Genomic DNA, 54,485 nt, shown 5'->3' on the forward strand with positions numbered 1-54,485 from the left:
TTCTTTTCCCAAATTCCGCGATCTTCGAGCCTTTCCATTAGAGTCTGGAAACTGGCGATTGCGTTGCTACAATGCGGATAGCCGTCTACGAGTTCTTCTTTGGTAAAATGTAGTTCCGGGCAATAGTGGACGTAATGCCCCTCGATGGAGGTAAACGGTCGTACTCCCTCTCGCTTTGCAGCTTCTTCGGTGATGTCTTGTAGCCGTTCGCCATGCCGGGCTGTTATCCGAAGGAAGTAGCGGGCCATCCGCGCCGGCATGGATTGCTTATTTCGCCAGAATCCGGGTTTGTCAAGGTATTCTCCATATCCGAGTTCTTGCAGGGCTTGAATGTCTGCCGGATCGTATTTGTAAAATACTCTATCAAGACCCAAAGGGTGCGGAATGTACGGCTCTTTGATAAAGATAACTTCGCCGACCTTGTACCGGGGACGAACGAGACGGCGGCGAGCAAGAAGGTCTGCGCGACTACCATCTGGAAGGATGAAATCGCCGCGAGGATTGAGCAAATAATCGTCTGGCTGCGGGTCTGTCAGCCGACGTGTTTCCGTCTTGTGCCGCGCAACGACTTCGCGCTGCAATTCTTCGAGAAAACCGATGCTTTTCATAGTTTCTTTCGGTTAAAATGTTCGATGATTTCGTCTTTGGTAGCTTTGTGGCACAGTTGCTTCGGTGCTACTGCTGCCATCCATTTAGCCCGGATGTCGCTGGCCCGTGGTATCAGAACCTTGAACCATTCACCGGCCATAATCAGCCGTTCCCCGGTTTCAGTCTGTACGGTATCTTTCAGCCTTTCGAAGCGGATGACGGCGTGAGCGACGAACCATTGCTCGCGGTCGTTGTCTCTGTTCATGGCCGCCAGTGCCTTGAACATTTCGATATTTTCGTCGCAGTTGTAAAAGTCTTGGTCAAACAATCCCAGATCATTTTCGTCGAGTTGCAGCCAAAAGCATGTCTGGTCTGTGTCGGCCAGAAAAAAGTTAGACCAATCTTGCCTTCCTCCAATAATTTGCCTGCCGATACCTTTCACCCACTTTTCGAGTTTGATTTGCTGCTGCTCATCCCGAACGAGTACCATACATGAGGTTTGAAAACTCATTGTTCCCCTCCTTTCTTTGCAAGTGCCGCCATAAGTTTTTTTGCATGCTCCACGGCCATAGTATAGGGGTCGCGGCATTCGGGTTTATTCACTAACTCCGGGAGTATCAGCGCCGCCGCAAAGCCTATAAATGCCTCGCTGTTCGGCGTTCCGATATTCGCCCACGGCCCGGCGGGCGCGTCATCGCGGAGCATCTGTCCGTCGCCCGTCAGCAACCAGAGCTTGTCGATTTCGGGGTAATGTTGGCAGATGCGGGTGGCTACATCGAGCGAGATTCCATTATTTCCCTTTTTGATCTGATAAAGGTTTTCACCGCGGGGCAAGCCGATGTGTCGTGCGAATGCGTTAGCGGTCATTTTCGATTGTTGGATGACCATTTCGATGCGCTGCCAGTTAGTCGGGGTTTCTTTTTCCGCCTGTTTCTGTTTTGATTTGTTGTTTTGCATAGGATTGAATATTAGGTGATTAAAATGATAGTTGCGTAGGGGTGAAAGGTTCCGGATCGTCTTGTTCGTCTGGATTGTCTGTGTAACTCCGTGAGGTGTCGAGGTCGATGCCGTAATTCTCGCAGATCATTTTGTAGTCGAAGAGCATTGCCGTTGTTGTTCGCCCTGTAGCTGCGTCTCCGGCCGGGACGAATCCTGTCGGGTTCTGGATGACTTTGAAACGCTCGGCCTTTTTTGTGCCGAGGAATTCCCGGCTATGTTCCAGATAGTATTTCAGCGAGTCGCGGGGTATCTTTTTGCTCTCGGAATCTCGGCTTTCCTTGGCGTATAGCTGCGATATACGGAGGAATGATACGGATAGGTAGCGTACCCCTTCCGGCAGCTCCAGTGGCGTTTTTGATTCTTTGATTGGAATTCCCTTTTTCGTGGATGCTTTGATGTGGTAGTCCACGCCGATCCATATTTTTCCGGATGATGCAAGGATATCGACCGTTTCCCAGAATCCGGCGAGTTCGTTGTTTTCGTTGGTCTTGAGATTCTGCGTTTCGCACATCCTTGTGACCATTGGGAGTATTTCGGTGTATGTGAAGGGCAGGTGAAGCAGATGCTCGATGCTGCGGAAAGCCGCGGTGATCGACACCCAGTTCCTGAAGGTGCGATCCTCGATGATTTTGCCTACGAATGCCACAGAGAAGTCGGCGGCGGTTTCGTCGTACATGTGGCGGTAATTGCTGCGGAACTGATTGCGGTGCTTGAGCAGCCCCCCGGTTAGGTGGGTCAGGCCGCGCTTTTCGATCAGCTTGAGTTCGTTGTACCTCCTTTTCTCGTCATCGGAAAAGGTCGTCTTGGAGAAGGTGAGAAATACCAGTCGGGAAAAAAGAGCGATGTCTGCTGTCGGCATTTCTTGCCCGCTCAGTATCACGCCGCAATCCACGGCCGTAGTTTCCCGCTTTTTATCGTTGTCCATGTTCATGCGGGAGCGGCCGGCACCGTCCCATAAGCCCTTCAGGAATTCCCGTTTCTCGATGTCGAGCGTGTTTTTGTACTCGTCGATGTGGACGATCGCATTAGACACCTCGGCCACGGCCTCGGCAAGCGCCGCTTTCGTCGTATTGTTGATGTTCGGCGCTATATAGGACGGGATAAAAAACGATGTCAGCGAATGGGCGAGTTCGGATTTCCCCGAACCTTTGGGGCCGAAGAGGTTCAGAATCGGGAATGATGTCGTGACATTCACGACGAGATCCCGGAAGAGCGACGCGATCAGGAAGCAGAGTCCGACCTTCGCATTATCGCCGAACACCTCGATGAGTCGTGTCGCGTAGTCGTTGAGCGTTATGTCATTGGTAATTGCATAGACGAAGCGCCGCTGAAATTGGTAGCTTTGCGGATCGTCTGCCGTATCTTTGGAACATCCCGGCAAATAGAAAAGCTGCCCGCGGACGTTCACCAAGCCGAAATCATTAGCTTTGACGAAGTGCCCTTCATCCATTGCGCCGTTTCCCCATGCGTATATTTGGTGCCGTTTCTGCCAGCCGAGCTGTTTGATTTCGTCGGCCGAGGGAGTCCCGTCGAACAGGTATTTTTTGAGTTTGGTCAGTTCGCCCTGTCCGGCTTCCCAGATGTAGTTGCCTTTCGATTCCGTACGGATGCGGAAGTCGGCAAACGATACGAGCGAACGCTGATCGAGTTTGATGACTGCTTCCTCTCCTTTGTCGTTCCGCATCCGGAACAGACGCCGGGCGTTCTGGTCGTCTTTGACATGGACGATCGGTTCGAGGATGAAGTTCGACCAGCGGACATCGGCATTTCCTCGTCCGGCACCGTAATAACTATTGTGTGAGATATAGAACCCGTATTCCGAAATCATGTCCTCGGAATAGCTTTCTTCCTTTTTTCGCTGCGCTCGTTCCCGTTCGAGTTGAATTTTTTGTAGCTCTGCCGTCCATATCTTGCGGTTCTTATACTCACGCGCGAACATGTCCAGATACATGTTGACCGTACTTTCGTCGCGGCATAGAGCCAAGAGCTGACAAACTTCGGATATGACGGCGATCTGCTCGGTCTGGGAGTTCTTGCCTTCCATTTTGTGAGCGCAGAGCCACGGGATAAAGTCTGTTGTGGAATTGCTCAACAATTCTTCGTACCCCTTTGAATATTGCCGGAAATAATCGTCAGGGTCTTTGTAGTTGTCTTTGATTTCCATGACCCGCACGGCCAGCCCTGCGCGGAGCATGGTTTCGGCGTTTTTGACAACGGCCTTCTGCCCGGCATCATCCATGTCTCCAATGATGATTACGGTGTCGGCGACCTTCTTTATGAGTTCGATCTGCTTTGGTGTGAGGGCAGTGCCGAGCGGGGCGACCGTATTGTCTACGCCGATCTGGTGCATGCGGATAGCGTCGGGATTCCCCTCGACGAGATTCATTGTGCGGACGGCCGCAGCCTGACGTGCCGACTCGAAGTATGCGAACAGATGCTCACCTTTTTTGTAGACCGCCGTGTCACCCGTGTTGATGTATTTCGGGAGCTTTTTGGGGTTCTCCTTATCCATAAGACGACCGGAGAAGCCGACGATGTTTCCTGTCCGGTCGCGTATGGTGAACATCAGCCGCCCGCGGAAAGTATCGTACAGGGAGCCGTCGCGTTCGCTTCGGCGGACGAGGTCTGCGTCGATCAGTAGTTGCTCCTTGTACCCTTTTTGTGTGGCATATTCGCGGAATCCGCCTTTGTACGGGGCGAAGCCGATCAGCATATTGTCGATCGTCTCCTCTTTGAACCCTCGCTCCTTTGTTGCGTATTTTTGGGCTGGGAGTGATTGCTTGTAACTTTCACGGAAATATTCGAGGGCAATCTGATTGATTTCAAAAATACGAGAACGGCGGAACCGGGCCTCTTTTTGCTCAGGAGTCAGCTCCTCGGCCTTATATTCGATGTTGAGTTTTTTTGCCAAATACTCCACCGCTTCGGGGAACGTCATGTTGTAGAGCATCATCACGAAAGATATGGCATTGCCTTTCGCACTACATCCGAAGCAGGTGAAGATTCCCTTTACCGGGGACACTTTGAACGAAGGTGTCTTTTCCTTGTGAAAGGGACAGCAGCATTCGTAATTGACGCCGGCCCTCTTCAGACTTACTCCTTCGCCCCCGATTATAGAGACGATGTCTTTGGATAGTATTTGGTCTATGACGTATTCAGGTATCATTTGCGCGGTGTTTCTGGCGGGACTTTCCCCCTTTGGGAAATCCCCCCCCCGATTTGGTTATAAAGATTCGATGTGTTCGACGATTATGCCGGCCCTATCGTACTGTTGCTGGAAATCTTCTTTGATTCGCGGGCGTTTTTCCTCTTGTATGCCTTCATACAGACCGCAGCGGTACATTGTGAGCGCGCGGCGTATCGTTTCTAACAGCTCTTTGTCGAGATCCATTATGGCGTAGTGTTCCCGATTGTCTTTGTCGCAATACATGGCTACCAGAGTTTGAGGATGAGCGCTACGGCGACGATTGTGTTCAGGATAAAACAGATGAGGGTGGGGATCAGTCCTTGCCGGTCATCTGCACGGGCTTGCAACAGTGATTTTGCAATGTAGAGCAGAATGAGGAAGTCGAGAAAACCCGTTATACAGGCGAGGATAATCAATATGATAGTTTGCATGGTTCTGTCGTTTAAAATGTTACGTTGATTTGGTACTTCTCGGCGATGAATTTTGCCAACGCCTCGCGCTTGGACAGCGGGATTTGCCGGGCGCCGCACCCATAGGCGTTGAAAGTCGAGGTCGCAACAAAGAGCATCTTTGCGCCTACTGTCCGGAGTTCTTCCCGACTGTGGATGTCCAGCCCCCGCCAGAACTCGATGAATGTCTTGGTTTGTTCCATATATTTTTTAAATTTTTGATTCGGTGGAAAAAGAGGGCGGCGAAAATCTAATCGCCAGATTAAAAGTTGGCCGCCCTCTGCGTCCGGTACTATCTCACGACAGGATGCGGACACGGTCAGGACTCCGATGCCCTATTGTCAGGGACAGACTTTCGGCGGCCGATGTTATACGCCGCATCTTTTCGATGTCTGTCCCGTTGTAGATGTCTAACAGACGACTGCCTACCATCAGGCGGCTTTCCTCTGTGTCGAGGTTCACGATCAGCCTCACGTTGTTGGGGTAGGTCTGAATCATCTTGGTTTCTTTCCCCCGCAGGTAGCGGGTTTCGCATTGCGGCATACTGTACGCCGGGGTTGCAGTTGATTTTCTGTTTTGCATAGGATTGTGTTTGAAATGGTGGAAAATTTCTCTACATTTGTTATTAACATTGTTATTTACAAATGCAAATATCAGTAATTATTAGGATTAATCCAAATAAAACCTAATAATTTTTACACTTAAAAATTAGCCTCAATGTATAGTATTGATATTAGGGAATTTAGACGTGCAAATAAAATGACGCAACAAGAACTTGCGGACTATTTTGGCGTCGTTCAGGGGTTTATCTCCAATATGGAAAATGGGCGTGAAAAAGTGCCCGACAAATACATTAGTAAAATATTAGGTGATCCGAATGTCGATTCTTCAATGGTGAAAGCGGTAGCACCGGAGAACGAGGTGAAGATGCCTCGTGAAGTATTCGATAAATTTTCCCTGCTGCTCGAAACTATTAGTTCCCAGCAGGGGACGATTGCGGATCAGCAGAAGGTGAATGCGGAACAGGGGCGGTTGATTGCTGATATGTACCAGAAAATCGACCGCCTGACATCATTGGGGAGTCGCACTGCCCGCACGGAAGACGATGCCGGATGTGCCGCTGCAAAATAGTTCTCTTTGGTCTCCAGACGATAGTCATCCCCAAATATTAAAAGTATGAAGAAAATTATCTTATTGGTGGTGTTGCTGTATGCATCATCCTGTGCTGTTCAATACAATGAAGCATATTATATGGCTGATTTTAGGCCCTATACAGAAGAGGGCTTTATTATTTCCCCTCTGTCATCGTATGCCGCACCTTATAAACCTTTGGCTACCATTTGCATAGAATTTACTCCCGGTTACGATCGAACCTATGTTAACGAAAAAATAGTAGAGAGTAAGGTAAATGACGATATGTACTTATCGGCAAATGGAAAAAAGCAGCAATGGCGGTGTCCGACGCAGGACGAAATGCTGAAGAAGTTGGTAGATTATGCAAAATCGATAGGTGCAAATGGACTGTTAGACTATCGTTTTGAGGCTGTTCGCCCTGTAAAATCAAATTTTAATCAGGTGCTTTATTATAGATTAACTGCCTTTGCAATAAGTATATAAAATGTGTTGTTCCGGGACAGATTCGGGACAAAAATGCTGTCGAGTGACCCCCGACCAAAATGTAAAGTGTTGATATTCACGGCCACAAAAAAGCGGGAAAAGGATACTTCAAATCCTCCTCCCGCTACCAAAGGGGTCGGATTGAAAAATCCGACCCCTGTTTTTTTGTAAACCGACGGCGAATAATGCAGGCTGGCGGTGATCTACAAGCCGTGCGCTTTGATAATCCTCCGGAACATGCTTTTCACGACGAGCGTGTGGAATGGGTGGATCAGGTTGAAATAGAAGAATCCCAGCCGGTTGTGGTATCGGACCAAGGTGCTCAGGTGGATTTCGTGCGCTTCGGCGTAAACCGAGAGGTAGGCTTTCAGGTGTTTGTCGTCGAGTGAAATTACCGTTTCATTGTCGGTTTTGCCGACGACCGACATCATGCGGTAATCCCTGCCGCTGCGGATTGCCTTTTCCAGCTGTTTCGCATCGCCGTTGTCGGTTTGCAGTCCGAACGGTCTGACCAGCGCGTTGCGCAGTTTGAACAGCGTGTTTACCCATCCGGGCATCGTCGTCCAGAATGCCGTCATCAGGTCGTCGGGCGAGATTTTGCGCCGGCAGGTCATGCCGTATGTGAAGCAGTCGTGGTAATCACCCGGCAGACAGGGTGTCAGCAGCGACCGGGGCGGAATGTCGGTCTTGTGAATTTTCATGTCGTTGTGTTGAAGTTGCGTTTGGTTTCAACAAGATACGCAAAAAAAACGGTACGAACTGCCGTCGGGTCGCAAACTCCGGCGCGTAATTTGCCGGGGAAGGTGTAACGTCAAATTCCAAAAGTTATGAAAGAGGATACGAAAACGACCTGCACGCCTTGCGAGCAGAATTTCGAACGCAAGGTCGATGAACTGGTGAAGGAGGGCAAGGCCCCGACCGCCAGAGAGCGTGAAGAGAAGGAAGCCGAAGTGGAAGCGGCTTTCTCCGACCGCGGGAAAGAGAAAAAGTAACGCCGCCGGGTGTGTATGCAAAGAGCCTGCTACTTGTGAGGTAGCAGGCTCTTTTATGCATATATCCGTGTTATTGCTGCTTCTTGTAGGCTTCGACGCCGCTGCGCAGGAATTGCACAAAGTTTTCGACGTTGAGGTCGTATCCGCGCGGCGGCACGAGCGTTTTCCCGTCGCGGCCCTGCAGTACGTAGTAGGGCTGGGCGTTGACGCCGTAGGTTTTCAGCGCATAGTAGGAGTTGATCTTGCCGAGACTTTTGAGCACTTTGCCCGAATCGGTGGTCACCCATTCGTTTTCGGGCAGGACTTTCTTGTCGTCGGAGTAGAGCGCCGCGATCACGTAATCCCGGCGCAGGATATCCAGCACCTGTGGATCGGACCAAACGCGGGCTTCCATTTCGCGGCAGTTTACGCAGCCGTGGCCCGTGAAGTCGATGAACAGCGGCTTGTCGACTTTCGCGGCGTATGCTTCGGCCTCCTGCAGGTCGAAGAATCCTTCGAGTCCGTGCGGCAGGTGCAGGAAGTCGCTGTGCTTGGGTTTTTTGCCGTCTGCGGTCAGCAGCATGCCCGGTTCGCCCGACGCTGCGGCGGGGCCGCCCTGTCCGATGACGAAGTCCTGCGTATGCAGGGGCGGCAGGTAGCCCGAAAGTCCCTTGAGGGGCGCACCCCACATGCCGGGAATCAGGTATACGACGAACGAGAAGGTGATGATCGCCAGCGCCAGCCGTCCTACGCCGAGGTAGGGCATGTCGCTGTCGTGCGCGAATTTGATTTTTCCGAGCAGATAGAGTCCCAGCAGCGAGAAGGTCACGATCCATACGGCCAGATAGATCTCGCGGTCGAGCAGTCCCCAGTGGTAGGTCTGGTCGGCGACCGAAAGGAACTTCATGCCGAGGGCGACTTCGATGAAGCCCAGCATGACCTTCACCGAGTTGAGCCAGCCGCCGCTCTTGGGCAGTTTCTTGAGCATCGAGGGGAAGAAGGCGAAGATCGTAAACGGCAGGGCGAATGCCACCGAGAATGCGAGCATCGTGACGATCGGACTCCAGAATTCGCCCGAAGTCGATTTGATGAGCACCGAACCGACGATCGGTCCCGTGCAGGAGAACGACACCAGCACGAGCGTCAGGGCCATGAAGAAGATGCCGGCCAAGCCTTTAGAATCGGCCTTGGCGTCGGTCTTGTTCACCATCCACGAGGGCATCGTGATCTCGAAAGCCCCGAAGAACGAAGCGGCGAAGACCATGAATACGAGGAAGAAGAGGATGTTCGGGAGCCAGTGCGTCGCCAGCCAGTTGAAGATGTCGGCCGTCACGGTGTCGCCGCCCAGAATGCGTGTGATGACGATGATGGCCGCGATGGGGAGCGTGTAGAGCGCGACGATGAAGAATCCGTACATGGCGGCACGGAAGCGGCCGCGTGCGGGACCTCCTTCGCCCTTCATGAAGAACGAAACTGTCATCGGAACCATCGGGAACACGCAGGGGGTCAGCAGGGCTGCAAAGCCCCAGAGGATGGCTTCGATAATCAGCGCCCACAGCGTGCCGCCTCCTGCGGCGTTCTTCTGCGCCGGGACGATCTCCGCGGCAGCTGTCGGGGCCGTGCCGGAGGCCGTATCCGCGGCGGCTTCCGCCGGGGTGTCTTTGGCGGAGGAGTCGTTATTCGGGGAGACGGCTGCAGTACTGTTAGCTGCTGCCGAGCCGGGACGTGCGGTCAGCTCGACCGTCAGTTCCGTGTCGTCGGGGGGCATGCAGCTCGTGTCGTCGCAGATCATCCATTCGATTGCGGCCTTGACGGTGGCTTTGGCCGCGGCGAGTTTTACCTGCTGGGCGAAGCGGGCCTTGCCGGCGAAGGTGCCGATCTCCATCTCGAATGTCTTGTCGTAATGGCGTTCCGGCGTCGAAAGCTGTTCCACGCCGCCTTCGAGCGTTACGCCGTCGCCCGGCGTAAAGACGATGGCCGTAGCGTTGGGGCCGCCTTCGTAGGGTCCCATGTCGTACATATGGTAGGGGGCGGGAATCGACGCTTCGAGAACGATCCGGTAGACATCGCCTTCGAGGTGCTCCACGGAGCTTTTCCAGCTGACGTTCTGAGCCGTGGCCGCTGTGAAAGCGAACAGCGCGGCAACCGGCAGTAAAAGTGTGCGAAACAGTTTGTACATAGTCGTGGCGCGTTATAATTTGTGCAAAGATAGGTGTTTTTTGCGGATAAATTGCTACATTCGCACGATGATTCGCCTGTCGCTCATAATCCCCACGCACAATAGGTCCGAACGGCTTATCGCCGCGCTCGAATCGGTCATACGGCAGGATTTGCCCGCCGCCGACTGGGAGTGCGTGGTCGTGAGCAACAACTCGACGGACGACACCGTCGCGCGGTTCGGGGATTTTGCGGCCCGTTATCCCGGCCTGAACCTGCGCCTCGTGACGGAGGACGGTCCGGGCGTCTCCTATGCCCGCAACCGGGGCATTGCCGAGACTTCGGCCCCGCTGCTGGTTTTCATCGACGACGACGAGCGTATCAATCCGGGATTCTTGCGCGCCTATGCCGACTTTTTCGATGCGCATCCCGACGCCGTCGTGGCCGGCGGGCGCATTATCGCCGAGTATGTGACGGGACGTCCCGCGTGGCTCTCGAAATATACCGAGATGCCGATCGCCAATCCGATGGATTTCGGCGACGCCGTGCGGCCGTTTCCTGCCGGCCGGGTTCCGGGCGGCGGCAACATGGCGTTCCGGCGTTCGGCGGCCTTGCGCTACGGGGGCTTCGACCCTTCGCTGGGGCGTGTCGGACGGATGTTGATCGGGGGTGAGGAGAACGATTTCTTCGAACGCCTGATGCGCGGCGGCGAGACTTGCTGGTATGTGCCCGGTGCGGTTATGTGGCATATCATTCCGCCCGAAAAACTGACCGAATCCTATTTCCGCCGCCTTTGTTACAACGTCGGCGTGAGCCAGCGTCTGCGGGCGGGCATGTATCGCCGCTATCCGAAGACGCTTCTGTTCGAGAGCCTGAAATGGGGCGCGACGCTGCTGCTGTCGCTTACGATGCCGCCCCGCAAGTCGCTTTGGCTGATCCGGATGCGCTATGAGATCAGCCGGGGGCTTCTCTCCGATCCGCAATGAAAAACCGCAGTCCGGAGACTGCGGTTCTGTCTGTCTTGCGATCTTCTTTTTAGAAAAGATACTTTTCGTTTTTGACCTTGTTCACGAGCCGGGAGATGTCCTCCCACGCTTCTTCGCCGAACGTCGTGCCGACGACCTCGATGACCTTACCCGCCGTGATGGCCCCGATCGTGCCGCACTGGCGCAGCGAAAGTCCGTCGCAGAGTCCCGAAAGGAATCCCGCGGCGTAGAAGTCGCCCGCGCCCGTCGTGTCCACGCGCTTGGCTGCGGCCATGATGCCTACATGCACCACTTCGTCGCCCTGCTTGATCATGGCGCCCTTGATGCCGATTTTCACCACGGCCAGCTCGCACATTTCAGAAATTACCTGCAGGGCGTTCAGCGGTTCGGCTTCGCAGGTGAAGGTCTTGGCTTCGTCCTCGTTGGCGAAAACGATGTCCACGTAGTCGCGGACCAGACCGCGCAGGAATTCGAGATTCTCGGCCACGATGTTGAAGCTGGCCAGATCGACGGCGACTTTCAGCCCGCACTCCTTGGCCGTCTTGGCGGCTTTGAGAATCAGGTCGTGGTTCTGCACCAGATAGCCCTCGACGTAGAGACAGTCGTAATGGTCGAAAATCGACGTTTCGATCTCTTCGGCCGTCAGTTCGAGCGCGGCGCCCAGATGGGTGACCATCGTGCGTTCGCCGTCGGGCGAGATGAGCGACACGCATTTGCCCGAACGCTCCGTGCCCCGGAAGATGACCGGTTCCACACCCAAGTTTTCGAGCGCCTGCACGAAGAAGTCGCCCGTCGTATCCTGTCCGACCTTGCCGATGAACCCGACATCGCAGCCCAGTTTGGCCATGGCGCGGATGGTGTTGCCCGCCGAGCCGCCGAGTGACAGCGAGTAGGGCAGTCCTGCCACGGATTTCGAAATTTCGGTCTGCAGGGTGGTGTCCACGAGGCTCATCGAGCCTTTGGCGAGTTTGAAGCGACTCAGCACCGAGTCGGATTTCAGATTGACCAGCATGTCCGTCAGGGCATTGCCGATGCCTATAACACGTTTCATTCGGTAAGTTCGGGATTGCGTTTTGGATTATATGGAGAGTATCTTGACCAGTTCGAGGTCCTTGCGGTCGATGCCCTTGTCGTGCTTCACGGCTTTGGCGAAGGGGACGTAGACGATCTTGCCGTTCATCGTGCCGATCATCACGTTGCGCTGTCCGTCGAGAAGCGCTTCGATGGCGGCTTCGCCCATGCGCGAGGCGAGGATGCGGTCCACGGCCGTCGGCGATCCGCCGCGCTGGATATGGCCCAGAATCGTGACGCGCGCGTCGTACTGCGGGAACTCCTTCTTGACACGTTCGGCCAGCGCCGTGGCGCCGCCCGTCTTCGGGTTCTCGGCCACGATGACGATCGCCGAGTTCTTGCTCTTGCGGAAGCCGTGGTTGATGAGTTCGGCCAGCTGGTCCACTTCGGTTTCCATTTCGGGTATGATCGCCGCTTCGGAACCCGTGGCGATGGCGCTGTTCATCGCCAGATAACCCGCCGTGTGGCCCATTACCTCGACGAAGAAGAGCCGCTCGTGGCTCGACGCCGTGTCGCGGAGTTTATCGACCGCTTCGACGATCGTATTGAGCGCCGTGTCGTAGCCGATCGTCGAGTCGGTGCCGCCCAGATCGTTGTCGATGGTGCCGGGAAGTCCCACGATCGGCACGTTGTATTCCTCGGCGAAGATGCCGGCGCCCGTGAGCGAACCGTCGCCGCCGATGACCACCAGCGCGTCGATGCCGGCCGCCACCATGTTGTCGTATGCCGCCTTGCGGCCTTCGGTCGTGGTGAATTCCTGACTGCGGGCCGTCTTGAGGATCGTACCGCCCAATTGGATGATGTTGCTTACGCTTTGGGATTTGAACGACACGATCTCGTTGAATACGAGACCTTTGTATCCGCGCATGATGCCCTTGACGGCGAAGCCGTTATAGATTGCGCTGCGGGTTACCGCGCGTATGGCGGCGTTCATTCCCGGAGCGTCGCCGCCCGAAGTCAGAATACCGATACATTTGATTCCAGCCATAGTTTTTCGTTTAGAAAACAAAATCGCTCAAAGGTAGTAATTATTTCAATTTTTTCAAAAAACGAGGGCGGTTCCCGGAGGATCCGCCCTGCGTTTCGAAAAAACTTTTTATTTTACCTAACGCCTGTGGCCTTTATTCGGTCTGCTCTGCGGGGACTCGTCCGGCGTCCGGCTGTCGGACCGAATCCGGTTTTGCGGATTCGGTTTTGTCGTCTCCCGTCTGCACTTTCACCCGTTTGCCGTTGGCTTTCACCTCCAGTCCGGCCTTCTCCCTGTCGATCGTAATGTCGATCGACTGGTTCGGGACGCTGATATGCAGCGTTTTGCGGCCGTCCTCGATGACGTTCTGGCTGTCGTACTCCTCCAGCAGCCGCTCGACCGTCGTGGTGTCGTTGTCGATGATTATCTCGCTGTTGAGCATCCGTTCGATAACGCTGTGTCTGGTCCGGATACGGTCGCCGACGTTCTCGCGGATGGCGATACAGGTGCAGGCGATGATGCCGGCGAGCCACAACAGGAAGATTACCAGTATGGTCTTGCCTCCGGGCTTGCGCGAAGCGATGAGGCACATCAGTACGTAAATGAGCAGTATTACCAGTATCAGTACAATAAGTATGCCGAGCGCGGGAACCCACAGCGTCATGCCCAGCGGGAAGAACGGAATGGAGATGCTGGCGCCGCCGATGATGAGCGCGAAGAGTCCGATAATCAGCGCGCAGGCCGCCATGATGAGTCCGAATACGAGCACTCCGGCGAAGAGCTTGAGGAGGATGAGCACCACCTTGCCGAATACCGATACGGCTTCGGCGACGATGGGTTTGGCCTTGGCGTCGGGATCGCAGCTCGCGCTGGCTTCGGTGGTTTCGCGGATCGACTGCGCCGTGATCTTCTCGCCGTTCATTTCGAGTTTCTGGCGCGCCGTGCGGGGAGCCGGAACGGCGAACCACATGATGATGTAGCAGATGACGAAGATGCCGAACAGGTTGCCCATCATCGGACCGGTCCAGCGCATGAAGGGAATCCACTGGAAGACGGTGAGCAGTATCGGCAGGAACATGGCCAGCCGTATCCAGACCGGATCGACGTCGAAATACTTGCCGATGCCGGCGCAGACGCCGCCCAGCTTGGCGTTTTCGGTGTCGCGGTAGAGACGGCGCGGGATGCGCGGCTCTTCGGGGCTTCGTCCCGGCTCCTCTTCGGAGATGTCCTCGGCGGTGCCCATTTGCCGGATGATGTTCAGAATCAGGGGCTTCTCGACCACACGGGTGCTGTCCTGAGCCGAGAGGATCAGTTCGGCGATGCGGGCTTCGATGTCGGCGACGATCTCGGCTCCGTCGGGAGTCTCCTTGTAGGTCTTTTTCAGGCTTTCGAGATAGGCTTCCAGCTCCTGATAAGCGTCGGTATCCATCGTGAACGCCACGCCCGAAATGCTGCATTTCTTAACCTCTTTCATGGTTGCTCGGTTTGGGGGTTAGTTGCGGCCGACGCTGCCGCCGCTCGACTTGTTGATGCTGGTCCGGCAGTCGCCGCTGTAGCGGATCGAACTGCCGCTCGATGCGTCGGCGTGCAGACGCTCCGTGCAGTTTACGACGGCTTTCGCCGCGCTCGAAGTGTTTACCGAGCACTCGGCGACGACGAATTCTCCGGCCGAAAGCTTCGAGGCCGAGCTGAGGTCGGCGGTGCACTTCGCGGCCGAGCCTTTCAGCGTGATTTTCGATGCGCTCGAAGCTTCCACGCTGCAGGAGACCGCTTCTACCGAGGCGTTGATTTTCGATGCGCTCGATGCGGCTACGGCGCAGGATTGGGCCTTGACCGAAACGTCGATCTTGGCGGCGCTCGATGCGTCCATGGCGAATTTGTCGGCGTTCAGCACCACGTCGCCCGAAATTTTTGCGGCGCTCGATGCGTCGAGGGCGCGGATGCTGCCGTTGGCCGGAACCGTCACGGTGACGTCGGCGTTCGAGAGGTTGTTTATCGACTTGTCGATCGTGGCCGTGAGCTGGCCGCCGTTGGCTTCGACTACGACGTAATCCATAACGTTGTCGTCGGCGGCGATGGTGATTTTGCCGGAGGTCTTGTCGGTGATGACGACCTTGACGGCGCGTGCGGCGTCGATGCGGTCGAAGGCCGGAGCCTCGATGGTGCGTGTGACGATGTTGCCGCTGCCTTTGAGCCCTTTGCCGAAGAAGACGGACGGCGCTGCGATGCAGACGAAATAGACCGTTACGGAGAGCATGGCGCCCAGCAGGACTGCGATCAGGAGTATCTTTTTCATGGTTGTGATTTTTTGAGGTTTTTTATTGTTTGCCGTGACGAATGATGCGGATCTGTCCTACGAGTTCGTCCCATGCCTCGTCGAGCGTCGTGAGGTATTCGCGCCCCTTTTCGGTGAGCGTGTAGTACTTGCGGGGAGGTCCCTGCGGAGACTCTTCCCAGCGGTAGGTCAGAAGCCCTGCGTTCTTCTGCCGCGTGAGGATCGGGTAGAGCGTACCCTCGACTACGATCATCTCGGCCTGCTTGAGTTCGGCGATGATCTTCGGAGCGTATGAATCTTCGCGGGAGAGAATGGCGAGGATGCAGTACTCCAAAATTCCTTTGCGCATCTGCGCTTTTACGTTGTCTTCGGCCATTGTGCTATTCGGTTAATCGCTTCGGAGCCTTCGGCACGATCAGCCAGAGGATGATGTAGACCCAGATCGAAAGGCCGCCGAAGAGTATGAGGATCAGTGTTGCTATGCGTATGAGCGATACGTCGAGACCGAAGAATTCGGCCAGTCCGCCGCAGACACCTGCGATGATGCCGTCGGGAGTGCGCAGCAGTCTCTTGGTGTTGTTCGTTGTCATGGTTTTATCGGTTTTTGTTGTGAATGCTGAATTTGCGTGCGGGTTCTTCCGGAATGACGATCCAGAGAATGATGTAGGCCCAGATCGAGAGTCCGCCGAAAAGTATCAGGAACAGGGTGATCAGGCGCAGGACGGTCGTATCGGCATGGAAGAATTCGGCCAGTCCGCCGCAGATGCCGGCGATCGAACGGTCCGTGCGCGAGCGGAACAGTTTACGGGGTTCCGGTTCGGGCTGTTCCTCCTGCGGGGCGCTGCCGCGGCGTTCGCCGAAGTCGGCGGGCGATCCCATGCGGTTCATGGTCTGGCGGACCGTGTCGAGGGTGATGACCCGCATCGGCGACGAAACGATCTCGCGGAAAATCTCGGCGATGCGCGCTTCGATGTCGCCCATGGTCTCGGTATCGTATTCGGGCAGGCGGCTGCGGATATCTTCGAGATAGTTTCTCAGTACGCGGTAGGCGTCTTCGTCGAGCGTGAAGGCTTGCGAACCGATGTTTACGTTTACTGTCTCTTTCATAGTCGTAGAAGCTGATTTAGGGTTAATGTGTCCGGGTTACTACTACTTTGGTACTGCAAATATAATACAGTTTTTAGTATTATGCAATACAAAGTACTATATTTTCTTAAAAGATGCGATTTTTTTTCGGATACCTATAATATAGAATCACCGGTTGCTGCGGAAGAAAGGAGGTGTTGCAGGAAAAAATTGCGATATTTGATGATCCGATGTTGCGTTTCGCCCGTCGGTTTCGTCTTACAGATACAATGGAGGAATTCGAATTCACCCGATATGTCGTGCCGCTGCGCGATCGTATGTTCCGCTACGCGCAGAGTCTGCTGCTTTGCGCCGACGAGGCGGAAGACGTGACGCACGACCTCTTGGAGCGGTTGTGGCGGGAGTGTGATCGGCTCGACGGCTGCCGCGACGTCGCTTCCTTCGTGATGGTCGCAGTGCGTAACTGCTGTTACGACCGGTTCCGCAGCCGGCAGGCCGGCGAGCGGCGCGACAATGCGGTCGCGGGGTGGGCCGAACGTTCGACGACGGGCGATGCGGAGGGCTGGGAGGCGCGCGATCTGGTGCGACGCGCGATGGCCTGCCTGCCCGAACGGCAGCGCGAGGTGCTCCACCTGAAGGATATCGAGGGGTATCCGACCCGCGAAATCGCCGAGATAGCGGCGTGCGACGAAGCGCAGGTGCGCGTGATTCTCTCCCGCGCCCGCAACGGACTGAGAGAGGTACTGAAAAAAATGATGGACGATGAAAGAGCAGGACGAAAGAATTGAGCGGCTGCTGGAGTGCTATTTCGATGCGCGGACGACCGAAGCCGAAGAGCGCGAACTGCGCGACTATTTCCGGTACGTGGATGAGATTCCCGCATCCCTGCGTTATGCGCGGACGATGTTCGGCGGATTGGACGCTCTGGCCGAAGAGCGGTATCCCGGCGAGGGTAGCGTGCAAACCGGTCCGGCTGTCCGTCCGGCGGAAAGGATGCGGCGTTATGAAACGCGTTCCGCAGCCGGGCGCGGGGCGCGGGGCGGCCGGAAACTCCCTCCCCTCTGGGGCGTGGCTGCCGCTGCGGCGGTGGTGCTGGGCGTGTTTTTCTATGCCGAATATCTGCGCAAGCCCTATTGCTATATCGACGGTGTGGCGATTTACGACAAGGAGGCTGCCATGCAGGCGACGGTTTACCTGCAGGGACTCTCGGATTTCGGCGATCAGGTCCGCATGGTGGATGAACTGATAATAAACGAATAAAACGATACGGGTATGAAAAAACTGTTTGTTTGTACGGGAGCGCTGCTCCTGCTGGCGGTTTCGCCTGCTGGGGCGCAGTTCTTTATTTCGTCCGCTCCAGCGCATGAAGTCGCTGCGGCGCAGAAAGCCGATTCGGCCTGTTTCCGCCGGGCCGACGGAAAACCGGTTGCCATCGAGACCGTGGAGCGCGATTCGACGGGAATCGATACGCTCCGGCGGATTGATACGGTGGACAGCGATCTGATCCGGCTGCGTGACGGCGGCCGTGACGGCAACATGATCCTCGAAGTGGCGGGTTTCGGGCTTACGCTGGGACATACGCCGATGCAACGAATGGAGCTGAAAAAGCCCCGCGTCTGGTTCAATGCATTCAGCAATATCGAATTGGGATTCACGCAGTTGGTCGGCGTCGACTATTCGGGGTATGCGTCCGGGGAAAAGGGCTTTCTGGATCAGCGGCTGGGATCTTCCTTCCATTTCAGTTTTTCGGCGGTGCAGCTCCGGCTGGCGCTCAACCGGAGCCGTTCGCTCTGCTTGGGGGTGGGCATGCAGTACACGCTCGACAATTACCGGCTCTCCGATAATACGATCACGCTCGGCAACGACGGAGGACGTGTCGTTCCGGTCGCGCTGGACGAACCCGCCGGCAAGTCGAAAGCCGTCACCTCCTCGCTCGGCATTCCCGTCCGGCTGACTTACACTCCGGCGAAACACCTACGGATCACGGCCGTCGCCTATTCCGACTTCCTCTTGGGCGCCGACGCGATTTATAAGAAACCGAAGGAGAAAAACAGCCTGTCCGGGTTTCGGGCCTATCAGTTCGGGGTCGGTCTCAGTGTCAGCTATCGCGGTTTCGGGTTCTTCACCCGTTACGGCGTGACTCCGCTCTTCAAACATAATATGGGACCCGACTGCCATGCCTTCTCGTTCGGTGTCGGACTCATGCTCTGATTGCAACCTAACCTAATACGTGTCGATTATGAAACGATTGCTGTTGATTCTGATTCTGCTCCTTCCGCAGCTGCTTGCCGCGCAGAGCGCAGACCGGACTGCCGCGCAGACTGCCGACCGGATACCGGCCAATTCGGCCGGCCGCCGTACCGGCCGTGAATATGCCATCCGAACCGTGGACCGCGATTCGCTGGGGCTCGACACCCTGCGGCGGCTCGATGCGATGGGCGGCGAGCTGATGTCGTTGCGCGGAGACGGGCGTGAGGGGAGTGTGGTACTCGAAGTGGCCGGTTTCGGCCTGACGCTGGGCCGTGCGCCGGAGACGGATTCGCAGGCGGATCTGGTCATGAGGTCCGGGCGTGTGAAGCTCTACTTTTTTAACAGCGGCGAATTCGGCTTTACGAAGCTCGTCGGCGTCGATTACGGCGGCTATGCCCCCGAAGAGAAAGGGTTTCTGGATCAGAAACTGGGGAATTCGTTCCACTGCGCCGCTTCGGTGATGCAGGTGCAGGTCGCCCTGAACAAGAGCCGGACACTCTACTTCGCCACCGATCTGCGGTTCGCCGTCGACAACTACCGGCTTGCGGATGCCGGAATCCGCTTGGGCTACGAAAAGGGCCGTCTGCTGCCCGTGGCGCTGGACGAACCCGCCGACAAATCGAAATTCGTCACTTCGTCGCTGGGAATTCCGCTCCGGCTTATCTACAAGCCGTTCAAACATTTTCAGGCCTCGGTGATCGCCTATTCCGATTTCGGGATAGAGCTGACGTCGCTCCACAAGAAACCGCGCGTGGAGTACGAGCTGTCGGGGCTGCGAACCTATCAGTTCGGTGTAGGAGGAACGGTTTCCTATTACGGCATCGGCATCTTCGCCAGCTACGGCGTGACCCCGCTGTTCAAGAAGCATGCGGGACCGGAGTGCCATACGTTCAGTTTCGGCATCTCGCTGCTCATGTAACCAAATACGAACGGACATGAAACGACTATTATTGATTTTGATACTGCTCCTTCCTCGGCTGGCTGCGGCCCAGAGCAATTCCGTAGACGACTTTTTTAGCCGTTATGCCGCCGCCGAAGGCTTTACGAGCGTGCAGCTGGAGCAGAAGATGATGCAGCTGATGAGCCGTCAGGCCGCGGAACGGGGCGACAAGGGGCTTGCCGTACTGCTGAAGGACATTCAGTATATCCGCATCATCGCCCTGAAAGAGGGTGACGGCGGTCGGTTCGTTCGGGATGCCGAGGCGGCCGTTGCCGCCGACCGGAAGTTTCAGCCCGTCACTTCCGGCTCGGAGAACGGGCAGACCACGAAGTTCTATATCCGCGAAACCGCGCTGTCGGTTAAATCGGAACTGGTGATGATAACTTACGGCGCGAAGGAGACGGTAGTGGTGAATATTTTCGGGGTGTTCGATCTCCGGCAGGTCGCCCGCCTTTCGACGATTCGCCCTAAATAAGGGCCGGATTCGGAAAATTCGGGCGGCTTCATCAAGCGGTCGCCGTTATGAAAAGTAGATGCGCCACGGATTCCGTGGCGTACTTTTTTTCTGTATTCTGTGCCGGATTTCGGCGTTGTATGGACGATGCTTGTTGCTGTCTGATGAGCGGCATTTGCTGCATGCGAATCCTGCGGAAGCCGGCGCGGCTTCTGCGTTTTTTTTATTTTCGGAGCCGATCCCGTGCTGTTGCAGGGCCGGTGTCTGCGTCGTTGCGGACGGAATCCCGGAGGCTACTCCGGGGATTTTTCACTCTCCGCCCGGATCGTGTCGGTAGCCCTCCTCGTCGTAGACGGGGCGGTCGTTCTCCGCATCTTCGTGCGCCGCGTCCGGAATCCGGTCGTCGAGCGGGATTTCCGTCTCCAACAGCTCCTCGTCGATCAGATTTTCGTCGCGCTCGCCGCCTGCGAATCCGTTGTTCTCCGTGGAGATGACGGTGCGGTCGTTTGGAAATTCTACGATGTCCATGTTTTTGCCGTTTTGGTTTTTCGCGTTTCGTCGCAAGAACGATACCGTTGTTGCGGAGCTGTGCGAAAGAAAAGTGGGGTCAGCCGTCGCTTCGGGTATTTGCCGGAACGTTCCGCGGCTGCGGCCGGAAAATAGTGCCCGGAGAACAGTGCCCGGAGCGCGCGGGGTGAATCACTGAGGAGTGTTGCCGGGGATGAAGGGGCGGGGGCATGATGCAAACGTCTGTGTTCCGGGGCATGAAAAAGGGCGGGAATATGCTTCCCGCCCTTCTCCGGATTGTTCCGGCACTTTTATTAGTCTTCGAACTTCGCGGAGAGGAACTCGCGGTTCAGGCGCGCGATGTGCGCGATCGAAATCGACTTGGGGCACTCGGCTTGGCAGGCACCCGTGTTGGTGCAGTTGCCGAAGCCCAGCTCGTCCATCTTGGCGACCATCGCCTTGGCGCGGCGTGCACCCTCCACACGGCCCTGCGGCAGTTTGGCGAGCGACGATACGCGGGCGGCGACGAAGAGCATCGCCGAACCGTTCTTGCAGGTTGCCGCGCAGGCGCCGCAGCCGATGCAGGCGGCAGCGTCCATCGACTCTTCGGCGTCGGCCTGCGCGATCGGAATCGCATTGGCGTCGGGCACCGAGTTGGTGCGTACCGAGATGAAGCCGCCGGCCTGAAGAATCTGGTCGTAAGCCGAGCGGTTCACGACGAGGTCCTTGATGACGGGGAACGCCGCCGAGCGCCACGGCTCGATGGTGATCGTTGCGCCGTCCTTGAACTTGCGCATGTAAATCTGGCAGGTGGTAGCGGCCTGACCGGGACCGTGGGCGTGACCGTTGATGTGCAGCGAGCACATGCCGCAGATACCCTCGCGGCAGTCGTGGTCGAACGCTACGGGCTCCTTGCCCTCGTGGATCAGGTTGTTGTTCAAGATGTCGAGCATCTCAAGAAACGAGGTGTCTGCCGAGATGTTCTCGACTTTGTACGTCTCGAAGCCGCCCTTGGTCTTAGCGTCCTTTTGACGCCATATCTTTAATGTAAAATTCATAATTTCAAATTGTTATTAAAGTTTAACGTCAAAAGCTTAGTCTTTGTAGTTGCGCTGAGCGGGGTGTACGAATTCGAAGTTCAGCGGCTCTTTCGTCAGTTCGGGAGCGGCGTCCTCGCCCTTGTATTCCCAAACGGCGGCGTATACGAAGTTTTCGTCGTCACGCTTGGCTTCGCCCTCTTCGGTCTGGTGCTCTACGCGGAAGTGACCGCCGCACGACTCCTCGCGGTTGAGTGCGTCGCGCGCCATCAGCTCGCCCAGTTCGAGGAAGTCGGCCAGACGCAGCGCCTTTTCGAGTTCCACGTTGAAATCCTTCTCCTGACCTACGACTTTCACGTCTTTCCAGAACTCCTTGCGCAGCGCCTGAATCTCGCTGATCGCCTTTTCGAGCGACTCCTTCGAGCGGGCCATGCCGACGTTCTCCCACATGATATGGCCGAGTTTCTTGTGAATGTCGTCCACCGACTGCTTGCCGCCGATCGACAGCAGCTTGGCGATCTTCTCCCTGACGCCCTTTTCGGCTTCGTCGAAAGCCTTGGTGTCGGTCTTCACCTTCGGAGCCTGAATCTTGTGCGAGAGGTAGTCGCCGATGGTGTAGGGCAGTACGAAGTAGCCGTCGGCCAGACCCTGCATCAGGGCCGAAGCGCCGAGACGGTTCGCACCGTGGTCCGAGAAGTTGGCCTCGCCGATAGCGTACAGGCCGGGGATGGTGGTCATCAGGTTGTAATCGACCCAGATGCCGCCCATGGTGTAGTGCACGGCGGGGAAGATCTGCATCGGCTGCTCGTAGGGGCTAACGTCGGTGATCTCCTCGTACATGTCGAACAGGTTGCCGTAACGTTTCTTGATGATCTCCTTGCCCAGACGCTCGATGGCGGTCTTGAAGTCGAGGAATACGGCCAGTCCGGTCTCGTTTACGCCGAAGCCTGCGTCGCAGCGCTCCTTGGCGGCACGCGAAGCCACGTCGCGCGGCACGAGGTTGCCGAAGGCCGGGTAGCGGCGCTCCAGATAGTAGTCGCGGTCCTCTTCGGCGATGTCCGACGGCTTCTTGGCGCCCGAACGCAGCGCCTTTACGTCTTCGAGTTTCTTGGGAACCCAGATGCGGCCGTCGTTGCGCAGCGACTCCGACATCAGCGTCAGTTTCGACTGCTGGTCGCCGTGAACCGGGATGCAGGTGGGGTGGATCTGCGTGAAGCAGGGGTTGGCGAAGCCTGCGCCCTTGCGGTAGCACTGGAACGCGGCCGAGCCGTTCGACGCCATGGCGTTGGTCGAGAGGAAGAATACGTTGCCGTATCCGCCCGTTGCGATCACGACGGCGTGTGCGCCGTGGCGCTCGATCTCACCGGTGACGAGGTTGCGGGCGATGATGCCCTTGGCTTCGCCGTCCTCCACGACGATGTCGAGCATCTCGTGACGGGGATAGCTCTTCACCGTGCCGGCGGCGATCTCCTTGTTGAGTACCGAGTAGGCGCCCAGCAGGAGCTGCTGACCCGTCTGGCCGCGGGCGTAGAACGTACGCGAAACCTGCGCGCCGCCGAACGAACGGTTGGCCAGCAGGCCGCCGTATTCGCGGGCGAAAGGCACGCCCTGTCCCACGCACTGGTCGATGATCAGGTTGGCGACTTCGGCCATGCGGTAGACGTTGGCTTCGCGGGCGCGGTAGTCGCCGCCCTTGATCGTGTCGTAGAACAGACGGTATACCGAGTCGTTGTCGTTCTGGTAGTTCTTCGCGGCGTTGATACCGCCCTGCGCGGCGATCGAGTGCGCGCGGCGGGGCGAATCCTGAATGCAGAATACCTTTACGTTATATCCCAGTTCGCCGAGCGAAGCGGCTGCGGATGCACCGCCCAGACCCGTTCCGACGATGATGATGTCGAGCTTGCGCTTGTTTGCGGGGCTTACGACCTTGATAGCTGCCTTATGGTTGCTCCACTTTTCTGCGAGAGCGCCGGCAGGAATTTTAGCATCTAATTTGAAAGCCATATCTGTTGTGTGTTTATTGTTCTGGATAATCGGTTAGCAGGCGCCTGCGCAGCAGGGGCAGACACTCTTGATGAAGTAGATCACCACGACGGCGGCGAAGCCGAGGAAGATGACCGTCGCCACGATGTTGGCGATGCACTTCAGGCGGGGATACCACGTGTCGTTGGCCCATCCCACGGTCTGGAACATCGACCATACGCCGTGCGTGAGGTGGAACCAGAGGGCGAAGAACCACACGAGGTAGATCACCACGTAATACCACTGCGAGAAGGTGTAGGCGATCAGCGAAGCGCCGTCCGCCGGATGGAGTCCGAGCGAGTTCTCGTGGCCGCCCAATACCTCCACGAGCTGCATTTTAGCCCAGAAGTTGAAGAGGTGGAGCGCCAGACCGCCCAGAATGATGAAGCCCAGTACGAGCATGTTTTTCGACGCCCACGACACGCCCGGTTCGACTACCGTCACGGCGTAGCGCTGACTGCCGCGCGCCTTGAGGTTCTCCATGGTGAGGATGACCGCGTAGATGAAGTGCACGACGACGCCTGCCGCCAGCACTGCGGTGCCGGCCAGAGCGTACCAGTTGGCTCCGAGCAGCGCGCAGATCATGTTGTAAGCCTCAGGCGAGATGATCGCCACAATGTTCATGGACATGTGGAAGAGAATAAAGAGCACGAGGAAACACCCCGTTACGCTCATCACTAACTTCTTGCCCAGCGAGGAATTAGATAAAAAACAGCTCATAATGATTTAAATTTGTTTATATTTGTTAAAGTTTTGTGTTCCCGGACGCAAAGATAGCCATTGTTTGCAGAATAACAATAGAAACGGGCGGGAATTTTAGGCCGAAAAGGTGGGATTTTATGACCAAGAAAGAACTGCGCGCTGCGATGAAAAAACGGAACCTCTCGCTCTCTTCCGAAGAGCGTGACGCGGCGTCGGAACGCATCTTCGGCCGGGTGGAGCGTCTGCCCGGATTTTCGGCGGCCCGCTGCGCGGCGTTTTTCTGCGCGCTGCCCGACGAGCCGCAGACCGGTGCCGCGCTGGCGCGGTGGAGCGCCGCGAAGCGCATCGTCGTGCCGCGGGTCGAGGGCGATGCGATGCGGTTTTACGACTATGCGCCCGGAGAACTTTGCCGGGGCGCTTTCGGAATCGCCGAGCCGTCGGTTGCGGAGCGGCCGTGCGATCCGGCGGAAATCGACTTCATCGTCGTTCCGGGAGTGGCTTTTACCGCCGCCGGAGCGCGTATGGGCCGCGGCCGGGGATATTACGACAAATACCTGTCGCAGCCGGGTTTCCGGGGCGTGAAGGCCGGAGTCTGCTATGCGCATCAGCTGGTCGGGGAACTGCCCGTCGAGCCGCACGACGTTTTTATGGATTACGTTGTCACCAATGATTGAAGAGATATGGATGTGAAAGAATTTACCGCCGCCTACAGAGAGGCTTTCGGCGAACGGCCCGAACTGCCCCTGCTGTTCCGCTATACGGATACTCCGTTGCGCCCCGTCGAGAAGGTCGGGGGCTGTTTCTTCAAGGCGCTGGCCGAAGCGCGCCGGGGGCTGCCCGTGAGTCTGAATGCCGGCAATATCGGCTGCGGAGGCGGGAAGTTCTACACGGGATTCAGCCCGATGCCCGAATTCGTTCCGCAGTTCGTGTCGCTCAAGGAGCGCTATAAGCGGACGCCCGAAATGGTGCTGGAGTTCATCGCCGCTCTCGAACTGCGTCCCGCGCCGAAGGCGTGGCTCGAATTCGTGCGGGCGGACGTTGCGGAGACGTTCGACGGAGCGGAGGGAGTCCTCTTTTTCGCGGCGCCCGATGCGCTGGCGGGACTGGTGACGTGGGCGACGTTCGACAACAATGCGGCGGACGCCGTGGCGTCGCCTTTCGGGTCGGGGTGCAGCTCGGTCGTGGCGCAGGCCGTGCAGGAGAACCGCAACGGCGGCAGGAGGTGTTTTCTGGGCCTTTTCGATCCGTCGGTACGCCCGTGGGTGGAGCCGGATGTTTTGAGCTTCGTAGTTCCGATGTCCCGCTTTCGGGAGATGTGCGGCATGATGCGTGCAAGCTGTCTGTTCGATACGCATGCGTGGAGCAAAGTTCGCGAACGGATTAATAACGACAATTGATTTTATGGAAAAAAGAAGAGCGGCGCTGGTGCTGGCCGGCGGCGGAGCGCGTGGAGTGGCCCACATCGGGGCTATCGAGGAGTTGGAGAGTCAGGGATTCGAAGTGCATGCCGTGGCAGGCACTTCGATGGGGGCGCTGGTCGGCGGCATGTATGCTTCGGGACACCTCGAAGCATTCAAGGAGTGGATGTATACGCTCGATAAATACAAGGTTTTCAGTCTGGTCGATTTTGCGCTGAGCACCGAAGGTCTCGTGAAGGGAAACCGCGTGATCGGCGCCATGAAGGAGCTGGTGCCCGACGTGAAGATCGAACAGATGCCGCTGCCTTTTGCGGCGGTGGCGGCCGACCTGCTGACCGGGCGTGAGGTCGTGCTCGAACGGGGCGGGCTGTACGACGCCATCCGTGCTTCGATTTCGATTCCTTCGGTTTTCCGGCCCGTCCGCCGGGGCAACATGGTGCTGGTGGACGGCGGTACGGTCAATCCGCTTCCGCTGAACCGCGTTCGCCGCGAACCGGGCGATGTGCTGGTCGCCGTGGACGTGAGCGCGCCGTTTTCCGACGAGATGGCCGCGCGGGTCAGGTCCTCGCTGAATTATTATAAGGTGATTACCGCTTCGTCGGAGATCATGCAGCAGCATATCGCGCGTCTGATGTGCGAGATCTACAAACCCGACCTGCTGATCGAGCTGCCGGCGGACCGTTTCGGAATCTTCGAATTCTACCGTGCGCGGGAGATCGTCGAAGCCGGCCGTCTGGCGGCACGCGCCGCACTCGAACAGCACATGGTCGTCGCCGGATAGCGGATATCCTCTGCCGGAATGCAGGAAAAACCGGGCCGTTGTGGCATGATCTTTGTCTTGGGGAAGAAGAAAAGATTGCGACGGCCCGAATTTTGAAGAATTCAAAAGTAGTGACGCAACTTCACACAGATTTGAGGGCCGTCGCAATGGTTTTTATGACGCGGATATCTCCGGGGACGGACGCAGTTTTTGTCCTCCGGGGATTTTTATAGTACTCTGCACTACAAAGGTAAATAAAGTTTCTGGAATTGCAATGCCCTTGACCGAAAGTGGTATTCGTGCGCCTAAAATATGGAAACGGGCGGACTGTTTGGGCATCGGGGCTTGTTGTTTTCTCGTATATGGGCTGACTTTACGGCTTGTTTTGCCGGTTTTTTCCGCGGCTGTAAATAAAAACGTTCCGGCCTTGCCGCCGGAACGTTTTCGTGTAATCCGTTTTATGCGTGACTAACGTCTGTCCTTGCCGTAGACGTAGGCCGGGATGCGGTGGCTGCGTTTGCCGATCGGAACGCCGATGCCGAGCGTGACGTTCATGATGCTCTGTCTGACGGGTACGAACTGCGGCGTGTGTTTGGTTATCAGAACGTCCGTGCCGATGAAGAAGTTGATCCAGTTGGGGCAGAGGTTGAGTCCCAGCCCTACGGCGCCGCCGCGGTTGTCGATCACCGAGTAGCTTCCGGTGAGCGTAAACCAGCGGATCGGGTGGAAATTGACCGAACCGGTGATGTTGTGGAGGGTCTTGTATTCCCAGAAACGGGCCGAATACAACAGGCCGATGCCGATTTTGTGGCGCCATACTTCGTATTCGAGTCCGGCGTTGATCGTGGCGCGCAGCATGCGCGACACGCTTTGGGGCGCTCCTTTGTGAAATTCCAGCACGTCGATGTCGAAGTCGGGCGATTCGGTGCCGTCCTCCGTGACGTTGACGCCCGTGAACGAAAGCTCTTTCGACGAGAAGCCCGTGACGTTTTTCTTCTTGCTCCAGCCGATGAATCCCAGATCGTTTACGGCCAGCGACGCCTGCAGGTTGGGCAGGATGTCGTACGTGGCGCCCAGATCGACGGCGAAGCCGTAGCCTGCGGGCGACGTGGGTTTGAAGTCGATGTCGTCCAGCTTGTAAACCTCCTCGCCGGCGTCGTTGCGCTTGGTCGTGACGTCGAGACCGGCGGCGGTGATGTCGAGTCCGCCTGCGGCGTCGATCCGCCACTCCTCTTCTCCGTGCGTCACGTTGAATCGGGTGAAGTACATGCGGGCGCGGGCGGCTCCGACGAGGAATTTGCCGCGGACACCGATGTAAAGCCGGTCGTCGAGCAGCGGGAACGAGTAGCTGAAGGCCGCTTCGAGGTAGCTGTCGGCCGTGAGGCCGATGTTGTGGATGTCGCTGCCCGTGCCTTCCTTGAGGAATGCGAAGAGCGAGTAGGGCAGCGTAGCGTCGGCGGTCGTGCGGGCGTTGAGGTCGAACGACCAGAAATTCTTGTGGTTGCGCGTGAAGGCGCCGAAGCCGATGAGGTTCACGCGGGTGTCGATGCCCAGCAGGTTGTCGGCGTTGAGTCCCGAAAGCGCCTGTCTGGTCGAAACGGCTTCGTCGAGCAGCGGGACCAGTTTCCCGTTGCGGGGATAGAGCAGTTTGTCCACGGCCAGATTGCCGCTGGCGTTGATGTCGATGCCGCCCAGACCGGGAATGTTGACATAGCCGCGCAGCGGTGCGAAAGCCGGGTTGAATTGGCTGCGGAAGGTCGTTCCCTCCATGAAGTAAGCCGTCGGGTTTTGGGCGGCAACGCCTGATGCCAGCAGCAGCGTTGCGAGAAAAGCGTATGTTTTTTTCATGTGCAGTGCCGGGTTAGAGGTTGAGTTTCAGACCGCCGCGCTTGACAAGACGCAGTGCGATGACGATTTTCTGGTCGGGCGTGAATCCGGAGCCGGGGAAATATTTCTCCAACTTGACGGGGAGGATGATCTCCGTGCCGTCGATGATCTGGCGCAGGTCGTTCTCGTGGAGCCGCGTCTCGCCGATCTTGGTCTTTACGTTGGGTTCGACACGTATGTCGAATTCCACCTCCGTGGGGTAGAACCGGGGGCTGAACTGCAGGCTGACAGGCAGTGCGCTGATGATTTCGCCGTAGATGTCCAGCGTGTTTCGGGGATTTGCCGTGCCTTTCGGATCGAGGTTATCGGCCAGCATGTCCACCACGTCGCTGCCGAGGTCGATCCTGCCGAGGTCGTAGGTTACGTCTTCGATTTTCAGATCCGTCAGGTAGCCGCCGGCCAAATCTCGGACCTCGCCGGCCAGCTCCTCCTGCAATCCCGTGGTAGCGCGGAACATCGTGATGAATACCTGCTTGAAATCTTTCGGGTCCGTGTTCGGCGGAAGCAGGGGCAGGAACGTGCCGAGATACTTGTCATAGAGCAGGTCCGCTACGGCGTTGATTTTGGCGTCGGACCTCTTCATTTGTTCGATCAGTTCGTCGAGCAGCTCGTCGATATAGGACGGGGTGTGCTGAATCTTCTGAAGATCCACGTATTTTCCGCCTGCGGGCAGCGGCGAAGGCAGCCAGATATCGGCTTCGTCGAAGAGGGCTTTGATGTCGGTGCCTTCCTTGCTCAGTTCGCTCATGCTGACGGTGACCGTAGCCAGCGGCAGCCGGAATTCGTCGCCGATGACGACGCCGTCCGTGTCGATTTCCGACAGATCGTAATTGTTTTCGATACACGAAGTTACGAGCATACCGAACAGAAACAGTGGTAAAATCAATCTCATAGTTTTGAGGGTGTTTGCATTGGATTGCAAATATATGCCGTTCCGACGAATAAACCAAAGAATTGGACAAATTCGTCAGCGGAGCGGACAAATCGGCCCGCTATATCGTCCTCTGACGGGCTTCAGGGGTGCATCTGCGGGTTTTGCGAAATATTTGTTACATTTGCGTTGCTATTGTCGTTATGGCCGAAACCGGAAAAAACAACCTCAGGGAACAGGTGGCGATGCTGCCGCTGTCACCGGGCGTCTACCAGTTCGTGGACCGCTCCGGGACGATCATCTATGTGGGCAAGGCCAAGAGCCTGCGCAAACGGGTCTCCTCCTATTTCGTGCAGAGCAAGGAGCACAGCGCCAAAGTGCGTGTGCTGGTGCGGCAGATCGCCGAGATCCGCCATATCGTCGTCAGCAGCGAGACCGACGCGCTGCTGCTCGAAAATTCGCTGATAAAGACCCTCCAGCCGCGTTACAACATTCTGCTCAAAGACGACAAGACCTATCCGTGGATCGTGGTGCGGCGCGAACATTTTCCGCGCGTGCAGTCCACCCGCCAGCTGACGCGCGACGGCTCGCAGTATTTCGGTCCCTACAGCTCGGTGATGATGCAGCACAGCGTGCTCGAATTCGTGCGCGAAGTGGTGCCGCTGCGGACGTGCAAGCTCAATCTGGCGCCCGAACAGATCGCCAAAGGCAGGTATTCGGTCTGCCTGCAGTATCATCTGGGCAACTGCAAGGGTCCCTGCGTCGGGGAGCAGAGCGAAGCGGAGTACGCAAAGCTGGTCGATATGGTCGTCGCGGTGCTCAAGGGCGACCTGCGCCCCGTGCGGAGCTATCTGGAAAGCGAAATGTCGCATGCCGCCGCCGGGTTGAAATTCGAACTGGCGCAGCGCTACAAACAGCGTCTGGACGCGCTGGACAACTATTCGAGCAGGTCGGTGATCGTGAGCGCGAAGATCGTCGATGTGGATGTTTTTTCGCTTCTTCCGGACGACGATGTGGCCTATTGCAACTTCGTGCGCATCCGCCACGGCTCGATCGTGGGCGTCTATACGGTGAAACTCTCTACGGGCGTCGGCGGCGACGAACGCGACATGCTGACGCTGGCCATCCAGCATATCGTGGAGCATATCGCGGGAACGCTCGCCAAAGAGGTCGTCGTTCCGTTCCTGCCTTCGACGACGCTGTTGTTCGACGGCGTGACCTTCACGGTGCCGAAGCGCGGCGAAAAACTCGAACTGCTGGAATTCTCGCAGAAGAGCGCCCGCATCTACCGCGCCGAGCAGCTCAAGAACCTCGAAATCAAGAATCCCGAACGCTATACCGAACGGCTGTTGAATGCCCTGCAAAAGGAGCTGCGTCTCGACAGACAGCCGCGGCACATCGAATGTTTCGACAACTCCAATCTGCAGGGGGCCCATCCGGTAGCCTCGTGCGTGGTCTTCCGCGATGGAAAACCCGCACGCAAGGAGTATCGTCATTTCAACATCAAGACCGTGGAAGGGCCTGATGATTACGCTTCGATGCGCGAAGTCGTCTTCCGGCGTTACAGCCGTCTTCAGGAAGAGGGGGCCGAGCTGCCCGATCTCATCATTGCCGACGGCGGAAAGGGGCAGATGGGCATCATTCACGAGGTACTGGAGTATCTTGGGCTGGACATACCTGTGGCCGGACTGGCCAAGAACGACCGCCACCGGACCTCCGAACTGCTCTGCGGCTATCCGCCCGTGCTGGTCGGCATCCGTCCCACTTCGCCCCTTTTCCACTTTTTGGCGCACATTCAGGAGGAGGTGCACCGTTTCGCCGTCTCGTTCCACCGTCAGAAGCGCAGCAAAGCGTTTATCCATAGCGAACTGGAGCAGATCGAAGGCATCGGCGACAAGACGATCCGCACGCTCCTCCAGCACTTCCGCTCCGTGGCCAAGGTCAAGGCCGCTCCGGCCGAGGAGCTTTCGGCGCTGGTCGGTCCGGCCAAGGCGAAAAAAATCAGGGCTTTTTTTGAAAAATAGCCGGATTCTTTGAAAATTGCAAAGATTCGACTATCTTTGCCATCCCGATTCTACGGATGAGGTTTGCCCGGATGGCGGAATCGGTAGACGCGTTGGTCTCAAACACCAATGACAGCAATGTCGTGCCGGTTCGACCCCGGCTCCGGGTACAAGTAAAATCGCTTAATTTGTTGATTATGGCAAGTTAGGCGATTTTTTATTTTCGGATTTTCCCCGCATTTTCCCCACAGAGAAGAAATGGTTGTAATGTGAAAACCAAATGTTGGATATCCCTTTTGTTATTGTGTAACCTGTTGGTTGAATTAAAATAAAGCATATTTGATAATACAAATTTTGTCGATGATTGTAGAAGCTGAGGTATTGCAGCATGACCAAGCTCGATTTTAACGGCTGTACGGGTAAACAGCCCGTATGTCATACTAATCAAGAACTGGTTAAGTTGAGAAATCTTTTGATATGCTTTCTGGAACGATTGTAAGCTCATGAGAGTTGTTTCCGGTTCTTTTGGTTCAGTTGATACGGGACTTCAAGTTTGATATGAGCCATTTTGAAAAGGTCTTGTTGCATATCAATATTCAAGTACCATACGTGCCGAAATAATTTCTGAATATCAATCTTTTATACGATTGATACCCAATTTTACACCCGAAAAATGTAAAATTAGGTGTTGTATTTTCTCTATATCGAATCACACAGGCTAATGAATAAGGAAAGATCATTGAGCTTTCGGGTACTTTTTGGAAATGTCAAATGATTGGTATTTAATAATATGAGATTTGTATTTCGTATTTTGCATCCGCAATTTGTCTGCATTTCTTATGATGACAATGCATTTTTCATCTTTTTTCGTTATCTTTGGAGCCAATCATATAAAGAATAGTGCGAAAATACAAACGGAACATAGGTGCGGTATTGCTACTGGTACTCTTCGCATGGTACTGGAGTTCTGTTACGCTGTTTCCCCATGCTCACAATATCGACGGGCATATCTATGTTCACTCGCATCCTTTCTCCGGTACCTCGAATAATCCCGGCCACAGCCATACCCCGCAGCAGTTTCAACTGATCGCACACCTGTCGCTGCTGGTAATGATGGTGGCGACGCTCGTCGCATTCGCCTTACGGCTGCTGGGAGTTTCCTTCATTTTCAAAACGCAAAAACCGGCCGTCCGGCAGGACGCTCCGATCCGGATTTACGGGCTGCGTGCACCTCCCGTCTGCTGATACACATTCCATTCTGAACGGGACGGGCTTGTTGCCCGCACCCGTTGCCATGTATATGTATCAGTAATTATCAAAAACCGGATTTTTCCATGAAAGAAAAAATATTGGGGGCATTTCTCATGCTCCTGCTCCCCGCGGTATGCTCCGCCGGGGAGGAGCCTGCCATGAAGCCCCAAAAGCAGAGCGACGCAAATATCACCGGCCATGTGGTCGATGCCAAAACCTACGAACATCTGGCCTTTGCCACCATCGCCGTGAAAGGCACGACCATCGGCATCGCTACCGATGCCACGGGGCACTATTTCCTGAAGAACCTGCCGCAGGGCCGTTTTACGCTCGTTGCCTCGTCTGTGGGTTACAGGAGTGCCGAGCAGACGGTCGAGATCTCGCCCGACAAGACCATCGAGGTCAATTTTTCCCTGACCGAAGAGGCGCTTTCTGTCGAAGAGGTCGTCGTGTCGGCCAGCCGGACGGAGACCAACAAGAAAACATCACCGACTATCGTATCGGTGGCCTCGGCCAAACTCTTCGAATCGACCGCCTCGTGCAATCTGGCCGAGACGATGAATTTCCAGTCGGGATTGCGCGTCGAAACCAACTGCGGCAACTGCGGTACGACCCAGCTGCGCATAAACGGACTCGAAGGGCAGTATTCGCAGGTACTGCTCGACAGCCGCCCGATCTTCAGTTCGCTGGCATCGGTCTACGGCCTTGAACAGCTGCCCGTCGCCATGATCGAGCGGGTCGAGGTGATCCGCGGAGGCGGCTCGGCGTTGTTCGGGGCGAATGCCATCGGCGGTGTGGTCAACATCATCACCAAGGAGCCGCTGCGCAACTCCGTCACACTCTCCAATACGACCAATATCTTTGAGGGCGGTACGGCCGACTTCAACACCTCGCTCAACGGCTCGTTCGTCTCCGACGACTACAAAATGGGCGTCTACCTGTTCGGCATGATTAAGGACCGCGATTCGGATGACCGCAACGGGGACGGATTCTCGGACATCCCAAAACTCAACTCCGAGACGGCCGGATTTCGGGCCTATTACAAAACTTCGCCCTATACGCGTCTGACGGCGGAATACCACCATATTCACGAGTTTCGCCGTGGGGGCAACGAGTTCGACCAGCCGCCCCACATGGCCGATATCGCCGAACAGCTCAATCACAAGATCGACGGCGGCGGATTGAAATTCGACTGGTTCAGTCCGAACAACCGCCACCGGATGGGCATCTATACTTCGGCGCAGAATATCGACCGTGACAGTTATTTCGGCACGGACAAGAAGCCCGACGCCTATGGCGCTACGGACGACAAGACGTTCGTGGCGGGAGCCCAATATACCTACTCTTTCCATAAACTGCTGTTCCTGCCCTCGGAACTGACGGCGGGCGTCGAGTACAACTACAATACGCTGCACGACAAATACCTCGGCTTCGGGCGCGACTTCGAGCAGACCACCCATAGCACGGGTTTCTTTTTCCAGAACGAGTGGCGGAGCGAAAAGCTCAACTTCCTGATCGGCGGCCGCGTGGACAAGCACAACATGATGAAGAACGTCGTCTTTTCGCCGCGCGTGAACGTGCGTTACAGTCCGACGGAAAAGATCGGCCTGCGGGCCAGCTATTCGAGCGGTTACCACGCGCCGCAGGCTTACAACGAGGACCTGCACATCGACGCTTTGGACAACAAGGTGGCGATCATTCGACTCGCTCCGGATCTCAAACCCGAATACTCGCACAGCCTGAGTGCATCGGTGGATCTGTATCATAATTTCGGGCGAGTGCAGGCCAACCTGCTCGTCGAAGGATTCTACACGATGCTTGAGGACGTGTTTACGCTCGAAAAAATCGGCGAGGATGCCCAGGGCAACATCATTAAGGAGCGCCGCAACGCTTCGGGAGCCACCGTGGCCGGCGTGGGAGCCGAAGCCAAGGCGGGTATTCCGGGACGGTTCGAGCTGCAGCTGGGCTACACCTTCCAGCGCAGCCGTTACGACGAACCCGAAAAATGGTCGGACGACGTGACGCCCCAGCGGCGGATGTTCCGTTCGCCGGACCATTACGGCTACTTGACGGCGAACGTCAACCTCACGCGTGATTTCACGGCGTCGGTGTTCGGCAACTACACGGGCCGGATGCTCGTGCAGCACAATGCTGGGTATATCGAGAGGGATACCGAGCGTCTGACGCCCGATTTCTGGGATATGGGCCTGCGGCTGTCGTACAATTTCCGGCTCACGAAACAACTGCGGCTGGAACTGAATGCCGGGGTGAAAAACCTTTTCGACAGCTTCCAGAAGGACCTCGATTTCGGCCAGAACAAAGATGCCGCTTATATCTACGGTCCGGCAGTTCCGCGCACTTACTTTATCGGAGCAAAATTCGCGCTGTGACCAAGATGTACCGTGTTATTCGGATGCAGGGCCGGTTCCTGCATCCGAATTTGTATTTAGAGCTTGAAGGTCGGCAAACCAATAGGAATAAGTTTTCACCGTTCCGTCGTCTAGGCGGATGTCGTAGCTTTGTGAAAAAGATCGGCCCAGCCGGAACGGCACGGGCTGTCGGAAGATCGGACCGTCGTAACAGAATGTATGATATTCGCCGTTTTCTCCATTGGGATCGACTCCGGCAGGCAGAGAGGCTATGAAGCCGCGGTCGATCTCCCGGCCTATGGCGTCGGCGCCGAGTCCGTCGGCCATCGTGGTTACGACGACCGTCCGAAATCCCGATACGAGGAAATCGTTCATCACCTCTTCCGAAGATTTTCCCCAAAGCGGTTCCACGATTTCGATTCCGTGCGGCGAGAGTTGCTGCTCCCGGTATTTGCGCACATCGTGCAGGAAAATATCCCCGAAGATGAAACGGGTCACGCCCTGCGTCTTGAAATGCTCCACGGCCCGGGACATGGCGACGTCGTAATCCTCCATATTGCCTTTGGGCGTCAGGTCTACGATATAAAGAGGAACGCCGATGCTTTCGGCCTGCATTTGCAGTAATGCCGTCGGGATGCCGTGCATCGTCGAACGGTGCGTATCCCGGTTTACGGTAGTCAGCAGCGCGACGATCTCGTATTCGCCCGATTGCTGTGCCCGCAACAGCGCATGGGCGGAATCCTTGCCGCCACTCCAGTTGAATACGGCTTTTATCCGTTCCATATTATATTTTCTGCATTATGGAAGAACCCGCAGACAAGGGTCAAATACTCGGGCAATGATCCGTCTGTACCCCATTTCAGTTCGATGCCGAAGAGTTCGGAGGTCGTGCGTGCGATGTCGAATCCGCAGGCTTCGAGCGATGGGCGTACCAGTTCGGGGTGGCGGCAGGGTTTCGCTTCGGGGCGGGTGCAGGTTCCTTCGGGGCAGTAGAGGCAGGTGCCGACATAGGCGAACGACCGTCCGCCGTACCTGCGTTCCATTTCGAGCAGCCGCCGTTCGAGCCGCTGCCGTTCGGGGCGGATCAGCCGGCCGGCTTCCGACATCGGAACGTGCTGTTCGGCAGGAGTGATCTTCGTCGCGATAATCAATGCTGACGTATATTGCGAGAGATATGCTCCGACATCGTATCCGAACGGCGGACATCCCCAGCTGCAGCCGTAATTGCGGCAGGCGCGGCAACACTCCAAAAACCGCTTGGCATCACGGAACCGGGCGATATAGTCAGCCACGGGCAATGCAGCGCAATGGTCTTCTGCGGTATATCGAAATGAAAAATCCATGAAACAAAAATAGTCGTTTCGGGCGTTTGTAATGCTGTTTCACGAAAATAATTTGTTGTCGAGCGCTGTTTTTCGGGATTAACCGTTATATTTGCCCCAGATTTGGTTTTCCGTTCCCCGTGCCGGGGAGGAAATGAAAAGGGAATCGGGTGCAAATCCCGGACAGTCCCGCTGCTGTGAAACTCCGTGAAGGTTTCGAACATCTCAGCCACTGATCCGCAAGGATCGGGAAGGCTTCGGAACAGGAGTCAGTCAGAAGACCTGCCAAGTCGATTCGATGTCAAAGGACCCCGAGGGATGGGCGTTTGATTTCGGTTGTATACTGCATGATAATTTTAATTCCGATGCTGTTGCAAGGATTGCTGTGCCGTTTTCGGCACACGGGTTTCGCTTTGCGGGAACAGCTCGGCCTAAAACGGGATTCGGTATGGAATTACTCGAACGATTGCTATTTGGTTCCGAGTCGCTTTGGGGCGGCGGTGTCGCCCACTCGGTGATGATCCTGGCGCTGGTCATCGCACTCGGCATCATGCTGGGCAAGGTGAAGATCGCCGGGGTGTCGCTGGGGGTGACGGGTATTTTGTTCGTCGGCATCGCGTTCAGCTATTTCGGCATGAACATCGACGAGCACCTGATGCACTTCCTCAAAGAGTTCGGACTGATTCTCTTCGTCTATTCGATCGGTTTGCAGGTCGGTCCCGGATTTTTCTCCTCGTTCCGCAAGGGCGGCATCACACTGAACAAACTGGCCGTACTGGTCGTGGCGCTCGGCGTCGTTACAACGGTTGCCCTTTATTATGTCACCGGGCTTCCGATGACGACGATGGTCGGCGTGATGTCGGGTGCCGTGACCAATACCCCGGGGCTGGGTGTCGCGCAGCAGGCTTTCAGCGACCTGCACGCCGGAGCCGATGCCCCGGATATCGCGACAGGCTATGCATTGGCCTATCCGCTCGGAGTGATCGGAGCCATCCTGACCCTGCTGGCGTTGCGCTATCTGCTGCGTATCGACGTGCGGCAGGAGGAAGAGGCGGCAGGTTTGGGTACGGACGTGCTGAAAGACCTGACGACCCGGCGGATTTCCGTCGAAATCTGCAATCCTGCCGTCGAGGGTAAAAGCATCTCCGGAATACGCCGTTTGGCCCTGCGCGATTTCGTCGTGTCGCGGATTTGCCGTCCGGGCGAAGCTCCTGAACTGGCCGATGCTGCGACGACGCTCCGCTGCGGCGACCGGATTTTGCTCGTGGCGGCGCCCAAAGATGCCGAGGCACTGGTCGCGTTGCTCGGCCGGGAGGTGGATGCCGGTCCGATGATGCCGGATAGGAAGATGATTTCACGCCGAATACTTATCACCAAACCCGAGCTGAACGGCAAGACACTCGCCGAACTGCGCATCCGCTCCACGAGCGGCGTCACCATTACACGCATCAACCGTTCGGGTATCGACCTGGTGGCTGCAGGGAATCTGCAGTTGCAGCTGGGCGACCGGGTGACGGTCGTGGGTCCCGAACTTTCGGTAGCCCATGCCGAGCGGCTCTTCGGCAATTCGCTCAAGCGTCTCAACCATCCCAACCTGATTCCTATTTTCATCGGCATCGCGCTGGGTGTCGTGCTGGGCAGTATTTCGTTCTGGATTCCCGGCGTTCCGCAGCCCGTGAAACTGGGCCTTGCCGGCGGTCCGCTGATCGTCGCCATCCTGATCGGCCGCTACGGTCCGCATTACCGGCTCATCACCTATACGACGATGTCGGCCAACCTGATGCTGCGCGAAGTGGGCATTTCGCTTTTCCTTGCGGGCGTGGGGCTGGGTGCCGGCGAGGATTTCGTGCCTACGCTCGTCGCGGGCGGATATGTCTGGATCGCTTACGGAGCTGTAATCACGATCGTTCCGCTGCTGCTGGCGGGGCTTTTCGGACGTTTTTACTACAAACTCAACTATTATACGCTGATCGGCGTGCTTTCGGGCGCGTCGACCAATCCGCCGGCACTGGCCTATTCGACCGAGCAGACCACGTCCGACGCACCTTCGGTGGGATATGCTACGGTCTATCCGCTGTCGATGTTCCTGCGGGTGCTGGCGGCCCAGCTTTTGATTTTGATTTTCGGATAACTCAAAAAGGCGCGGCCAAACAAAGACCCGTTACTGCCATAACAAGTCATTGCATAGAGATTAGTAGCCGGCCGCGCCTTTTTTTAATTGAATAGTTATGAATATCGTATTATACGGAGTTCCGGCGGAAACGGCCGGAAGGATTGCAGACCGATACGGTCTGAAAGTGATAAATTCGCCCGACAAATTCGACGCATCGGGAACGATGGTACTTGTTCCGTCGATAAACGCCCCGCGGTACCTGTTGGCGTTTTACAACGCCATGCTGCGGCATGAGGACGATGTCGATGCGGTCATTATCTGCGGTGCCGAGTCCTGCGAGGCCGTCAGCACGGTGCAGTACTGCACTCCGCTGGGGAAATTCTTCACCCTGAACGGTGATCTGGACGGAGAGGAACTGGTATCGGAACTTTGTCTGCTTCTCGATTCGCTGTTCGCCGAGGGGAATCAAATCAATTTTTAGGAATGGAGACTAAAGGCTATGTACACGTTTACACCGGTAACGGCAAAGGCAAGACCACGGCGGCATTCGGACTGGCCCTGCGGGCGTTGTGCGCCGGGAAGGGCGTCTATGTCGGGCAGTTCGTCAAATCGATGAAATACAATGAAACGAAGATCGAACGGCTGTTCAACGGCTCGGACCCGGCATTCGGTCGTATCCGTATCGAACAACTGGGGCGCGGATGCTTTATCGGAAAAGACCCCGAGTTGGCCGATGCGGAAGCGGCACGCAAAGGATGGACCCGTTGTGCGGACCTGCTCCGAAGCGGGGAATACGATGTGGTGATCCTCGACGAACTGACCATCGCCCTGCATTTCGGACTGCTCTCGACCGCTGTCGTGCTGGATGTGCTGCGCAGCCGTCATCCGGCTGTTGAGGTGGTTATCACGGGGCGTTATGCACCGCAGGCACTGATCGATGCGGCCGACCTTGTTACTGAAATGTGTGATGTGAAGCACTACTACACGCAGGGCGTCCTTTCGCGCGACGGTATCGACCGTTGATTATTCGAGGCGTTGGTAGTAGTGTAATTCCCGGTCGTTTTCGTCCAGTACCTCCGGGTGCATGATCGCGATCAGGTCGTGCAGGACGACGTCGGGCTGTACCACACCCGACTCCCAGTAGTCGTTGCCTCCGGCGACATTCAGCCGTTTGTTGCAGTTGTAAACGGCACCGTTTCTTACGCATCGGGTGTTTGTGAATTTCGGGAACTGCGATTTCAACTCCCCGAGTGACGCGGCACTGCCCGCATTGAGCCACATATCGGCCTGTGCCGTGAGCATATACGCCTCTTCGAGGTCGATGGGGAGCGAACGGTTCGATGTGTTCTTCTTGTAAATATAATCCCCTCCGGCGTCGGCGATCAGCCGGGCGACGTAGCTTTCGGTCGACGCCATAAACCACGACCCGGCATAGGGCGTGTTAATCATCACTTTCGGATGTTTCGAAGTCGCCGCCGCGACTTTTGCCCGGAGCGCATCGTAACGTTCGGGAACCGGCTCGAAGACTGCTTCGCCTTTTTCGCGGCTGTCGGTGATCTCGGCGATAGCCACCAGCCATTCGGCCTTGCCGAGCGGCGACTCTTCGAGGTACTCGCCGATGTAACAGAACGGAATGCCCATTTCGAGCAGTTTCGACTCCATGCCGCTTGCGCCGCTCACGCCGAACAACAGCACCAGATCGGGCCGTTGTGCGAGCAGCAGTTCGTAGTCGATATTTCCGTCGAAGCCGATGTCCGCCACGGCTTCGGGGTGTGTCGTTACATATTTATTCGAAATATAGTTTCTTCCCGAAACTCCTACCACCCGGTCGACCTGTCCCAACGCATCGAGCATCGCCACATAAGTAGAGGAGAGGCAAACGATGCGCCTCGCTCCCGCTTTCACGACCTGTCCGGTGAAACCTGCCGGAATCTTTTCTCCGTTGCGGACGATGAAGAGCGTTGTTTCGGTGTTCTCGGCGCCTTGCCACGGATTGAATACTTTGAGAAGCGTACTTTGCCGGCCTTCAGCACCGACGATCTCGAAGCCCGAGGCATAGGACGGTTTGTAGAGGGTTTCCGTATAGGCGTCTATTCCTGTCGTGTTCGATGCGCAGGAGATAAGGAAGGTAGCCGCGCTAAGCAGGATGAAATAGACTGTTTTTTTCATAAGAATCCGTTAAAAAGTCTGTTTGCAGAAACCGGATGTATGGTTGTATGGCAGACAACGCATACTACTAACCTCTGTGATTCTCCAGTTTCTGCAAACAGACTATCAAAAAAATGGCGGCAGGATTAATTACAGGAAGGTTTGCAATGGTTCACCGCGATTAAAAGGCCCCGCCGCCGTGTCAAATATTATTGCGCAATTGTTTCGATCTCTTTTCCCGCCAAGTGCAGGTCGATAGCGCAGTTGAACAACACGCAGGCCGGACCATAGCCGTAGCCCAGATCCTGCAAGGTGGCGTTCTGGATCTTCACGAAATCGATGCCCGGCAAATTAACTTTGTTCCCTTCTTTGTCGCGAGCCCAGCCGATGTCGAACGACGATCCAGTCTCATCCGTGGGGTCGCTGTTGCAGACATAGCCGTAGTCGTACCAGCGGGAAGCTTGAGTTGGCCAGCCGTTCGTCAGATCTTCCGGGGCCTTGGCCAGAGGCGGCAGCATCGTGCAACCCGTATATGTCAGTGCGGTGCCCTCGGCCGATTCCATCAACCATGCGGGCCAGACCGAGAATGTCCCCCATGGAGCCTTGGCATAACAATAGGTTCCGGTTTCCGATTCGTTGATTGCATAGGAGACCCATTCTACCATTCCATCGGACGGGGTGACATTGTCGGGACGGGTATAAACCATTTTCAGGTTGCGTCGTTCGCCGGTCTTGCCGTATTCGCTGCCAGCCAGTTCGTACCATTCATCGTCGGCCTTGCCGTTGCCGTTCGCGTCAGACGAAACATAGACAACCCCTTGTGCAGGATAAGCGCCTTTGGTGGCATATGAACCGATGCGGAAGTCGCGCAGACCATTGACATTCATCACTGTATGGTCGAATCTGAATACGATGCTGCCGCCGAACGAACCGAGATTCACTCCCAGATCGTTTTTGTCAAACGGCTTGTCGACGAGTTTTGTGTTGACGCTTGCCAATACCGTGGACGGCGTGTCGATGGTCGAGAATGCCAATCCCTTGCCGTTGGTAATCGCAGGATTATACTCCAAGACTTCCGAGATATAATACGAATAGGCCGTAGCCTCGGTCGTTACGGTGACGGTGGCGCTCTTGGTCTCGGTGATGCCGCTGTCGTCGGAGATTGTCAGCGAAATCGTGTAGTCGCCCGTTTCCAGTTGGATGAACGAAAGCGTCTTGTCGGTTCCGGCTTCGGCAGCTTCCGCGTCGTTAGGGCCCTTCACCGTCCATTTGTAGACGGGGTTTTGGTCGAAGCCTGTGATCGTCGGTTCGATCACGAGCACCTTGCAGCGGTCGGTCGAATAAGTCGCGTCGAGCGACATCGAATTGGAGAATCCTGCCTGATTGATCGTGATTTCGAGCGTTTTGTCGCTTTCGTCCTGTTTGAGAACCACTTTGCCCGGTTCGCGGGCCTCGGTCGAACTGTTCTTGGCGACCGTGATGACCAGCGCAGTCTGTTCGAGTTCGGCCGGAGCCCATTCGGGAGATGAGACCACTTCGTAGGCTACTGCGCTCGTTCCGGCCTGAGCCGTTTTGGTTGAGGTGACCAGGATGGTGTAGGTCTTGCCGTCGGCCGGGGCGCTGATGGGGTTGTCTTCGGCCTTCACCGAGAATTCATAGGTCGTCTTCGACGTGTTGCCGTCGTCGTTCTCGTCTTTACATGCGGTAAAGAGTACGCCTGCGGCCGCAATGGCCAGCAAACTCCGGAAAGTAAATTTCTTCATCGTTTTATAAATTAAAGGTGTGTTGAGTTATTCGTCTTTAGCACAGCGGACGGAATATCCGTCGCTGCGATAGCCCCTGTCTCTTTTTATGCTGGGACGTTGGTCGTAGGGAATGATGTAAATGGAGAGCTGGTAGGTATCCTGAGTCCAGATACCTGTATTGAATCCCGAATTCTTCAGGCATCCGCCACCGACGCGGTAACGGAATCCGGCATAGGGAAAGACCCCTAGTGGCGAATAGTCGGTCGTGGCCTTGTCGAGTCCGTTCCATGCGAACAGTCCGTTCTTGTCCGCCGGGACACACCACCCTTCGGGACAGGGATCGAACGGCGTTTTGCCCCGAGCACCGCACCACAACGTGTCGCACGCTTCGACTTTCAGGGGCTCCTCGCTGGGGAACCAGTTGTCGGCTAACAGGAAATGCATCGGCGAAAATATTGATTTTGCAAAGTTCGTCCGGGTCAGGTCTTCGCTGGTTCTGATCGTGCGGATACCCGTGCCTCCCGATTGCGACCCCTCGGTCAGCAGCGTTCCTGCAGCGTCGTAGATGGGTTTGCTATCGAAACGGTTGTAGTCGGTCTGATTCGTTCCGCGGAGTATGCGGTCGCCGGGGAAGGGATCCTTGCGCCCCCATTGATACAGCAGTCCGCAGGCGGCCAGCGAGTCGGCCGGTGTGTTCTCGATGAGCGCCTTGTCGATCACGGCGCCGAGATTACGATCCATGAAGGTATAATCTGCCACCCCGTCGCCGTTGTTATCCCATGTGTAGATCTTTCCAAAGGCCACCAGTTCCGCATTGGGATCGTAGCGTGTCACCCAAATATGCCAACTCCAGCGTATTTCGCCACCAATGCGGAGGCCGATTAGGGCGTTGCCTACCTTGTCGGCCGTCGATACGAAGATCGAACCCTCCTCGGCGGTCTGCCCCGGGATCAGTCCGACGTTTGTAATTAGGCCGGGAGTATCCTGCCAGAGCAGGACGGGTTCGGGTGTCATCCCTGTGAAATCGCTCTTGTCCAGCCATTCAGCATAGAGATCCCATATGGCATAGGCTTTCAGCACCGGAATGTCGACCGACTCGCCTGGCTTGACCATAAAGCAGTTGGGAGTGTACGATGCTTCGAGGTATTTTTCGTTAACATCGGGTTGGGGTTCCGGCTCCGGTTCCGGCTCCGGTTGGGGATCGGGATATTCGTTGGGATTGTCGTCGTTGTGGTAAGAGCATGACGATGGGCCTATCACGCTAGCAAGAAGCAACAATGTGAAAAATAAAAACGTTTTTTTCATAGTCATGCATCTTTTACACAGCGTATTGATTGTCCGTCGCTGCGGCAACTGACATCGGATTTGATGATCGGTCGTTTTTCCGAAGGAGAGATGTAGATGGAGAGTTCATGGGCATTGCCGATACCGGTCGGTGGAGTTCCCGACCAGATACTGACTCCGAATCCTGAGTTTTTCAGACAGCCACCGCCTGCCCGATAGCGGAATCCGGCATAGGGGAATACTCCCAGTGCCGAGTAGTCGGTTGTGGCGTTTTCGAGCCCGTTCCAGATGAACTTGTCATTCTTGTTCGCTGGGACACGCCACCCCTCGGGGCAGGGATCGAATGGCGTTTTGCCCCGTGTGCCGCACCACAGCGTGTCGCATTTTTTGATTTCTGTGGGTTTACTGCTGCAATACCAATCGCTGTACCCTTCGGCGCCGAGCAGAACGGTCATCGGTTCAAGAATGGATTTGGCGAGCCCCGTCCGCGTGAGATCCGTATCCGTCTTAACGGAGCGGATACCCGTACCTCCAGTGGCACTTCTTTCGGTAAGCAACGTTCCCGAAGCGTCGTAGATCGGTTTGCTTTCGAAATAGTTGTAATCGGTACTGTTGGAACGGCGAAAGTCGTGGTCTCCGGGGAAAGGATCCTTGCGCCCCCATTGGTACATCAGTCCGCAAGCGGCCAATGAGTCAGCGGCAGTATTTTCTATGATCGCCTTGTCGATCGTGGCTCCGAGGTTGCGATCCATAAAAGTATAATCTACAACTCCGTCGCCGTTATTGTCCCATGTGTAGATTTTGCCGTAAGCTACCAATTCCGCATCCGGATCGTAGCGTGTCACCCAAACATGCCAGCTCCAGCGGATTGCACCGCCGATGCGGATGCCGATTACTGCATTGCCCACCTTGTCGGCCGTCGATACGGCGATGGAACCCTCTTCGGCTTGTTGTCCAGGAATCAGTCCGACGTTCGTGATCAAACCCGGCAGATCCTGCCAAAGCAGAACCGGTTCGGGTGTCAGTCCCATGAGATCAGTTTCACCCAGCCATTCGGCGTAGAGGTTCCACATGGCAAAGGCTTTCAGTATCGGGATGTCGACCGACTGTCCCGGCTTGACCATAAAACAGTTAGAGGTATACGCAGCTTCGAGGTATTTTTGGTTAATGTCGGGTCCGGGCTCCGGTTCGGGTTCCGGCTCCGGTTGGGGATCGGGGTATTCGTTGGGGTTGTCGTCGTTGTGGTAGGAGCAGGCGACATTCCCGACGCTCAGCGTCAGCAGCAACGCAGGCAGCAACAGCAGTTTTTTCATTTTCATAGTGTGAAATCTCTATTTTATTGGTGTTGGTCGGGCCGCACGTAGATATGCATGTCGCGGGCCATAAAAATTTCAGTGGAGGTCTCGCCGATCCAGCCGCAGTACTGGTTTAGGGCGGTGTAGACGCGGATAAAGTCGACCCCCGGCAGGTGCACCGGTTCGCGGGTCTCGGGATCCACGGCCCATCCGATGTCGAAGCCGTTGTAATAGTTGCCGTTTTCGTCCTTGGCCTCGTTGGGATAGTTGTCTGCATAGGCGCCGTATTTGAACATGTATTGCAGGTAATAGGAGCCGTTGCCTGAGACATCCACGGCGTTCTTGGGCAGCAGCGTGCCTCGGAACGTCATTTCGTCGGCGTCGATCCACTTAGGATAGTAGTCCTGGTCGTGGAACTTGTTTTTGTAGACACAGTCGGTTTGTCCTCGATTATCCTCCCATTTGATGTAGGTCATATCGGTCAGGGCGCTGTCGTTTCCTTCGCCGGGCGTCGGGACATGGTCGGGGGCGGGACGATGATAGGTGATCTCATAACCGTAGGTAGCCGCCTCATCCGTGTACCACGGATTCTTGTCGATCTCGTACCACTTGTCGTCAGGCTTGCCGTTTTGGTTCTCGTCGAACATGACCATGATGATACCCGGTTCCGAACTGCCTCCGTCGACGCCCGGATGAGCTGCGCTGTTGAACGAGTTGCCGTCGATGCGGATGTCGTATTCGCCCGGAACGTTTACGACCGTATGGTCGAATCCGAACGTGATGTAACCGCCGTATGCGCCGAGAGAAACACCGCTCTGCATCTTTCCGGCGATGGCCTCCTCGGCCTTCTGCCGCATGGTCTCCGCCGTGTCGCCCTCCCGATATTCGGGCATCGCGTTCACGAACTGTCCCGGAGCCGGGCAGTATTCGTAGACCGTAGATATGTAGGGACTGTACTCTACCTCCTCTTCGACCACGTAAAAGGTCATCCGGTGCACGATCGGATTGACGGGGTCGAAGATTTGGAACGTTACGTCATAGGTGCCCGGGTATTGCATCAGGAAGATGTAGTCCTTCTCTTCCGAGAGCAGCGAATCGGCTCCCGAGGCGGTCTTAACCGTCCAGCGGTAACTTTCGCCCGTGAAGGCGGGTTTGAGATCGACGGTCTGCATGCGGGCGACCTTGTAAAGGTCGTCCAGCCCGAGGCTCACATAGGGGATGCCGTCGTTTTCACAGCCGCCGAGCGCGAGGGCCGACAGCAGGATGGCGAATATCTTTTTCATTGCCGAGTCTGTTTGCGTTCGAGAAAAACCATGTGTGCGGGGATATCGCCCGTGCGGACACTCCATTTGTGGACGCCTTCGCGCGAATAACAGTGCAATACGCCGCTCGAAACGTAGTTCTTGGCGTCGGTGACATAGATGTCGCCGTTTCGGGGGTGGATGGCAATGCCGTAGGGAATCACGATATCGAGCTCTGTGCCGTCGGTGATGAATTTGCGCGATACGACACGCTTTTTCTTGACGTCGATGATGGCGTAGGTTACCGTGTTTTTCGAGGTCTGGTTGCTGTACTCGACACTGTAGACATAAAGGGAATCCCCGGAGATGATCATGTTCGAAGCCGGAATGTTCATCGCCTCGGCCACCTGGTAACGTCCGCCGTTGGGTTCCAGCCGGTAGAGGTTCGACGGAACGTCGTCGTAGTTGCCCCGCGAGGAGACCCACAGGTTGCCGTAGGCGTCGGCTTTGATGCGGCTGAGGTTGATCGCTACGTCGATCTTGTACATTTGGCGCATGGTTTCCAGTTCGATGACCGAGACCGTCGAGTCGTAGTTCGGGGCGCGGTAACCGCCCGAATTGGCGACGTAGGCGCGTCCGCCGATGATGGCCAGTTCATCGGGCTGGTAACCCACGGTCACCTGGCCGACGATCTTATAGGTGTCGAGATCCACCTTGAAGACCGCGCCCTTTTGGGCGTTGGGATCCATCGCCACGGGCCCGACATACGCGCTAACGTAGGCATATTTGCCCTTGAACCGGATGTAGCGGCAGTTTGGAATGTCGATCTGCGTGATGCGCCGCGCCGTGTAGGCGTCCATCACCTCGACCTTGTGCGAACAATTGATGACGGCGAACAGCCGTCCGTCGTAAACCTGGATGTCGTTGCCCACGTCGCCCAATTCCTTGACGACATTGGGATTTTTTTCTGCATAGATACCCCGGGCATAGACCGCCGTACGGTAGTCGAGGTAGTCGATGTCCGCCTTGTTGCTGCCCATGTTGCCTTCGTTCAGGAGATACATGCCGATCGGATCGGCGTCGGGATCCTCCCCGAACGGCAACACCTCATACTCGGTGGGGTTCACCAGTTCGATCTTCCGGCAGCCGGCGGCGAGGCAGCAGCCGGCCAAAACGATGAAGAGATACCTTTTCATGGCTCGCGGAGGTTAGAGATCGACGCTGACGACGAACCGGAAGTTGGTCTTCGGCATCGGATAGTTGAGCACCACGTCGTAATCCTGTCCGAAAAGATTGTTAACCTCGGCCGTGGCCTTGAGGGTTCGGGTGCGGATCTTGAAAGTCTTTTGCAGCGAGAGGTCGCTCGTGTACCACGGCTGGGTGTGGTTGCGCGGGATGTTCTCCTGCTGGTTGTAGCGCTGGCCCGTGTAGATGAAGCTGTAATTGAGCCCCCACCCCTTGTAGAACAGCGCGAGGATGGCCGAGCCGCTGTGCCAGGGGATGTAGGGAATCTGGTCACGGTAGTAGGTGTCGGCCGGGTCGGTGATGTCGATGGCCTTCTGATAGGTGTACTGGAACTTGGTCGTCACCTCCAGCTTGCCGAGCGTGAACAGGGCGTTCAGCACGGCGTCCACGCCCTTGATCTCCACTTCGCCCAGATTGAGCATCGTCCAGCGGAACTGCTGTCCCTTGGGATAGGCGATGATTTTATCTGTGATTTTGTTGTAGTAGGCGTCGACCGAAACGTCGAGCATCCGCATGAAAGGCGATTTCTCAAAATTGCGCGTGTATTTCAGGCCGACGTTGAATTGTTCGGCATATTCGGGCTTGAGGAAGGCGTTGCCCATGTCCGTATAGTAGAGGTCGTTGAAGGTCGGCATACGGAACATCCGTTTGTAGAAGGCGCGTACAGAGAGGTCGTGGTTTTTCAGCACTTTGAACGATCCGAAGAACGCCGGGGTAGCCACAGCCTTGTCTGGCCGGGCTTCGAAGCGCTCGACCTTTTCGTGGACAAAGTAACCCAGCACGCTGGCCTGCATCTTCAACCGTCCCCATTCAAATGCCGTGGCCAATGCGGCCATATGGGTATAGCGCGTCGGAAAGGGGAAGGTGCCATCGCTTTCTGTGGGCATGTAAAAAGTGGCGTCGAGCGTATTCCATTGGAAGTCATAGGCCAGCGACACCTCCCAGTGTTCGAAGATGTTGTAGAGATTAGCGCACGAGAAATAGAACTCCTTCTGCTTGTAGGTGTTCTTGGTTTGGATCAACTTGGCGTCTTGATTCTCGTAATGGGTGTAGTCGGCGGCGTACTTGGTGTTGAACAGCGTGCGGAATTTCTTCGACCAGCGGTTGGTCAGCGTTCCCTGGATGAACGAGTTGGTGTCCCACAGCCGCTCACCATGGCGAAAGACGTTGTTGACGATGGCTCCCGGGATGCCGCGTTCGGAGTTGTAGGTGTAGGCCCGCACGGTCCATTGTCCGTCGGCCATCTTGCCGTGAAGTCCGGCCTCCATGCGCGTAGCGTTGATGTCGCCGTTCTGTCGGTAGGCCGTTGTGTCGTAGGCGATCTCGCCCAGCGTGTTGCGGCGGCGGTAGCGGAATTTGTACCGGCCGGTGGCATTGATCCACTCGCCGCTGAACGACGAGCTGACGGCGTCGGAGATCTTATACTCGTAGCGCATCGAGGGATTGATGAGCCCGAATGAACCGGTCTTCATCGTGGCCTTGAAATTAGCCCGTTTGCCCTCCTCGAAGCGGGGACGCCGCGTAGTGATGTAGATGGTTCCCGAGGCTCCGAAATCCTTGGCCGACTGGAAAATGTCACTCTTCTGTCCGTTATAGAGCGATATTTCCTCCACGTCGTCCAGCGAGAAGCGCCCCAGATCGACCTGCCCGTTCTGGGCGTTACCCAACTGGATTCCGTCGTAGAAGACCGCCATGTGGTTGGTGCCCATCGAGCGGATGTTGACGGTTTTCAGACCGCCTACGCCGCCGTAGTCTTTGAGTTGCACGCCGGCAAAATAGCGGATGGCGTCGGCCACCGAAAAACTGTTCAGCCGTTGCAGATCGACGTCTTTGAGGACCTGTGCGGGGATGACTTCGCGGTATTTGGGGATGACGGGGGTGCCGACGATGACGACCTCGTTGATGTTCTGGATACTGTCCAGTTTTCCGACGTAACGCCGGTTCGTGGTGGAATCGGCTTTATCGGATGCCTGAACTGCTGTGGAAATTCCCCCCCCCGCAATAAATGCGAGACATAGGATCGAAAGGTAGAATTGCTTCATTATGCGCTTGGTATCAATAGTTTGTTCGGTAACCATTGATTCCACAGCCGCAATGCAACGAAACAAAATGAAAAAGTGCTTTACATGCATTATCGATTCACGCCCATTCTCCGCAGGCTGCGAAACCAATCTGTCATGCAAGGCAGGTCTTCTGACTTATTCCGGTTACGACGCCTTCCCGGTTTTCACCAGTGGCTGAGATTGTCGATCCCTCATGTGTCCGTTTCCGGACAGGAACTTACAGCAGCGGGAACTGTTGCCGACTTTCACGGCATTCCCTTTTAATCGATCGGAGGCCATATGGCCTTCTTTCCGAACCTTTGCGTGGCAAAGATACAAAATTTACCAGTAATAAAAAATGTTTTTATTTTTTATTAGTCTGTGTCGTTTTATATTGGTCGCTCTGTTTATACCAATATGTAGCTTCGCCCCGCCATTCGTTCCGATCTCTATATAAATACCCGGTTGCCAATATTGTCAAAATTGATAATACGGTTAGAAATACGATTGTTCTCAGAACGATAGGTGGTTGTTTGAGATAGCGTATCTGGGTTTTCATTTCCCATAATGTATTGTTGGCGAGCTTTTCGAATTTCGTCGTATCAACTTCGTTCTTGAATTCGGATAAAGACTTTTTGAAACTTAGAACTTCAGTAATTATTGTTCGATTCTCCTTGTCGATCACCTCCAGTCTCCCCGCTAACTGCGCCAGCAACGCGTTGTATCTGTCGGTAAATTCCTGCATCTGCTCGGTTTTTGCTCCGGACAAGGCCGTATTCCGTTGCAGTTGTTCGAGCTGCTGTGCGATCTGCCCTTGCGAGCGTTCCGCGGCCTCTATCAGCCGTTCGATCCGTTCCAGCTGCGTATTCTCCCAACCTGCGTTCCCTACGCCGCCTGCTTTGGCGTTTTTAATGGCTTTGACAAGTGTTTCCTTGAGGTCTTCGTACATCTCGATTGAGAGGTCGATCTTATTTTTGTCGTTCATGGCTTTCCGGTTTTAAGGTTATATTTTCATTTTGGCTCTTCTTTTCTGTTCTTCCATCCTGCGGCGGCGTTCCATTGCGGCTATGGCCATCGCTGCAGCAGCGGCATCGAGCAGTGCCGTGATTCGTGCTATATGCTCTTCGGGACTTTCTCCCGGCTTGCGCTGCAACTGTGCGGCCGATACTCCGACCGGCGAACTGGCCGGCGGAAGCGGAATCGCGTCGATCTTTCCGCCGGGGCTAGGCGCCGCAGGCTCTTCGCGCGTACCGCCGCCCATGCCGCCGAACAACCCGGCAAATGCCGAACGGTAATTGCCTGCCGCCGCCGAGAGGTTTCCGAGGAGCTCGGCCCGATGCAGCGCCTGCTGTTGCAGGAGGGTGAACCGGTTGTCGAGTTTCGTAAAGCTGAATGCCCTGTCGATCTTCGAGCCGGAGAACTCGAAGCCGTTTTTCGAGAACAAAACCCCTTGTTTGCGGTCGGTATTTCCGCAATATTTGTAGCGCATCGTAATACCTTGATCTTTTAACTTACGTTCCAGCTCGTTCCAGTTTTTGCACTTGGGCAGGCTGCCTTCGATCGCATCGTAGATTTCGTATTGGCTCTTGTCCGGTTCGCGCAGCTGTTCCCGACGCACTTCCTCTTTACCCGGTGCGAGGTATAGCCCGTATTTCTCGGTCAGCTCCCGGCAGACCTTGGCGTTGCGGATCTTGATGTTCTTGTCCGAAATGGTCTGCCCGTTGTTCCCGACCCGGTTGTAAACCAGATGACAGTGCGGATGGGGCTGGTCGAGATGGCGAACCAAGAGATACTGCGTATCGGTGATGCCCATCTTCTGCATATACTCCTTCGCGATCCGCGTCATCAGGGCGTCGGTCATCCGCGGAGCGTCCTTGGGTGAAAAAGACAGGGAGATATGCCCGACGGTGTTTTTTAGCCGTGGGTTCAATAAGGTCTGGTCTTTGAAGTCCTGCACCATATCCTTTACTTCCGGAGGCATAATGCCTTCGGCTTCCAGTATCCGGGATTCCTCTTTCATCACATAACCCACCGTCCCCGAAAAGGACGAAGCGGATATTACCTTACCGACCATCGCATATCTGCTTCAGGAGTTTTTCGATAGCCGTGACGATCGCCGCATGCCGTGCCCTGACAGCCGCCAGACCTTTGACATTGGCCAGCCGGGTCAGCTGGTTCAGATTTCGGGCGACGCCTTTCAGTTGGGCCATGAAATCCAGTTGTTCGCGGGTGATCCGTGCTCTTACCGTTCCTCGGTCGATCAGCTGGCGCAGGACTTCGGCTGGCGGTTGTCCTGCTTCGCGGCAGAGGGCCGAAAAGCGGAGTTTCCGCTCGGGACTGAGCCGCGTGCTGACGACGTATTTACGGATGCGGCCGATGCCGACTTTCGGCCGACCGCCCTGTTTGCTGTATGTTTTTTTCGGTGTTTCCATGATAAGTGGGTTGTAAGCATTTTTTTGTTCAGACCATCGGGATTTTACGCCGGCCAGCGGGGAAGGCGGAGTTTTCGTTTACGAAAACACAACCTTGCCTTCCTTAAATCTTTACCCCTTTCCGACGCGGTGGTTCAATTTCCGCCGTTTCCGCTTTCAGGGCTTGCAGATTATTCCGAAGAGCCTGAACAGCCTTTGTTTCGGAGATGTTTTTTGTGGCTGGAAGTTTTTCCGCATGGCCTTTTATGCGGGCGATCAGATAATCGTTTACGTCCTTGTGCCCGCTGTAAAAATACCTTTGGTCGATTACCTCGCTGCGGGGGCAAAGACGGATCAGATCGGCGGTCGTTTTACGCCCTGCCTCGTCGTTGTCGAAGAAGGCGTGAATCACCGGATGCCGGGAGAGAAACGGTACGGCTTTGGGCAGGTTGACGACCGAGTTTAGAACCGCGGCGTCGATGTGCAGTCGTTCGGGATGTTTCAGCGAGAGATAAGCGAGAAAATCCATAAATCCCTCGAAAGCGATCACCGTGTCGGAACGGTTGTCGAGGGTGGTGATGTGTTTGGGCGAGGAGCCGCCTTTGAACCGCTCGGAGCGGAGCTCCCACCCTCCGGCATCGTTGCGGAACCCGACGGCGAAAAAGGCGCGGCCGTTTACCTCGTAGCGAACCTCGCGGCAGAATGCCGCGGCAACAGACGGGACGATGCCGCGCGAAGAGAGATAACCGACCAATGCCGGATGACGAAGCGGAGCGTCGGAGAGGATCCGGAGCGCGGGGACGGCGGCCGGACGCAAGACCGGCAAGGGACCTCCGGCAGCTGGACGCTCGCCAACACCCGGTGAAAGAGAAACGGAACCGGCGTCCCTTTTTTCACCGTTTTGCAGCCGTCGGATCGCCTCGCGGCTGTCGCACCGCTCCAACCGCATCACGAGGGTGAGCAATGTGCCGCCTTCGCCCAGTCCGAAGTCGTATCAAAGATTTCGCACGTAGTCCACTTTGAAACTCGGCGTGCGTTCTTCCCGCAAGGGTGAAAGATACATGCCGTAACCGTTTCGTTCGTATTTGGGCAGAATGCCCCGCCGGGCGAGGAATTGCCTGATGCTGATATTTTTCAGATCATTCATAATGTTTGTTTTTCGAAGTTTAGCGATATTGCCTTACTACCTACTACATTCGCGTAATCGTTTGATAAACAATTTGCTATGCGTAGTAATGAAGTGCATGGCAGCTTACTACCGTAGTAATTGACGTAGTAGCGTCGTAAGATGCCGTAAGGTGTTTTTTTACATCCTACTACACGCCTGCGTGTTCTTTTTCAATGTTTTGCAGCTGTGTGTAGTAGCGTAGTAACTACAATCCGTAAGAAACGAAAGGGTTGGGTGAGATTTTTTCAATGACCCAGCCGTAGACGGGATTTCCGCCGATGCGTTTCGAGCGTCGCTCGAACCCGGCCTTGCGCAAGGCTTCGCCCATGCGTTTCTCGGAGAGGTTCAGCGACGAATAGCTGCGCAGGTAGTTCAGAATCTCCACGGTGGTCATAAAGCAATCTGCGACGGCATGTTCCGGAGGCTTCTCGAACCCTTTCAGCAGCATTTCGTATTCGATGGTCTGGACATGAAATGCGGCGTTTCCCCGGTGCAGTTCTTCGATTTCGGCTTCGTCGAACCAATAGCGGAATCCGTCGTTCAGGAGTGTTCGGGCTTCGGCATATACCCGATCCATATTGACCCATATCGCCCGGTCGATGTCGATGGATAACACCTCGAAGGGCAGGAAGCACCGCGAGCCGGTCGGATCGGTCAGAAAGTCGTTCCCGTTCACCGAGGCCATGAAGCTCGCCAAGTGGGGATACTCTTCGATGTAAACGTCGTAGGGCCGCCGGTATTTGACCGAAGGAGCCGTGATGAGGTTCTTAAGCTCGTTTTCATCCCGTTTGTTGAGCGCCTTCAGCTGGTCGTCGATGTTGATGAAGAGGTATTCGGCGACCAGCGTCAACACGTCCTTGTTCTGCAGGTCGATCTTTCCCGTGAAAAGATAACTGGCGAGTGAGCGGGGACAGAGGTTGTCGAGCCATGTGGTCTTGAACTTTCCCCGCTCGCCGGTCAATACCAGACAGACGTGGTTCTGACATCCGAGGTCGTTCGTTGCATTGGCGACCACGCCGACGAGCCATTTGGTCAGGTACTCCGACCAATGCCGGGCGTTGCGCACAGTGACGGTCGCGGTCAGTTCGTCGATGGCCTGCGTTCCCGTTGCCGGCGGCAGTTTATGAAAATACGCCTGCACGGGATTCACACGCTCGGAAAAGTCGCTTTCGAGCATGCTGCGCAGGTTCTCCGCCGAGGTGGAGATGCCGATGGTGCGGTCGAGCTCCCGCCGGAAGGAGTTAAGCCGGTATTTGGTCACGGGGAGGAACTCGCCGTCGCTGCTGCGGAACTCCGCACGGCTTTTGACTGTGTTGTAGCGGAAGGCGTAATGCTCCCGCAGGAACTCCTCGATACGCTCGTTCCGGGACTGCTTGCCGGGGGCTGCAACGCTGTCTGACACCTTATTTGCCATCTTGTTCGCCGAGAATCCGTTGAATGTCCGAGGTGCGGTAGCGAACCTTGTTCCCGACCTTAACGGCTTTCAGATATCCTTTGCGGTTCCAATGCCAGAGCGTCGCATCGCAAACATCGCATAGCTCTTTGACCTGTTCTTTGGTCAGGTAACGTTCCTTGCGGGCTTCGGCGACTTGTGCAGCCAGCTCTTCTTTGGCGCGGTCGATAAGGCTTTTGGAGAAAGCCAACAGA

Annotated in this window: 57 protein-coding genes, 1 tRNA gene and 2 riboswitches (1 of these 60 running past the window's edge); of the genes, 19 read left to right on the top strand and 39 right to left on the bottom strand. The window is 56.0% G+C overall.

What is annotated here, in order from left to right; genetic code table 11:
- The 8 genes from HMPREF9720_RS06585 to HMPREF9720_RS06620 all read right to left on the bottom strand — a co-directional run.
- Nucleotides 1-608, bottom strand: a 608-nt coding sequence (locus HMPREF9720_RS06585; RefSeq protein ID WP_039940086.1) for a hypothetical protein, incomplete at its 3' end; no start/stop codon positions are given.
- The gene (locus tag HMPREF9720_RS06590) at nt 605-1,078 is read right to left on the bottom strand and encodes a hypothetical protein (RefSeq protein WP_009597479.1); all 474 of its coding nucleotides are present in this window, start codon (nt 1,076-1,078) and stop codon (nt 605-607) included. The genes HMPREF9720_RS06585 and HMPREF9720_RS06590, both read right to left, overlap by 4 nt.
- Before the next feature lie 17 nt (nt 1,079-1,095).
- Nucleotides 1,096-1,545, bottom strand: coding sequence for a transcriptional regulator (locus HMPREF9720_RS06595; protein WP_009597475.1), 450 nt, complete (start codon nt 1,543-1,545; stop codon nt 1,096-1,098).
- 19 nt (nt 1,546-1,564) lie between these two features.
- Nucleotides 1,565-4,753, bottom strand: a complete 3,189-nt coding sequence (gene dnaG / locus HMPREF9720_RS06600) for a DNA primase (protein ID WP_009597457.1) — start codon at nt 4,751-4,753, stop codon at nt 1,565-1,567.
- A gap of 57 nt (nt 4,754-4,810) precedes the next feature.
- A complete protein-coding gene (locus tag HMPREF9720_RS06605) occupies nt 4,811-4,978 on the bottom strand; it encodes a hypothetical protein (protein WP_229126742.1) in 168 nt (55 codons plus the stop codon).
- 41 nt (nt 4,979-5,019) lie between these two features.
- Complete coding sequence (locus tag HMPREF9720_RS06610) at nt 5,020-5,205, bottom strand: hypothetical protein (RefSeq protein ID WP_009597458.1); 186 nt, start codon at nt 5,203-5,205, stop codon at nt 5,020-5,022.
- An 11-nt stretch (nt 5,206-5,216) separates the two neighbouring features.
- Nucleotides 5,217-5,426 carry a hypothetical protein gene (locus HMPREF9720_RS06615; protein WP_009597432.1) on the bottom strand — a complete coding sequence of 70 codons (210 nt, stop codon included), beginning with the start codon at nt 5,424-5,426 and terminating at the stop codon, nt 5,217-5,219.
- A gap of 94 nt (nt 5,427-5,520) precedes the next feature.
- A complete protein-coding gene (locus HMPREF9720_RS06620; protein ID WP_139022470.1) occupies nt 5,521-5,766 on the bottom strand; it encodes a hypothetical protein in 246 nt (81 codons plus the stop codon).
- Between the two features lie 174 nt (nt 5,767-5,940).
- On the opposite strand from HMPREF9720_RS06620, the gene HMPREF9720_RS06625 reads away from it, so the two are divergent.
- Nucleotides 5,941-6,354: a helix-turn-helix domain-containing protein gene (locus HMPREF9720_RS06625; RefSeq protein WP_009597442.1), complete on the top strand. Its 414-nt coding sequence runs from the start codon at nt 5,941-5,943 to the stop codon at nt 6,352-6,354.
- 45 nt (nt 6,355-6,399) lie between these two features.
- A complete protein-coding gene (locus HMPREF9720_RS06630; protein WP_009597445.1) occupies nt 6,400-6,840 on the top strand; it encodes a hypothetical protein in 441 nt (146 codons plus the stop codon).
- A gap of 203 nt (nt 6,841-7,043) precedes the next feature.
- Here HMPREF9720_RS06630 and HMPREF9720_RS06635 read toward each other — a convergent pair whose 3' ends face one another.
- Nucleotides 7,044-7,541 (bottom strand): DUF2867 domain-containing protein, encoded by a 498-nt coding sequence (locus tag HMPREF9720_RS06635; RefSeq protein WP_009597468.1) that lies wholly within the window; start codon nt 7,539-7,541, stop codon nt 7,044-7,046.
- A gap of 126 nt (nt 7,542-7,667) precedes the next feature.
- Here HMPREF9720_RS06635 and HMPREF9720_RS15640 point away from each other — a divergent pair, with 126 nt between their 5' ends.
- Entirely contained in the window at nt 7,668-7,832 is a 165-nt protein-coding gene (locus HMPREF9720_RS15640) for a hypothetical protein (protein WP_014775849.1), read from the top strand.
- A 70-nt stretch (nt 7,833-7,902) separates the two neighbouring features.
- Here the strand turns inward: HMPREF9720_RS15640 and HMPREF9720_RS06640 are convergent, their stop codons facing one another.
- Complete coding sequence (locus HMPREF9720_RS06640) at nt 7,903-9,990, bottom strand: protein-disulfide reductase DsbD family protein (RefSeq protein WP_009597460.1); 2,088 nt, start codon at nt 9,988-9,990, stop codon at nt 7,903-7,905.
- Between the two features lie 67 nt (nt 9,991-10,057).
- On the opposite strand from HMPREF9720_RS06640, the gene HMPREF9720_RS06645 reads away from it, so the two are divergent.
- Complete coding sequence (locus tag HMPREF9720_RS06645) at nt 10,058-10,954, top strand: glycosyltransferase family 2 protein (RefSeq protein WP_009597441.1); 897 nt, start codon at nt 10,058-10,060, stop codon at nt 10,952-10,954.
- Between the two features lie 49 nt (nt 10,955-11,003).
- Here the strand turns inward: HMPREF9720_RS06645 and HMPREF9720_RS06650 are convergent, their stop codons facing one another.
- From HMPREF9720_RS06650 to HMPREF9720_RS06680, 7 genes are all read right to left on the bottom strand, one after another.
- Nucleotides 11,004-12,005, bottom strand: a complete 1,002-nt coding sequence (locus HMPREF9720_RS06650) for an adenosine kinase (protein WP_009597464.1) — start codon at nt 12,003-12,005, stop codon at nt 11,004-11,006.
- Nucleotides 12,006-12,032: 27 nt separating this feature from the next.
- Complete coding sequence (pfkA, locus tag HMPREF9720_RS06655) at nt 12,033-13,013, bottom strand: 6-phosphofructokinase (protein ID WP_009597478.1); 981 nt, start codon at nt 13,011-13,013, stop codon at nt 12,033-12,035.
- Nucleotides 13,014-13,146: 133 nt separating this feature from the next.
- Nucleotides 13,147-14,466 (bottom strand): PspC domain-containing protein, encoded by a 1,320-nt coding sequence (locus HMPREF9720_RS06660; protein WP_009597440.1) that lies wholly within the window; start codon nt 14,464-14,466, stop codon nt 13,147-13,149.
- 18 nt (nt 14,467-14,484) lie between these two features.
- Complete coding sequence (locus tag HMPREF9720_RS06665; protein ID WP_009597439.1) at nt 14,485-15,288, bottom strand: head GIN domain-containing protein; 804 nt, start codon at nt 15,286-15,288, stop codon at nt 14,485-14,487.
- Nucleotides 15,289-15,310: 22 nt separating this feature from the next.
- Nucleotides 15,311-15,643, bottom strand: coding sequence for a PadR family transcriptional regulator (locus HMPREF9720_RS06670; protein WP_009597447.1), 333 nt, complete (start codon nt 15,641-15,643; stop codon nt 15,311-15,313).
- 4 nt (nt 15,644-15,647) lie between these two features.
- Complete coding sequence (locus HMPREF9720_RS06675) at nt 15,648-15,857, bottom strand: PspC domain-containing protein (RefSeq protein WP_009597438.1); 210 nt, start codon at nt 15,855-15,857, stop codon at nt 15,648-15,650.
- A gap of 4 nt (nt 15,858-15,861) precedes the next feature.
- Nucleotides 15,862-16,374, bottom strand: coding sequence for a PspC domain-containing protein (locus HMPREF9720_RS06680; RefSeq protein ID WP_009597431.1), 513 nt, complete (start codon nt 16,372-16,374; stop codon nt 15,862-15,864).
- Nucleotides 16,375-16,622: 248 nt separating this feature from the next.
- On the opposite strand from HMPREF9720_RS06680, the gene HMPREF9720_RS06685 reads away from it, so the two are divergent.
- From HMPREF9720_RS06685 to HMPREF9720_RS06705, 5 genes are read left to right on the top strand one after another with little or no spacing between them, the layout of a single operon-like run.
- A complete protein-coding gene (locus tag HMPREF9720_RS06685) occupies nt 16,623-17,141 on the top strand; it encodes an RNA polymerase sigma factor (RefSeq protein ID WP_237958693.1) in 519 nt (172 codons plus the stop codon).
- Complete coding sequence (locus tag HMPREF9720_RS06690; protein WP_009597485.1) at nt 17,116-17,613, top strand: hypothetical protein; 498 nt, start codon at nt 17,116-17,118, stop codon at nt 17,611-17,613. Before HMPREF9720_RS06685 ends, HMPREF9720_RS06690 begins: the two co-directional genes overlap by 26 nt.
- Nucleotides 17,614-17,625: 12 nt before the next feature.
- Nucleotides 17,626-18,564 (top strand): hypothetical protein, encoded by a 939-nt coding sequence (locus HMPREF9720_RS06695; RefSeq protein ID WP_009597446.1) that lies wholly within the window; start codon nt 17,626-17,628, stop codon nt 18,562-18,564.
- Between the two features lie 28 nt (nt 18,565-18,592).
- Complete coding sequence (locus tag HMPREF9720_RS06700) at nt 18,593-19,522, top strand: hypothetical protein (RefSeq protein ID WP_009597471.1); 930 nt, start codon at nt 18,593-18,595, stop codon at nt 19,520-19,522.
- A 16-nt stretch (nt 19,523-19,538) separates the two neighbouring features.
- Entirely contained in the window at nt 19,539-20,018 is a 480-nt protein-coding gene (locus HMPREF9720_RS06705) for a DUF4252 domain-containing protein (protein ID WP_014775858.1), read from the top strand.
- A gap of 288 nt (nt 20,019-20,306) precedes the next feature.
- Here HMPREF9720_RS06705 and HMPREF9720_RS06710 read toward each other — a convergent pair whose 3' ends face one another.
- The 4 genes from HMPREF9720_RS06710 to HMPREF9720_RS06725 form a co-directional block, all read right to left on the bottom strand.
- Nucleotides 20,307-20,525: a hypothetical protein gene (locus HMPREF9720_RS06710; RefSeq protein ID WP_039940108.1), complete on the bottom strand. Its 219-nt coding sequence runs from the start codon at nt 20,523-20,525 to the stop codon at nt 20,307-20,309.
- Nucleotides 20,526-20,818: 293 nt separating this feature from the next.
- Nucleotides 20,819-21,562 (bottom strand): succinate dehydrogenase/fumarate reductase iron-sulfur subunit, encoded by a 744-nt coding sequence (locus HMPREF9720_RS06715; RefSeq protein ID WP_009597435.1) that lies wholly within the window; start codon nt 21,560-21,562, stop codon nt 20,819-20,821.
- Between the two features lie 36 nt (nt 21,563-21,598).
- Nucleotides 21,599-23,545: a fumarate reductase/succinate dehydrogenase flavoprotein subunit gene (locus HMPREF9720_RS06720; RefSeq protein ID WP_009597473.1), complete on the bottom strand. Its 1,947-nt coding sequence runs from the start codon at nt 23,543-23,545 to the stop codon at nt 21,599-21,601.
- Nucleotides 23,546-23,578: 33 nt separating this feature from the next.
- On the bottom strand, nt 23,579-24,283 hold the full coding sequence (locus HMPREF9720_RS06725; RefSeq protein ID WP_009597483.1) for a succinate dehydrogenase/fumarate reductase cytochrome b subunit: 705 nt from the start codon (nt 24,281-24,283) through the stop codon (nt 23,579-23,581).
- A 119-nt stretch (nt 24,284-24,402) separates the two neighbouring features.
- Here HMPREF9720_RS06725 and HMPREF9720_RS06730 point away from each other — a divergent pair, with 119 nt between their 5' ends.
- Genes HMPREF9720_RS06730 through HMPREF9720_RS06740 form a run of 3 tightly spaced genes read left to right on the top strand, consistent with a single transcriptional unit; the run spans nt 24,403 to nt 26,464 of the window.
- Nucleotides 24,403-24,939 carry a 5-formyltetrahydrofolate cyclo-ligase gene (locus HMPREF9720_RS06730; protein ID WP_009597481.1) on the top strand — a complete coding sequence of 179 codons (537 nt, stop codon included), beginning with the start codon at nt 24,403-24,405 and terminating at the stop codon, nt 24,937-24,939.
- A gap of 6 nt (nt 24,940-24,945) precedes the next feature.
- Entirely contained in the window at nt 24,946-25,662 is a 717-nt protein-coding gene (locus HMPREF9720_RS06735) for a DUF169 domain-containing protein (protein WP_009597455.1), read from the top strand.
- A 4-nt stretch (nt 25,663-25,666) separates the two neighbouring features.
- Nucleotides 25,667-26,464, top strand: coding sequence for a patatin-like phospholipase family protein (locus HMPREF9720_RS06740; RefSeq protein ID WP_014775862.1), 798 nt, complete (start codon nt 25,667-25,669; stop codon nt 26,462-26,464).
- 447 nt (nt 26,465-26,911) lie between these two features.
- On the opposite strand, the gene HMPREF9720_RS06745 is transcribed toward HMPREF9720_RS06740, so the two are convergent.
- Both HMPREF9720_RS06745 and HMPREF9720_RS06750 read right to left on the bottom strand, forming a co-directional pair.
- Nucleotides 26,912-28,291 carry a DUF5723 family protein gene (locus HMPREF9720_RS06745; protein ID WP_009597443.1) on the bottom strand — a complete coding sequence of 460 codons (1,380 nt, stop codon included), beginning with the start codon at nt 28,289-28,291 and terminating at the stop codon, nt 26,912-26,914.
- A 13-nt stretch (nt 28,292-28,304) separates the two neighbouring features.
- Nucleotides 28,305-29,222: a hypothetical protein gene (locus HMPREF9720_RS06750; RefSeq protein ID WP_039940101.1), complete on the bottom strand. Its 918-nt coding sequence runs from the start codon at nt 29,220-29,222 to the stop codon at nt 28,305-28,307.
- A gap of 182 nt (nt 29,223-29,404) precedes the next feature.
- Here HMPREF9720_RS06750 and uvrC point away from each other — a divergent pair, with 182 nt between their 5' ends.
- The 4 genes from uvrC to HMPREF9720_RS06770 all read left to right on the top strand — a co-directional run bounded on the left by uvrC (nt 29,405) and on the right by HMPREF9720_RS06770 (nt 34,845).
- Nucleotides 29,405-31,225 (top strand): excinuclease ABC subunit UvrC, encoded by a 1,821-nt coding sequence (gene uvrC / locus HMPREF9720_RS06755; protein ID WP_009597444.1) that lies wholly within the window; start codon nt 29,405-29,407, stop codon nt 31,223-31,225.
- A gap of 65 nt (nt 31,226-31,290) precedes the next feature.
- Nucleotides 31,291-31,374 (top strand) — tRNA-Leu (locus tag HMPREF9720_RS06760).
- 763 nt (nt 31,375-32,137) lie between these two features.
- Complete coding sequence (locus HMPREF9720_RS06765; RefSeq protein WP_227042872.1) at nt 32,138-32,449, top strand: hypothetical protein; 312 nt, start codon at nt 32,138-32,140, stop codon at nt 32,447-32,449.
- An 89-nt stretch (nt 32,450-32,538) separates the two neighbouring features.
- Entirely contained in the window at nt 32,539-34,845 is a 2,307-nt protein-coding gene (locus HMPREF9720_RS06770) for a TonB-dependent receptor (RefSeq protein WP_009597448.1), read from the top strand.
- Nucleotides 34,846-34,860: 15 nt separating this feature from the next.
- Here HMPREF9720_RS06770 and HMPREF9720_RS06775 read toward each other — a convergent pair whose 3' ends face one another.
- Both HMPREF9720_RS06775 and HMPREF9720_RS06780 read right to left on the bottom strand, forming a co-directional pair.
- Nucleotides 34,861-35,607, bottom strand: a complete 747-nt coding sequence (locus HMPREF9720_RS06775; RefSeq protein WP_009597486.1) for an ATPase — start codon at nt 35,605-35,607, stop codon at nt 34,861-34,863.
- Entirely contained in the window at nt 35,595-36,167 is a 573-nt protein-coding gene (locus tag HMPREF9720_RS06780) for a DUF2284 domain-containing protein (RefSeq protein WP_039940103.1), read from the bottom strand. The genes HMPREF9720_RS06775 and HMPREF9720_RS06780 overlap by 13 nt, the downstream gene beginning before the upstream one ends.
- 86 nt (nt 36,168-36,253) lie before the next feature.
- Nucleotides 36,254-36,450, top strand: a riboswitch (cobalamin riboswitch).
- Between the two features lie 144 nt (nt 36,451-36,594).
- Between HMPREF9720_RS06780 and HMPREF9720_RS06785 the strand changes: the two genes are divergently transcribed.
- The 3 genes from HMPREF9720_RS06785 to HMPREF9720_RS06795 all read left to right on the top strand — a co-directional run bounded on the left by HMPREF9720_RS06785 (nt 36,595) and on the right by HMPREF9720_RS06795 (nt 39,282).
- On the top strand, nt 36,595-38,277 hold the full coding sequence (locus HMPREF9720_RS06785; protein ID WP_009597430.1) for a putative transporter: 1,683 nt from the start codon (nt 36,595-36,597) through the stop codon (nt 38,275-38,277).
- A gap of 97 nt (nt 38,278-38,374) precedes the next feature.
- Entirely contained in the window at nt 38,375-38,740 is a 366-nt protein-coding gene (locus tag HMPREF9720_RS06790; protein ID WP_009597462.1) for a hypothetical protein, read from the top strand.
- Nucleotides 38,741-38,742: 2 nt separating this feature from the next.
- Nucleotides 38,743-39,282, top strand: coding sequence for a cob(I)yrinic acid a,c-diamide adenosyltransferase (locus HMPREF9720_RS06795; protein WP_009597482.1), 540 nt, complete (start codon nt 38,743-38,745; stop codon nt 39,280-39,282).
- Here the strand turns inward: HMPREF9720_RS06795 and HMPREF9720_RS06800 are convergent, their stop codons facing one another.
- The 14 genes from HMPREF9720_RS06800 to HMPREF9720_RS06860 form a co-directional block, all read right to left on the bottom strand.
- On the bottom strand, nt 39,283-40,428 hold the full coding sequence (locus HMPREF9720_RS06800) for an ABC transporter substrate-binding protein (RefSeq protein ID WP_009597488.1): 1,146 nt from the start codon (nt 40,426-40,428) through the stop codon (nt 39,283-39,285). It abuts the gene before it with no gap.
- A gap of 188 nt (nt 40,429-40,616) precedes the next feature.
- A complete protein-coding gene (locus HMPREF9720_RS06805) occupies nt 40,617-42,170 on the bottom strand; it encodes a BACON domain-containing protein (RefSeq protein WP_009597433.1) in 1,554 nt (517 codons plus the stop codon).
- Between the two features lie 27 nt (nt 42,171-42,197).
- Nucleotides 42,198-43,457: a hypothetical protein gene (locus HMPREF9720_RS06810; protein ID WP_022044487.1), complete on the bottom strand. Its 1,260-nt coding sequence runs from the start codon at nt 43,455-43,457 to the stop codon at nt 42,198-42,200.
- Nucleotides 43,458-43,459: 2 nt separating this feature from the next.
- On the bottom strand, nt 43,460-44,755 hold the full coding sequence (locus tag HMPREF9720_RS06815; protein WP_009597466.1) for a hypothetical protein: 1,296 nt from the start codon (nt 44,753-44,755) through the stop codon (nt 43,460-43,462).
- A gap of 17 nt (nt 44,756-44,772) precedes the next feature.
- Nucleotides 44,773-46,014, bottom strand: a complete 1,242-nt coding sequence (locus tag HMPREF9720_RS06820) for a hypothetical protein (protein ID WP_009597465.1) — start codon at nt 46,012-46,014, stop codon at nt 44,773-44,775.
- The gene (locus HMPREF9720_RS06825; protein WP_009597452.1) at nt 46,011-47,168 is read right to left on the bottom strand and encodes a DUF5074 domain-containing protein; all 1,158 of its coding nucleotides are present in this window, start codon (nt 47,166-47,168) and stop codon (nt 46,011-46,013) included. Before HMPREF9720_RS06825 ends, HMPREF9720_RS06820 begins: the two co-directional genes overlap by 4 nt.
- A 12-nt stretch (nt 47,169-47,180) precedes the next feature.
- Nucleotides 47,181-49,259 (bottom strand): TonB-dependent receptor, encoded by a 2,079-nt coding sequence (locus tag HMPREF9720_RS06830; protein WP_039940111.1) that lies wholly within the window; start codon nt 49,257-49,259, stop codon nt 47,181-47,183.
- A 124-nt stretch (nt 49,260-49,383) separates the two neighbouring features.
- Nucleotides 49,384-49,597, bottom strand: a riboswitch (cobalamin riboswitch).
- A gap of 26 nt (nt 49,598-49,623) precedes the next feature.
- The gene (locus HMPREF9720_RS06835) at nt 49,624-50,244 is read right to left on the bottom strand and encodes a hypothetical protein (RefSeq protein ID WP_009597487.1); all 621 of its coding nucleotides are present in this window, start codon (nt 50,242-50,244) and stop codon (nt 49,624-49,626) included.
- 18 nt (nt 50,245-50,262) lie between these two features.
- Complete coding sequence (locus HMPREF9720_RS06840) at nt 50,263-51,333, bottom strand: relaxase/mobilization nuclease domain-containing protein (protein WP_009597456.1); 1,071 nt, start codon at nt 51,331-51,333, stop codon at nt 50,263-50,265.
- Nucleotides 51,323-51,691 (bottom strand): MobC family plasmid mobilization relaxosome protein, encoded by a 369-nt coding sequence (locus tag HMPREF9720_RS06845; RefSeq protein WP_009597437.1) that lies wholly within the window; start codon nt 51,689-51,691, stop codon nt 51,323-51,325. The genes HMPREF9720_RS06840 and HMPREF9720_RS06845 overlap by 11 nt, the downstream gene beginning before the upstream one ends.
- A 103-nt stretch (nt 51,692-51,794) precedes the next feature.
- Complete coding sequence (locus HMPREF9720_RS06850; protein WP_009597461.1) at nt 51,795-52,487, bottom strand: toprim domain-containing protein; 693 nt, start codon at nt 52,485-52,487, stop codon at nt 51,795-51,797.
- A 177-nt stretch (nt 52,488-52,664) separates the two neighbouring features.
- Nucleotides 52,665-52,817: a hypothetical protein gene (locus HMPREF9720_RS16025; protein WP_009597434.1), complete on the bottom strand. Its 153-nt coding sequence runs from the start codon at nt 52,815-52,817 to the stop codon at nt 52,665-52,667.
- A gap of 226 nt (nt 52,818-53,043) precedes the next feature.
- Nucleotides 53,044-54,252, bottom strand: coding sequence for a VapE domain-containing protein (locus HMPREF9720_RS06855; RefSeq protein WP_009597449.1), 1,209 nt, complete (start codon nt 54,250-54,252; stop codon nt 53,044-53,046).
- A protein-coding gene (locus tag HMPREF9720_RS06860) for a helix-turn-helix transcriptional regulator (protein ID WP_009597484.1) crosses the window boundary here: on the bottom strand, nt 54,242-54,485 show its 3' portion. 68 nt of this gene lie beyond the right edge of the window; the window shows 244 of its 312 coding nt (coding positions 69-312); its start codon lies off the right edge, out of view; its stop codon occupies nt 54,242-54,244. Before HMPREF9720_RS06860 ends, HMPREF9720_RS06855 begins: the two co-directional genes overlap by 11 nt.

This window comes from Alistipes sp. HGB5 (assembly GCF_000183485.2).
GTDB classification, from domain to species: domain Bacteria; phylum Bacteroidota; class Bacteroidia; order Bacteroidales; family Rikenellaceae; genus Alistipes; species Alistipes finegoldii.

What these genes read in the sequence shown, in the direction of transcription:
- HMPREF9720_RS06590 (WP_009597479.1), bottom strand. Translation starts at nt 1,078, where the DNA reads ATGGTACTCGTTCGGGATGAGCAGCAGCAAATCAAACTCGAAAAGTGG.
- HMPREF9720_RS06595 (WP_009597475.1), bottom strand. Translation starts at nt 1,545, where the DNA reads ATGCAAAACAACAAATCAAAACAGAAACAGGCGGAAAAAGAAACCCCG.
- dnaG (WP_009597457.1), bottom strand. Translation starts at nt 4,753, where the DNA reads ATGATACCTGAATACGTCATAGACCAAATACTATCCAAAGACATCGTC.
- HMPREF9720_RS06605 (WP_229126742.1), bottom strand. Translation starts at nt 4,978, where the DNA reads ATGGATCTCGACAAAGAGCTGTTAGAAACGATACGCCGCGCGCTCACA.
- HMPREF9720_RS06610 (WP_009597458.1), bottom strand. Translation starts at nt 5,205, where the DNA reads ATGCAAACTATCATATTGATTATCCTCGCCTGTATAACGGGTTTTCTC.
- HMPREF9720_RS06615 (WP_009597432.1), bottom strand. Translation starts at nt 5,426, where the DNA reads ATGGAACAAACCAAGACATTCATCGAGTTCTGGCGGGGGCTGGACATC.
- HMPREF9720_RS06620 (WP_139022470.1), bottom strand. Translation starts at nt 5,766, where the DNA reads ATGCCGCAATGCGAAACCCGCTACCTGCGGGGGAAAGAAACCAAGATG.
- HMPREF9720_RS06625 (WP_009597442.1), top strand. Translation starts at nt 5,941, where the DNA reads ATGTATAGTATTGATATTAGGGAATTTAGACGTGCAAATAAAATGACG.
- HMPREF9720_RS06630 (WP_009597445.1), top strand. Translation starts at nt 6,400, where the DNA reads ATGAAGAAAATTATCTTATTGGTGGTGTTGCTGTATGCATCATCCTGT.
- HMPREF9720_RS06635 (WP_009597468.1), bottom strand. Translation starts at nt 7,541, where the DNA reads ATGAAAATTCACAAGACCGACATTCCGCCCCGGTCGCTGCTGACACCC.
- HMPREF9720_RS15640 (WP_014775849.1), top strand. Translation starts at nt 7,668, where the DNA reads ATGAAAGAGGATACGAAAACGACCTGCACGCCTTGCGAGCAGAATTTC.
- HMPREF9720_RS06640 (WP_009597460.1), bottom strand. Translation starts at nt 9,990, where the DNA reads ATGTACAAACTGTTTCGCACACTTTTACTGCCGGTTGCCGCGCTGTTC.
- HMPREF9720_RS06645 (WP_009597441.1), top strand. Translation starts at nt 10,058, where the DNA reads ATGATTCGCCTGTCGCTCATAATCCCCACGCACAATAGGTCCGAACGG.
- HMPREF9720_RS06650 (WP_009597464.1), bottom strand. Translation starts at nt 12,005, where the DNA reads ATGAAACGTGTTATAGGCATCGGCAATGCCCTGACGGACATGCTGGTC.
- pfkA (WP_009597478.1), bottom strand. Translation starts at nt 13,013, where the DNA reads ATGGCTGGAATCAAATGTATCGGTATTCTGACTTCGGGCGGCGACGCT.
- HMPREF9720_RS06660 (WP_009597440.1), bottom strand. Translation starts at nt 14,466, where the DNA reads ATGAAAGAGGTTAAGAAATGCAGCATTTCGGGCGTGGCGTTCACGATG.
- HMPREF9720_RS06665 (WP_009597439.1), bottom strand. Translation starts at nt 15,288, where the DNA reads ATGAAAAAGATACTCCTGATCGCAGTCCTGCTGGGCGCCATGCTCTCC.
- HMPREF9720_RS06670 (WP_009597447.1), bottom strand. Translation starts at nt 15,643, where the DNA reads ATGGCCGAAGACAACGTAAAAGCGCAGATGCGCAAAGGAATTTTGGAG.
- HMPREF9720_RS06675 (WP_009597438.1), bottom strand. Translation starts at nt 15,857, where the DNA reads ATGACAACGAACAACACCAAGAGACTGCTGCGCACTCCCGACGGCATC.
- HMPREF9720_RS06680 (WP_009597431.1), bottom strand. Translation starts at nt 16,374, where the DNA reads ATGAAAGAGACAGTAAACGTAAACATCGGTTCGCAAGCCTTCACGCTC.
- HMPREF9720_RS06685 (WP_237958693.1), top strand. Translation starts at nt 16,623, where the DNA reads ATGGAGGAATTCGAATTCACCCGATATGTCGTGCCGCTGCGCGATCGT.
- HMPREF9720_RS06690 (WP_009597485.1), top strand. Translation starts at nt 17,116, where the DNA reads ATGAAAGAGCAGGACGAAAGAATTGAGCGGCTGCTGGAGTGCTATTTC.
- HMPREF9720_RS06695 (WP_009597446.1), top strand. Translation starts at nt 17,626, where the DNA reads ATGAAAAAACTGTTTGTTTGTACGGGAGCGCTGCTCCTGCTGGCGGTT.
- HMPREF9720_RS06700 (WP_009597471.1), top strand. Translation starts at nt 18,593, where the DNA reads ATGAAACGATTGCTGTTGATTCTGATTCTGCTCCTTCCGCAGCTGCTT.
- HMPREF9720_RS06705 (WP_014775858.1), top strand. Translation starts at nt 19,539, where the DNA reads ATGAAACGACTATTATTGATTTTGATACTGCTCCTTCCTCGGCTGGCT.
- HMPREF9720_RS06710 (WP_039940108.1), bottom strand. Translation starts at nt 20,525, where the DNA reads ATGGACATCGTAGAATTTCCAAACGACCGCACCGTCATCTCCACGGAG.
- HMPREF9720_RS06715 (WP_009597435.1), bottom strand. Translation starts at nt 21,562, where the DNA reads ATGAATTTTACATTAAAGATATGGCGTCAAAAGGACGCTAAGACCAAG.
- HMPREF9720_RS06720 (WP_009597473.1), bottom strand. Translation starts at nt 23,545, where the DNA reads ATGGCTTTCAAATTAGATGCTAAAATTCCTGCCGGCGCTCTCGCAGAA.
- HMPREF9720_RS06725 (WP_009597483.1), bottom strand. Translation starts at nt 24,283, where the DNA reads ATGAGCTGTTTTTTATCTAATTCCTCGCTGGGCAAGAAGTTAGTGATG.
- HMPREF9720_RS06730 (WP_009597481.1), top strand. Translation starts at nt 24,403, where the DNA reads ATGACCAAGAAAGAACTGCGCGCTGCGATGAAAAAACGGAACCTCTCG.
- HMPREF9720_RS06735 (WP_009597455.1), top strand. Translation starts at nt 24,946, where the DNA reads ATGGATGTGAAAGAATTTACCGCCGCCTACAGAGAGGCTTTCGGCGAA.
- HMPREF9720_RS06740 (WP_014775862.1), top strand. Translation starts at nt 25,667, where the DNA reads ATGGAAAAAAGAAGAGCGGCGCTGGTGCTGGCCGGCGGCGGAGCGCGT.
- HMPREF9720_RS06745 (WP_009597443.1), bottom strand. Translation starts at nt 28,291, where the DNA reads ATGAAAAAAACATACGCTTTTCTCGCAACGCTGCTGCTGGCATCAGGC.
- HMPREF9720_RS06750 (WP_039940101.1), bottom strand. Translation starts at nt 29,222, where the DNA reads ATGAGATTGATTTTACCACTGTTTCTGTTCGGTATGCTCGTAACTTCG.
- uvrC (WP_009597444.1), top strand. Translation starts at nt 29,405, where the DNA reads ATGGCCGAAACCGGAAAAAACAACCTCAGGGAACAGGTGGCGATGCTG.
- HMPREF9720_RS06770 (WP_009597448.1), top strand. Translation starts at nt 32,539, where the DNA reads ATGAAAGAAAAAATATTGGGGGCATTTCTCATGCTCCTGCTCCCCGCG.
- HMPREF9720_RS06775 (WP_009597486.1), bottom strand. Translation starts at nt 35,607, where the DNA reads ATGGAACGGATAAAAGCCGTATTCAACTGGAGTGGCGGCAAGGATTCC.
- HMPREF9720_RS06780 (WP_039940103.1), bottom strand. Translation starts at nt 36,167, where the DNA reads ATGGATTTTTCATTTCGATATACCGCAGAAGACCATTGCGCTGCATTG.
- HMPREF9720_RS06785 (WP_009597430.1), top strand. Translation starts at nt 36,595, where the DNA reads ATGGAATTACTCGAACGATTGCTATTTGGTTCCGAGTCGCTTTGGGGC.
- HMPREF9720_RS06790 (WP_009597462.1), top strand. Translation starts at nt 38,375, where the DNA reads ATGAATATCGTATTATACGGAGTTCCGGCGGAAACGGCCGGAAGGATT.
- HMPREF9720_RS06795 (WP_009597482.1), top strand. Translation starts at nt 38,743, where the DNA reads ATGGAGACTAAAGGCTATGTACACGTTTACACCGGTAACGGCAAAGGC.
- HMPREF9720_RS06800 (WP_009597488.1), bottom strand. Translation starts at nt 40,428, where the DNA reads ATGAAAAAAACAGTCTATTTCATCCTGCTTAGCGCGGCTACCTTCCTT.
- HMPREF9720_RS06805 (WP_009597433.1), bottom strand. Translation starts at nt 42,170, where the DNA reads ATGAAGAAATTTACTTTCCGGAGTTTGCTGGCCATTGCGGCCGCAGGC.
- HMPREF9720_RS06810 (WP_022044487.1), bottom strand. Translation starts at nt 43,457, where the DNA reads ATGAAAAAAACGTTTTTATTTTTCACATTGTTGCTTCTTGCTAGCGTG.
- HMPREF9720_RS06815 (WP_009597466.1), bottom strand. Translation starts at nt 44,755, where the DNA reads ATGAAAATGAAAAAACTGCTGTTGCTGCCTGCGTTGCTGCTGACGCTG.
- HMPREF9720_RS06820 (WP_009597465.1), bottom strand. Translation starts at nt 46,014, where the DNA reads ATGAAAAAGATATTCGCCATCCTGCTGTCGGCCCTCGCGCTCGGCGGC.
- HMPREF9720_RS06825 (WP_009597452.1), bottom strand. Translation starts at nt 47,168, where the DNA reads ATGAAAAGGTATCTCTTCATCGTTTTGGCCGGCTGCTGCCTCGCCGCC.
- HMPREF9720_RS06830 (WP_039940111.1), bottom strand. Translation starts at nt 49,259, where the DNA reads ATGAAGCAATTCTACCTTTCGATCCTATGTCTCGCATTTATTGCGGGG.
- HMPREF9720_RS06835 (WP_009597487.1), bottom strand. Translation starts at nt 50,244, where the DNA reads ATGAACGACAAAAATAAGATCGACCTCTCAATCGAGATGTACGAAGAC.
- HMPREF9720_RS06840 (WP_009597456.1), bottom strand. Translation starts at nt 51,333, where the DNA reads ATGGTCGGTAAGGTAATATCCGCTTCGTCCTTTTCGGGGACGGTGGGT.
- HMPREF9720_RS06845 (WP_009597437.1), bottom strand. Translation starts at nt 51,691, where the DNA reads ATGGAAACACCGAAAAAAACATACAGCAAACAGGGCGGTCGGCCGAAA.
- HMPREF9720_RS16025 (WP_009597434.1), bottom strand. Translation starts at nt 52,817, where the DNA reads ATGAATGATCTGAAAAATATCAGCATCAGGCAATTCCTCGCCCGGCGG.
- HMPREF9720_RS06855 (WP_009597449.1), bottom strand. Translation starts at nt 54,252, where the DNA reads ATGGCAAATAAGGTGTCAGACAGCGTTGCAGCCCCCGGCAAGCAGTCC.